Annotated in this window: 56 protein-coding genes, 1 tRNA gene, 1 other RNA gene and 1 other annotated feature; of the genes, 46 read left to right on the top strand and 12 right to left on the bottom strand. The window is 39.5% G+C overall.

Going from position 1 to position 50,459, the window contains the following annotated elements:
• The first annotated feature begins 206 nt into the window (after positions 1 to 206).
• The 7 genes from ACPC58_RS06495 to aguB all read left to right on the top strand — a co-directional run bounded on the left by ACPC58_RS06495 (position 207) and on the right by aguB (position 7,781).
• Positions 207 to 530: a metal-sulfur cluster assembly factor gene (locus ACPC58_RS06495; RefSeq protein WP_024392443.1), complete on the top strand. Its 324-nt coding sequence runs from the start codon at positions 207 to 209 to the stop codon at positions 528 to 530.
• A 528-nt stretch (positions 531 to 1,058) separates the two neighbouring features.
• Positions 1,059 to 2,507: an aminotransferase class I/II-fold pyridoxal phosphate-dependent enzyme gene (locus ACPC58_RS06490; protein ID WP_434065571.1), complete on the top strand. Its 1,449-nt coding sequence runs from the start codon at positions 1,059 to 1,061 to the stop codon at positions 2,505 to 2,507.
• A gap of 2 nt (positions 2,508 to 2,509) precedes the next feature.
• Positions 2,510 to 3,370, top strand: coding sequence for a polyamine aminopropyltransferase (speE, locus tag ACPC58_RS06485; protein WP_172036629.1), 861 nt, complete (start codon positions 2,510 to 2,512; stop codon positions 3,368 to 3,370).
• Positions 3,367 to 4,626: a saccharopine dehydrogenase family protein gene (locus ACPC58_RS06480; RefSeq protein ID WP_252531104.1), complete on the top strand. Its 1,260-nt coding sequence runs from the start codon at positions 3,367 to 3,369 to the stop codon at positions 4,624 to 4,626. The genes speE and ACPC58_RS06480 overlap by 4 nt, the downstream gene beginning before the upstream one ends.
• Complete coding sequence (gene nspC, locus ACPC58_RS06475; protein WP_434065570.1) at positions 4,627 to 5,754, top strand: carboxynorspermidine decarboxylase; 1,128 nt, start codon at positions 4,627 to 4,629, stop codon at positions 5,752 to 5,754.
• Positions 5,751 to 6,854, top strand: coding sequence for an agmatine deiminase (gene aguA, locus ACPC58_RS06470; protein ID WP_434065569.1), 1,104 nt, complete (start codon positions 5,751 to 5,753; stop codon positions 6,852 to 6,854). The genes nspC and aguA overlap by 4 nt, the downstream gene beginning before the upstream one ends.
• Positions 6,855 to 6,905: 51 nt before the next feature.
• Entirely contained in the window at positions 6,906 to 7,781 is an 876-nt protein-coding gene (gene aguB / locus ACPC58_RS06465; RefSeq protein ID WP_434065568.1) for an N-carbamoylputrescine amidase, read from the top strand.
• A 57-nt stretch (positions 7,782 to 7,838) separates the two neighbouring features.
• Here aguB and ACPC58_RS06460 read toward each other — a convergent pair whose 3' ends face one another.
• The gene (locus tag ACPC58_RS06460) at positions 7,839 to 8,432 is read right to left on the bottom strand and encodes a TVP38/TMEM64 family protein (protein ID WP_434065567.1); all 594 of its coding nucleotides are present in this window, start codon (positions 8,430 to 8,432) and stop codon (positions 7,839 to 7,841) included.
• A 108-nt stretch (positions 8,433 to 8,540) separates the two neighbouring features.
• Between ACPC58_RS06460 and ssrA the strand changes: the two genes are divergently transcribed.
• The 3 genes from ssrA (at position 8,541) to add (ending at position 10,170) form a co-directional block, all read left to right on the top strand.
• Positions 8,541 to 8,888, top strand: a transfer-messenger RNA (tmRNA) gene (gene ssrA, locus ACPC58_RS06455).
• A gap of 2 nt (positions 8,889 to 8,890) precedes the next feature.
• A tRNA-Ser gene (locus ACPC58_RS06450) sits at positions 8,891 to 8,978 on the top strand.
• A 145-nt stretch (positions 8,979 to 9,123) separates the two neighbouring features.
• Entirely contained in the window at positions 9,124 to 10,170 is a 1,047-nt protein-coding gene (add, locus tag ACPC58_RS06445) for an adenosine deaminase (RefSeq protein WP_434065574.1), read from the top strand.
• 18 nt (positions 10,171 to 10,188) lie between these two features.
• Here the strand turns inward: add and ACPC58_RS06440 are convergent, their stop codons facing one another.
• The 3 genes from ACPC58_RS06440 to ACPC58_RS06430 are packed head-to-tail and all read right to left on the bottom strand — an operon-like array spanning position 10,189 to position 12,063.
• Positions 10,189 to 10,971 carry an ABC transporter permease gene (locus ACPC58_RS06440; RefSeq protein WP_434065566.1) on the bottom strand — a complete coding sequence of 261 codons (783 nt, stop codon included), beginning with the start codon at positions 10,969 to 10,971 and terminating at the stop codon, positions 10,189 to 10,191.
• The gene (locus ACPC58_RS06435) at positions 10,971 to 11,696 is read right to left on the bottom strand and encodes an ABC transporter ATP-binding protein (protein WP_434065565.1); all 726 of its coding nucleotides are present in this window, start codon (positions 11,694 to 11,696) and stop codon (positions 10,971 to 10,973) included. The genes ACPC58_RS06440 and ACPC58_RS06435 overlap by 1 nt, the downstream gene beginning before the upstream one ends.
• Positions 11,689 to 12,063 carry a GntR family transcriptional regulator gene (locus ACPC58_RS06430; protein WP_172036622.1) on the bottom strand — a complete coding sequence of 125 codons (375 nt, stop codon included), beginning with the start codon at positions 12,061 to 12,063 and terminating at the stop codon, positions 11,689 to 11,691. Before ACPC58_RS06430 ends, ACPC58_RS06435 begins: the two co-directional genes overlap by 8 nt.
• 264 nt (positions 12,064 to 12,327) lie before the next feature.
• Here ACPC58_RS06430 and ACPC58_RS06425 point away from each other — a divergent pair, with 264 nt between their 5' ends.
• From ACPC58_RS06425 to pyk, 3 genes are all read left to right on the top strand, one after another.
• A complete protein-coding gene (locus ACPC58_RS06425; RefSeq protein WP_434065564.1) occupies positions 12,328 to 15,438 on the top strand; it encodes a DNA polymerase III subunit alpha in 3,111 nt (1,036 codons plus the stop codon).
• Positions 15,439 to 15,520: 82 nt separating this feature from the next.
• Complete coding sequence (gene pfkA, locus ACPC58_RS06420; protein ID WP_434065563.1) at positions 15,521 to 16,531, top strand: 6-phosphofructokinase; 1,011 nt, start codon at positions 15,521 to 15,523, stop codon at positions 16,529 to 16,531.
• A gap of 70 nt (positions 16,532 to 16,601) precedes the next feature.
• A complete protein-coding gene (gene pyk / locus ACPC58_RS06415) occupies positions 16,602 to 18,104 on the top strand; it encodes a pyruvate kinase (protein WP_434065562.1) in 1,503 nt (500 codons plus the stop codon).
• A gap of 133 nt (positions 18,105 to 18,237) precedes the next feature.
• Here pyk and ACPC58_RS06410 read toward each other — a convergent pair whose 3' ends face one another.
• Positions 18,238 to 19,353: an NAD(P)/FAD-dependent oxidoreductase gene (locus ACPC58_RS06410; protein WP_434065561.1), complete on the bottom strand. Its 1,116-nt coding sequence runs from the start codon at positions 19,351 to 19,353 to the stop codon at positions 18,238 to 18,240.
• A gap of 84 nt (positions 19,354 to 19,437) precedes the next feature.
• On the opposite strand from ACPC58_RS06410, the gene ACPC58_RS06405 reads away from it, so the two are divergent.
• From ACPC58_RS06405 to ACPC58_RS06380, 6 genes are all read left to right on the top strand, one after another.
• A complete protein-coding gene (locus ACPC58_RS06405) occupies positions 19,438 to 20,064 on the top strand; it encodes a GDSL-type esterase/lipase family protein (RefSeq protein ID WP_216806977.1) in 627 nt (208 codons plus the stop codon).
• Between the two features lie 34 nt (positions 20,065 to 20,098).
• Positions 20,099 to 20,647, top strand: coding sequence for a signal peptidase I (gene lepB, locus ACPC58_RS06400; RefSeq protein WP_274504767.1), 549 nt, complete (start codon positions 20,099 to 20,101; stop codon positions 20,645 to 20,647).
• A gap of 166 nt (positions 20,648 to 20,813) precedes the next feature.
• Positions 20,814 to 22,625 carry a glutamine--fructose-6-phosphate transaminase (isomerizing) gene (glmS, locus tag ACPC58_RS06395; protein ID WP_289648971.1) on the top strand — a complete coding sequence of 604 codons (1,812 nt, stop codon included), beginning with the start codon at positions 20,814 to 20,816 and terminating at the stop codon, positions 22,623 to 22,625.
• 312 nt (positions 22,626 to 22,937) lie between these two features.
• Entirely contained in the window at positions 22,938 to 23,579 is a 642-nt protein-coding gene (locus tag ACPC58_RS06390) for an amino acid ABC transporter permease (RefSeq protein WP_024392702.1), read from the top strand.
• A gap of 9 nt (positions 23,580 to 23,588) precedes the next feature.
• Entirely contained in the window at positions 23,589 to 24,221 is a 633-nt protein-coding gene (locus ACPC58_RS06385; RefSeq protein WP_434065560.1) for an amino acid ABC transporter ATP-binding protein, read from the top strand.
• A 19-nt stretch (positions 24,222 to 24,240) separates the two neighbouring features.
• On the top strand, positions 24,241 to 25,071 hold the full coding sequence (locus tag ACPC58_RS06380; RefSeq protein WP_434065573.1) for a transporter substrate-binding domain-containing protein: 831 nt from the start codon (positions 24,241 to 24,243) through the stop codon (positions 25,069 to 25,071).
• A gap of 67 nt (positions 25,072 to 25,138) precedes the next feature.
• Here the strand turns inward: ACPC58_RS06380 and ACPC58_RS06375 are convergent, their stop codons facing one another.
• Genes ACPC58_RS06375 through ACPC58_RS06365 form a run of 3 tightly spaced genes read right to left on the bottom strand, consistent with a single transcriptional unit; the run spans position 25,139 to position 27,597 of the window.
• Positions 25,139 to 26,326, bottom strand: a complete 1,188-nt coding sequence (locus tag ACPC58_RS06375) for a cation diffusion facilitator family transporter (protein ID WP_434065559.1) — start codon at positions 26,324 to 26,326, stop codon at positions 25,139 to 25,141.
• 56 nt (positions 26,327 to 26,382) lie between these two features.
• A complete protein-coding gene (locus ACPC58_RS06370; protein ID WP_434065558.1) occupies positions 26,383 to 26,835 on the bottom strand; it encodes a threonine/serine exporter family protein in 453 nt (150 codons plus the stop codon).
• A gap of 3 nt (positions 26,836 to 26,838) precedes the next feature.
• A complete protein-coding gene (locus ACPC58_RS06365) occupies positions 26,839 to 27,597 on the bottom strand; it encodes a threonine/serine exporter family protein (RefSeq protein WP_434065572.1) in 759 nt (252 codons plus the stop codon).
• A gap of 155 nt (positions 27,598 to 27,752) precedes the next feature.
• Here ACPC58_RS06365 and ACPC58_RS06360 point away from each other — a divergent pair, with 155 nt between their 5' ends.
• From ACPC58_RS06360 to ACPC58_RS06350, 3 genes are all read left to right on the top strand, one after another.
• The gene (locus ACPC58_RS06360) at positions 27,753 to 28,178 is read left to right on the top strand and encodes a MarR family winged helix-turn-helix transcriptional regulator (RefSeq protein ID WP_434065557.1); all 426 of its coding nucleotides are present in this window, start codon (positions 27,753 to 27,755) and stop codon (positions 28,176 to 28,178) included.
• A 19-nt stretch (positions 28,179 to 28,197) separates the two neighbouring features.
• Positions 28,198 to 28,557: a DUF1304 domain-containing protein gene (locus ACPC58_RS06355; RefSeq protein WP_024405053.1), complete on the top strand. Its 360-nt coding sequence runs from the start codon at positions 28,198 to 28,200 to the stop codon at positions 28,555 to 28,557.
• A gap of 200 nt (positions 28,558 to 28,757) precedes the next feature.
• Positions 28,758 to 29,672, top strand: a complete 915-nt coding sequence (locus tag ACPC58_RS06350) for an AEC family transporter (RefSeq protein WP_434065556.1) — start codon at positions 28,758 to 28,760, stop codon at positions 29,670 to 29,672.
• Between the two features lie 258 nt (positions 29,673 to 29,930).
• On the opposite strand, the gene ACPC58_RS06345 is transcribed toward ACPC58_RS06350, so the two are convergent.
• The 3 genes from ACPC58_RS06345 to ACPC58_RS06335 form a co-directional block, all read right to left on the bottom strand.
• Positions 29,931 to 30,329, bottom strand: a complete 399-nt coding sequence (locus ACPC58_RS06345; protein WP_289648966.1) for a DUF5684 domain-containing protein — start codon at positions 30,327 to 30,329, stop codon at positions 29,931 to 29,933.
• 133 nt (positions 30,330 to 30,462) lie between these two features.
• Entirely contained in the window at positions 30,463 to 31,683 is a 1,221-nt protein-coding gene (gene pepT, locus ACPC58_RS06340) for a peptidase T (protein WP_434065555.1), read from the bottom strand.
• 9 nt (positions 31,684 to 31,692) lie between these two features.
• Positions 31,693 to 32,508, bottom strand: coding sequence for a Cof-type HAD-IIB family hydrolase (locus ACPC58_RS06335; RefSeq protein ID WP_434065554.1), 816 nt, complete (start codon positions 32,506 to 32,508; stop codon positions 31,693 to 31,695).
• Between the two features lie 417 nt (positions 32,509 to 32,925).
• Between ACPC58_RS06335 and ACPC58_RS06330 the strand changes: the two genes are divergently transcribed.
• The 19 genes from ACPC58_RS06330 to ACPC58_RS06240 all read left to right on the top strand — a co-directional run bounded on the left by ACPC58_RS06330 (position 32,926) and on the right by ACPC58_RS06240 (position 47,213).
• A complete protein-coding gene (locus ACPC58_RS06330; protein WP_434065553.1) occupies positions 32,926 to 33,054 on the top strand; it encodes a hypothetical protein in 129 nt (42 codons plus the stop codon).
• Complete coding sequence (locus ACPC58_RS06325; RefSeq protein WP_434065552.1) at positions 33,055 to 33,423, top strand: ATPase; 369 nt, start codon at positions 33,055 to 33,057, stop codon at positions 33,421 to 33,423.
• Positions 33,413 to 34,675 (top strand): DUF2130 domain-containing protein, encoded by a 1,263-nt coding sequence (locus ACPC58_RS06320; RefSeq protein WP_434065551.1) that lies wholly within the window; start codon positions 33,413 to 33,415, stop codon positions 34,673 to 34,675. Before ACPC58_RS06325 ends, ACPC58_RS06320 begins: the two co-directional genes overlap by 11 nt.
• The gene (locus ACPC58_RS06315; protein WP_217374953.1) at positions 34,672 to 34,905 is read left to right on the top strand and encodes a DUF1858 domain-containing protein; all 234 of its coding nucleotides are present in this window, start codon (positions 34,672 to 34,674) and stop codon (positions 34,903 to 34,905) included. The genes ACPC58_RS06320 and ACPC58_RS06315 overlap by 4 nt, the downstream gene beginning before the upstream one ends.
• Positions 34,902 to 36,227: a DUF438 domain-containing protein gene (locus ACPC58_RS06310; RefSeq protein ID WP_274504777.1), complete on the top strand. Its 1,326-nt coding sequence runs from the start codon at positions 34,902 to 34,904 to the stop codon at positions 36,225 to 36,227. Before ACPC58_RS06315 ends, ACPC58_RS06310 begins: the two co-directional genes overlap by 4 nt.
• Positions 36,228 to 36,260: 33 nt before the next feature.
• The gene (locus ACPC58_RS06305; RefSeq protein WP_254451640.1) at positions 36,261 to 36,692 is read left to right on the top strand and encodes a hypothetical protein; all 432 of its coding nucleotides are present in this window, start codon (positions 36,261 to 36,263) and stop codon (positions 36,690 to 36,692) included.
• A 49-nt stretch (positions 36,693 to 36,741) separates the two neighbouring features.
• Entirely contained in the window at positions 36,742 to 37,620 is an 879-nt protein-coding gene (truB, locus tag ACPC58_RS06300; protein ID WP_434065550.1) for a tRNA pseudouridine(55) synthase TruB, read from the top strand.
• A 34-nt stretch (positions 37,621 to 37,654) separates the two neighbouring features.
• The gene (locus tag ACPC58_RS06295) at positions 37,655 to 38,575 is read left to right on the top strand and encodes a bifunctional riboflavin kinase/FAD synthetase (RefSeq protein ID WP_217374956.1); all 921 of its coding nucleotides are present in this window, start codon (positions 37,655 to 37,657) and stop codon (positions 38,573 to 38,575) included.
• 155 nt (positions 38,576 to 38,730) lie between these two features.
• Complete coding sequence (locus tag ACPC58_RS06290; RefSeq protein ID WP_171988644.1) at positions 38,731 to 39,132, top strand: Spx/MgsR family RNA polymerase-binding regulatory protein; 402 nt, start codon at positions 38,731 to 38,733, stop codon at positions 39,130 to 39,132.
• A 4-nt stretch (positions 39,133 to 39,136) separates the two neighbouring features.
• On the top strand, positions 39,137 to 39,415 hold the full coding sequence (locus ACPC58_RS06285) for a UPF0223 family protein (RefSeq protein ID WP_434065549.1): 279 nt from the start codon (positions 39,137 to 39,139) through the stop codon (positions 39,413 to 39,415).
• Positions 39,405 to 40,163: an inositol monophosphatase family protein gene (locus ACPC58_RS06280; RefSeq protein ID WP_434065548.1), complete on the top strand. Its 759-nt coding sequence runs from the start codon at positions 39,405 to 39,407 to the stop codon at positions 40,161 to 40,163. Before ACPC58_RS06285 ends, ACPC58_RS06280 begins: the two co-directional genes overlap by 11 nt.
• Complete coding sequence (locus tag ACPC58_RS06275; protein ID WP_217375153.1) at positions 40,163 to 41,464, top strand: RsmF rRNA methyltransferase first C-terminal domain-containing protein; 1,302 nt, start codon at positions 40,163 to 40,165, stop codon at positions 41,462 to 41,464. The genes ACPC58_RS06280 and ACPC58_RS06275 overlap by 1 nt, the downstream gene beginning before the upstream one ends.
• A gap of 137 nt (positions 41,465 to 41,601) precedes the next feature.
• Complete coding sequence (locus tag ACPC58_RS06270; RefSeq protein ID WP_217374958.1) at positions 41,602 to 42,471, top strand: phosphate ABC transporter substrate-binding protein PstS family protein; 870 nt, start codon at positions 41,602 to 41,604, stop codon at positions 42,469 to 42,471.
• A 2-nt stretch (positions 42,472 to 42,473) separates the two neighbouring features.
• The gene (gene pstC, locus ACPC58_RS06265) at positions 42,474 to 43,391 is read left to right on the top strand and encodes a phosphate ABC transporter permease subunit PstC (protein ID WP_217374959.1); all 918 of its coding nucleotides are present in this window, start codon (positions 42,474 to 42,476) and stop codon (positions 43,389 to 43,391) included.
• Positions 43,381 to 44,268, top strand: a complete 888-nt coding sequence (gene pstA, locus ACPC58_RS06260; RefSeq protein WP_217374960.1) for a phosphate ABC transporter permease PstA — start codon at positions 43,381 to 43,383, stop codon at positions 44,266 to 44,268. Before pstC ends, pstA begins: the two co-directional genes overlap by 11 nt.
• Positions 44,269 to 44,292: 24 nt before the next feature.
• Positions 44,293 to 45,096, top strand: a complete 804-nt coding sequence (gene pstB / locus ACPC58_RS06255) for a phosphate ABC transporter ATP-binding protein PstB (RefSeq protein WP_172040285.1) — start codon at positions 44,293 to 44,295, stop codon at positions 45,094 to 45,096.
• An 11-nt stretch (positions 45,097 to 45,107) separates the two neighbouring features.
• Entirely contained in the window at positions 45,108 to 45,866 is a 759-nt protein-coding gene (gene pstB, locus ACPC58_RS06250) for a phosphate ABC transporter ATP-binding protein PstB (protein WP_024392733.1), read from the top strand.
• Positions 45,867 to 45,911: 45 nt separating this feature from the next.
• Entirely contained in the window at positions 45,912 to 46,568 is a 657-nt protein-coding gene (phoU, locus tag ACPC58_RS06245) for a phosphate signaling complex protein PhoU (RefSeq protein ID WP_217374961.1), read from the top strand.
• 159 nt (positions 46,569 to 46,727) lie between these two features.
• On the top strand, positions 46,728 to 47,213 hold the full coding sequence (locus tag ACPC58_RS06240) for an EbsA family protein (RefSeq protein WP_217374962.1): 486 nt from the start codon (positions 46,728 to 46,730) through the stop codon (positions 47,211 to 47,213).
• Here ACPC58_RS06240 and ACPC58_RS06235 read toward each other — a convergent pair.
• A complete protein-coding gene (locus ACPC58_RS06235; RefSeq protein WP_130555644.1) occupies positions 47,205 to 47,399 on the bottom strand; it encodes a ferredoxin in 195 nt (64 codons plus the stop codon). The two genes, ACPC58_RS06240 and ACPC58_RS06235, sit on opposite strands and share 9 nt — an antisense overlap.
• Positions 47,400 to 47,449: 50 nt before the next feature.
• On the opposite strand from ACPC58_RS06235, the gene ACPC58_RS06230 reads away from it, so the two are divergent.
• From ACPC58_RS06230 to rplT, 5 genes are all read left to right on the top strand, one after another.
• Positions 47,450 to 47,929 carry an SAG1386/EF1546 family surface-associated protein gene (locus ACPC58_RS06230; protein ID WP_217374963.1) on the top strand — a complete coding sequence of 160 codons (480 nt, stop codon included), beginning with the start codon at positions 47,450 to 47,452 and terminating at the stop codon, positions 47,927 to 47,929.
• Positions 47,930 to 47,937: 8 nt separating this feature from the next.
• On the top strand, positions 47,938 to 48,615 hold the full coding sequence (gene cmk, locus ACPC58_RS06225; RefSeq protein ID WP_217374964.1) for a (d)CMP kinase: 678 nt from the start codon (positions 47,938 to 47,940) through the stop codon (positions 48,613 to 48,615).
• A 26-nt stretch (positions 48,616 to 48,641) separates the two neighbouring features.
• Positions 48,642 to 48,770: a sequence feature (ribosomal protein L20 leader region), on the top strand.
• 40 nt (positions 48,771 to 48,810) lie between these two features.
• Positions 48,811 to 49,317, top strand: a complete 507-nt coding sequence (gene infC, locus ACPC58_RS06220; RefSeq protein ID WP_216658258.1) for a translation initiation factor IF-3 — start codon at positions 48,811 to 48,813, stop codon at positions 49,315 to 49,317.
• Positions 49,318 to 49,344: 27 nt separating this feature from the next.
• Entirely contained in the window at positions 49,345 to 49,545 is a 201-nt protein-coding gene (gene rpmI, locus ACPC58_RS06215) for a 50S ribosomal protein L35 (RefSeq protein WP_171988655.1), read from the top strand.
• Between the two features lie 39 nt (positions 49,546 to 49,584).
• Positions 49,585 to 49,944, top strand: a complete 360-nt coding sequence (gene rplT / locus ACPC58_RS06210) for a 50S ribosomal protein L20 (RefSeq protein ID WP_012028296.1) — start codon at positions 49,585 to 49,587, stop codon at positions 49,942 to 49,944.
• Positions 49,945 to 50,459 lie beyond the last annotated feature (515 nt).

Here is a 50,459-nt window from a genome sequence, read left to right as displayed (position 1 = left end):
GCCGTCAGCTTATATCTCCAACTTTAAAAGGTCTCCCAGACCTTTTAAACTCCCACCCCCGCACAGCTCCAACAGTCCTATTCCCCGCTAACTATTTGATATAAAGAACGAATAATTTATTTTCCTATTATAGCCAAGTTTTGGGAAGATAATTAACAAGTAAAATTTCATTGCATTTTTAACATTAGAAAGAGAGTGATTGAAAAATGGCGTATACAGAAGATCAAATTAAAGATATCCAGGAGCGTATTTTTCAAGCTCTTGAAGATGTGATTGACCCTGAACTAGGGATAGATATTATCAATCTAGGACTAATTTATGAAATTCGTTTTATTGATGGCAAAGCTGAAATTGATATGACTTTGACCACAATGGGCTGTCCCTTAGCTGATTTGATTACAGATCAAATACATGATGTTTTAAAAGATGTCCCAGAAGTGACTGAAGTGGATGTGAGACTTGTCTGGTCACCGGCTTGGACTGTTCAAAAAATGAGTCGTTATGCTCGTATTGCATTAGGAATTAAGTAATATAAATATGTGATGGTTTCGAACGTTCGAAACCATTTTTTAAAGAATGTTTGTTGTTTTTGAATAAAATATTACAAATTCTACTTGTCAAAGGACTATTTCCGTGTTACAATAAACAGGCCTAGGAAAAGTAGCGATACCTATTCTAGCAAATATCAGACCTATATGGGACAGAAAATTGTCATAACCAAAGCCTACGGACAGGCGGGTCGAATGCCGAAGCGTGGCGAAAGCCACATTATTGATTGAGTTAAAAGCTCAAATTTTATAAGTTGATTTTAGGATTTACCCTAATTCTTACATCAAATTTTAGTGTGGTGAAAGCACACGTCATCTTGTGAAACGGTCAATAAAGTACGTATATATTTGCACTGGAGAGTAGGAAACGGTAGGCACATAAACTCAAGAGAAGAATAAAAAACGTCAATAACGATTGTAGAGCAGGATTTTACCCTGCTCTTTTTACATGTTTAAAAAGGGCAAAGATAAGATGTTGTACTATAAGTAAAAGCAAAGGAGTTTTTCTACATGAAAAATCAACACCAGGCCCCTATTTATGAGGGATTGGTTAAATTAAGACGCAAACGGATAGTTCCTTTTGATGTTCCGGGTCATAAACGGGGACGCGGAAATGCAGAGCTTGTTGAGCTTCTAGGTGAAAAGTGTGTTGGCATTGATGTCAATTCCATGAAACCCTTAGATAATTTAGGGCATCCTGTTTCGATCATTCGTGAAGCAGAAGAATTGGCAGCAGAAGCTTTTGGGGCCAGTCATGCTTTTCTTATGGTTGGAGGAACTACGTCTTCTGTCCAGACCATGATTTTAGCAACATGTAAGGCAGGGGATAAAATTATCCTTCCTCGGAATGTTCATAAATCTGCCTTGAATGCTTTGGTTTTATGTGGGGCTATTCCTGTTTATGTTGATATGACCGTTCAGCCAAGGATTGGAATTGCTCTTGGACTGGAGAACGACGCTTTTGCACGGGCGATTGTTGAGCATCCAGATGCAGTTGCAGTTTTGATAAATAATCCAACTTATTATGGTATTTGTTCAGATGTTAAAACTCTCACTGAGATGGCCCATAAAGCTGGTATGAAAGTTCTAGTAGATGAGGCTCATGGGGCTCACTTGCATTTTTCTGATCAACTTCCTTTATCCGCTATGGCTGCTGGTGCCGATATGGCTGCTGTTTCCATGCATAAATCAGGTGGTAGTTTGACACAAAGTTCCCTTTTGTTGGTAGGTTCTGAAATGAATGTTGAATATGTTCGTCAAATTATCAACTTAACTCAGTCTACCTCAGCATCTTACTTACTCTTGTCTAGCTTAGATATTTCAAGGAGAAATCTAGCTCTCCGTGGGAAAGAGTCTTTTGAAAAAGTCATTGAAATGGCTGAATATGCCCGTACAGAAATCAATGCAATTGGTGGTTATTATGCCTATTCAAAAGAATTGATTGATGGACAGTCTGTGTTTGATTTTGATGTGACGAAACTTTCTATTTACACACAAGGCATTGGCTTAACTGGTATCGAAGTCTACGATCTTCTGCGAGATGAATACGATATTCAGATTGAATTTGGTGATATTGGAAATATCTTGGCATATATTTCAATTGGTGACCGTTTGCAAGATATTGAGCGGTTGGTGGGTGCTTTAGCGGATATTAAGCGCTTGTATTCACGTGATGGTTCTGATTTAATTTCAGGGGAATACATCCAGCCTCAATTGGTCTTATCCCCTCAGCAAGCATTTTATGCAGAACGTGACAGTCTCTCGCTACAAGATGCTGTTGGACAGGTTTGTGGGGAATTTGTTATGTGCTACCCGCCTGGCATTCCGCTTTTGGCACCAGGTGAACGAGTGACCCAAGAAATTGTAGATTATATTATTTTTGCCAAGGAACGTGGCTGTTCTGTTCAAGGAACAGAGGATCCAGATGTTAATTTTATCAATGTTATTAAGGAGAAATAGGCATGGAAATGTGGTTTTCAGAAGTTCAAACACCTGATGTAAAATTGTCCATTCGCACCAGTCAACAACTTTATGCTGGAAAAAGCGAATACCAAGATATAGCTGTGTTGGACTCGCCAGCCTTTGGAAAAATATTAACCCTTAATGGTCGTGTTTTATTCTCGGATGCAGATGACTTTGTCTACAATGAGATGGCAGTACATGTACCAATGGCAGTTCATCCAAATCCTAAGAAAATCTTGATTTTAGGTGGTGGAGATGGTGGAGTTGCTCAAGTTCTCAGTATGTATCCTGAAATCGAACGCATTGATGTAGTAGAGCCAGATGAGTTGTTGGTTGAAGTGTGTCGTCAGTATTTCCCAGACTATGCATCAGGACTTGAAGATGAGCGTGTAGAGGTTTATTTGCAGGACAGCCTGCGGTTCTTGCGCAATTGTGAAAATGAATATGACATTATCATCAATGATGCGACAGATCCATTTGGACACACGGAAGGGTTGTTTACCAAGGAATTTTACGGTAATGCATACAGGGCCTTGAAGGAAGATGGCATTATGGTCTACCAACATGGTTCGCCATTTTATGATGAGGATGAGTCGGCTTTTCGTTCCATGCATCGCAAGGCTAGTCAATCATTTCCAATTAGTCGTGTCTATCAAGCCCATATTCCAACTTCAGCTGCAGGTTATTGGTTATTTGGATTTGCTTCTAAAAAATACCATCCAATTGAAGATTATGATAAGGAAAAATGGAAAGCGCGCGAGCTTTTTACAGAATATTATACAGCTAACCTTCATGTGGGAGCATTTCTCTTGCCCCGCTATGTAGAAGACATTTTAGAAGAGGAGGAGAAAAGAAAATGAGTCGTTTATTAGTCATTGGTTGCGGTGGCGTAGCCCAGGTTGCCATCAGCAAGGTGTGTCAGGCAGAAGATACTTTCAAGGAGGTCATGATTGCCAGCCGTACCAAGTCCAAGTGTGATGATTTGAAGGCTGCCTTAGAAGGAAAAACTTCGGTAAAAATCGAAACTGCACAAGTGGATGCGGACAAGGTAGAAGAAGTGATTGCCTTGATTGAAAGCTACCAGCCAAAAGCCGTTTTAAACGTTGCCCTCCCATACCAAGATTTGACCATTATGGACGCTTGTTTGGCGACTGGTGTGGACTACATTGATACAGCCAATTATGAAAGTGAAGATACTGAAAATCCTGAATGGCGTGCTATTTACGAAAAACGTTGTGAAGAAGAAGGATTTACAGCCTACTTTGATTACTCATGGCAGTGGGCTTATAAGGAGCGTTTTGAAAAAGCAGGGCTGACAGCGCTTTTGGGATCCGGGTTTGATCCAGGTGTGACCAGTGTATTTTCTGCTTACGCATTGAAACACTATTTCGATGAAATCCACTATATAGATATCTTAGATTGTAATGGGGGAGACCATGGTTACCCATTTGCGACCAACTTTAACCCTGAAATCAACTTGCGTGAGGTTTCAGCACCTGGTTCCTACTGGGAAAATGGCAAATGGGTGGAAGTTGAAGCCATGTCTATCAAGCGAGAATATGATTTCCCAGAAGTGGGTCAGAAAGACATGTATCTTCTCCACCATGAAGAAATTGAATCCCTAGCTAAACACATTCCAGGTGTGAAGCGGATTCGCTTCTTTATGACTTTCGGTCAATCCTACTTGACTCATATGAAATGCTTGGAAAATGTTGGTCTCTTGCGGACTGACCCAATCAACTTTAATGGACAAGAAGTAGTGCCTATCCAATTCCTCAAAGCCCTCTTACCTGATCCAGCCAGCCTTGGTCCACGTACTGTTGGGAAAACTAACATCGGTTGTATTTTCACAGGGGTCAAAGACGGTGTGGAGAAGACCATCTACATCTACAACGTATGTGACCACCAAGAGTGCTATAAGGAAGTGGGTTCACAGGCTATTTCTTACACAACTGGTGTTCCTGCTATGATTGGAACCAAGCTTGTCATGGACGGAACTTGGAAAAAACCAGGTGTATACAACTTGGAAGAATTGGATCCAGATCCATTTATGGACTTGCTCAATCAATACGGATTGCCTTGGCAAGTAGTAGAAAATCCAGTTTTGGTGGACTAGATGAGAATTGATCAAATCCCAACACCAGCTTATGTCATTGATGAAGCTAAGCTGGTCAACAATTTAGAAATTCTCAAGTCGGTCCAAGATCGAACAGGCTGTAAGGTCCTTTTGGCCCAAAAAGCCTTCTCCATGTATGCCACCTATCCGCTCATCAGCCAATACCTAGCTGGAACAACTGCATCAGGCCTCTATGAAGCCAAGCTGGGTCGTGAGGAGTTTGGGGGCGAAGTCCATGTCTTTGCTCCAGCCTTCAAGGATGCGGATTTGGAGGAGATTTTGGAGATTGCGGACCATATCGTCTTTAACTCAGAGCGCCAACTCCGCAAGCACGTGGACAAATGCCGAGCAGTTGGAGTCAGTGTTGGTCTGCGTATTAATCCAGAGTGCTCCACCCAAGGTGACCATGCCCTCTATGATCCCTGCGCAGCAGGTTCTCGCTTCGGTGTTCGTATTGACCAGTTTTCAGAAGACCTGCTGGACTTGGTGGATGGTCTGCATTTCCATACACTCTGTGAGCAAAATTCGGATGATTTGAAAACGACCTTGGATGCTGTTGAGGCCAAATTCGGTCCCTATCTACACCGTATTAAATGGCTCAATATGGGCGGAGGCCATCATGTGACCAGAGAAGATTATGATCTAGAATTGCTGATTTCCTCTATCCAGCACATGCAGGAAACCTATGGATTAGAAGTATACATTGAGCCTGGTGAAGCCATTGCCCTCAATGCGGGTTATTTGGTGACAGAAGTTTTAGATATCATTGAAAATGGTATTGAAACGCTAGTGTTAGACGCATCAGCCACCTGCCATATGCCTGATGTCTTGGAAATGCCCTATCGCCCACCGCTTCGTCATGGCTTTGAGGCAGGTGAAAAGACCTATACATACAGACTATCTTCCAATACCTGCCTGACGGGCGACATCATTGGCGATTATTCCTTTGAAAAACCTGTGGAGATTGGCGACAAGCTCTACTTTGAAGATATGGCTATTTATTCCTTTGTAAAAAACAATACCTTCAATGGCATTGGTCTGCCAAGTCTGGTCTTGATGGACAAGACTGGTGACTGCCGAATTGTTAAGAGTTTTGGATATGAAGATTTCAAAGGGAGGTTGTCATGATAGAAAGTCCAAAAGCGGCTGGCTACCGCATGCCTGCTGAGTATGAGCCCCATCATGGTACCCTCATGGTGTGGCCGACTCGCCCAGGATCCTGGCCCTTTGATGGTCAGGGGGCGAAAAAAGCCTTTAGCCAGGTCATTAAAACCATTGCTGAAAGCGAGCAGGTATATCTCTTGGTGGATGAGGCACACCGTGAGGAGGCTCAATCCATGTTGGGGCCTGACATCACCTACCTGGACATCCCCACCAATGATGCTTGGGCGCGTGACACAGGTCCGACGGTTTTGGTCAGTGATAATGGCAGAGCTTTGTCTGTCGATTGGGCCTTTAACGCTTGGGGCGGAAACTATGATGGTCTTTATCAGGACTATGAGTCAGATGATCAGGTGGCTAGTCGATTTAGTCAAGCCATCGGTCTGCCAGTCCACGATGCCCATCCCTTTGTCCTAGAAGGCGGAGCCATCCATAGCGACGGTGAGGGAACCATCTTGGTGACAGAATCCTGTTTACTAAGCCCAGGCCGCAACCCTCATCTAACCAAGGACCAGATTGAGCAGGTGCTTCTAGATAGTCTAGGTGCTGAAAAGGTTCTCTGGCTTCCATACGGAATTTTCAATGATGAAACCAATGAACATGTGGACAATGTTGCGGCCTTTGTTGGTCCAGCTGAGATAGTTTTAGCCTGGACAGATGATGAGGCAGACCCCCAATATGCCATGTCCAAGGCTGATTTGGACTACTTGGAAGAGCAAGTAGATGCTAAGGGCAGAAAGTTTACCGTACATAAACTGCCTATTCCAAAACATCCTATTCTAGTAACAGAAGAGGATTTGCCAGGCTATGTCTATGAAGAAGGGGAAGAAGAACGGACTGCTGGCGAACGCTTGGCAGCTTCCTATGTGAATTTTTACGTCAGCAACGGTGCGGTATTAGTGCCTCAGTTTGATGATGAGCATGACGCTCATGCACTGCATCTCCTAGCGCAGCTTTTTCCAATCAGAAAAGTCGTCGGCATACCAGCCCGCGACATCCTGCTAGGAGGTGGAAATATTCACTGTATCACCCAGCAAATCCCACTTTATGGTGCTAAATGTCGCTGATACGACGTCGTTGAATTGCCCATCATGAATTTATGAAAAGGATCAAAAAAAATGAGAAATGTTACTGTTGCTGCTGTTCAAATGCAATGCAGTCATATTTTAGCTGAAAATTTGGCGACTGCAGAGCGTTTGGTCAGACAGGCTGCTGGTCAGGGAGCGCAGATTATTCTCCTGCCTGAACTTTTTGAGCGTCCTTATTTTTGTCAAGAACGCCAATATGACTATTATAGCTACGCTAAATCTGTAGAGGAAAATGATGCTGTTCAGCACTTTATTCCCATTGCCAAAGAATTACAGGTGGTTATACCCATTTCTTTTTATGAAAAAGATGGAAATAGCCTCTATAATTCCATTGCGGTTATTGATGCGGATGGTAGTGTTTTGGGAGTTTACCGTAAGACTCATATTCCTGACGACCATTATTATCAGGAGAAGTTTTACTTCACACCGGGAAATACTGGGTTTAAGGTCTGGGAAACTCGCTATGCCAAGATTGGTATTGGCATCTGTTGGGACCAATGGTTTCCAGAAACTGCTCGCTGTTTGGCTCTAAATGGGGCAGAATTGCTTTTTTACCCAACAGCTATCGGCTCAGAGCCGATTTTGGATACAGATAGCCAAGGACATTGGCAACGGACCATGCAAGGGCACGCTGCGGCCAATATCATACCAGTTATTGCAGCTAACCGTATTGGCTTGGAAGAAGTCCAGCCATCTGACGAAAATGGTGGACAGTCTTCTAGTTTATGTTTCTATGGTTCCTCTTTCTTGACTGATGAGACAGGAGAACTTTTAACAAAGGCGGGACGTGAGGAAGAAGTTGTCTTGCTTGCAGTGTATGATTTGGATAAGGGAGCGCGTGAACGTTTGAATTGGGGACTATTTAGAGACCGCAGACCTCATATGTATCGACGTATTTCGGAATAAGAAGCAGAAAGAATTCTTCAAAATACTAAAAAAACTTGGTTGATTGGACCAAGTTTTTTATTTCAAAAAATGATGTAGCCAGTAGCTACAGTAAATCCAAAAATAGCTGTATGCAATGATAGAAAATGGTCGACAGATTAGGATAATCGAAATGAACTTCCGATAGCTCATACTTGTCAGTCCAGAAATCATCACAACAATATCGGCTGGAGTGAAGGGGAATAACATACAGAAAACGAAGAATATTTCATAACCTCGCTTATTGTCAACTTTCTTTTCATATTTATCGAACGTATCTTCGTTCATAAATAAGAGACAGAATTTTTTACCATATCTCCGAGCGAGCCAGAATAAAATAATACTTCCAATATTTATTCCAATGTAATTTAGGATGAAACCCCACCAAAATTTAAAGACAAGGAAACCAACGACAGTTGTTACCCCACCAGGAATGATAGGGAAAACAACTTGAATAATTTGTAATCCTATGAAAGTTAAGCTGCCATAGACACCTTGATTTTGTAATAAATTGGATAATGCATTCTGATCATTTAATATTCCGATTTTGTAAAGCCAAAAAAGGAATATAGCTGTGCCGATCAATACAAGCACACTTAGAACTTGTATAACTTTTTGAAAGAATTTATACATAATTTCATTCTACCATATTTCTTTTGTAATTAAAATTCAGGAACATAAATAAATACTCTTTGCAATTCATTCAAGAATCTGATATAATAACTCTCGTATCTAACCCACGGGGTTGTTACGGATTCGACAGGCATTATGAGGCTTGTTCTGCAACCCATCGGCAGATGTAAAAATGCCAGTTAAATATAACTGCAAAAAATACAAATTCTTACGCATTAGCAGCTTAATAACCTGCTAGCGTGACCATTCGCAAATTGCTTGTGTTTGTTGATTGGTCTTAATTTTACAAGCTACGTTGGAATTGAGTCAGGCTGTTCCAAAAGAGATTTACTGACTCGCTTGTACTCGGTTTGAGTTATGTATCGAGTCCAAGTTAAAGTAAGACATAACCTATGGTTGTAGACGAATAAGTTAGCAGATGTTTGGACGTGGGTTCGACTCCCACCAACTCCATATATGGAAGATTACTCAAGAGGCTCAAGAGGCCGTGTTGGAAACGCGGTAGGCGTGTAACAGCGTGCGTGGGTTCGAATCCCATGTCTTCCGTATTGCAAGAACGATTTAAAATCGTTCTTTTTTATTTTTCAAAAGAGTCTTTCCATCAATGACGTTCATTTTAAGGCACATACAACTTGATTTTTAAGGAAAATGTGGTATGATAAGTGACAATATACTTATGAAAGAGATGTAAATACTATTGAATGTTCAGAAATTAGCCAAAACCGAGTTGCATTGTCATCTAGATGGTTCATTGTCGCTTTCACTTATTCGAAAACTTGCTCAATTAGCTAATCTCTCTCTCCCAGAAGAAGATAGTGATTTACGTCAGTTAGTCAGTGTTGATGGCAAGGTGGATAGTTTGATGACCTATTTGAAAAAGTTTGATTATACTCGTCCACTATTACAAACTTCTGAGGCTCTCGAATTAGCTGCGTACGATGTTGTGCAACAAGCTGCAATGGATAATATTTTGTATATTGAGATTCGTTTTGCCCCCGAGTTATCAACTGATGGAGGTCTCACTGTCCTAGAGGCCGTAGAAGCAGTTTTGGCAGGATTAGAGCGCGCTCAGAAAGATTTTCATATAATGGCTAAATTATTGGTCTGTGGATTAAAACAAACCAATCCAAGTCAGACTAAAGAAATCTTTTCAGCCATTGCAGATTTGGCCCTTAAAGGCTTAGTTGGTTTTGATTTTGCAGGAAATGAGGCTGAATATCCAACGGAGGATTTAGAAGAGCTTATCCAATTTACACAATCCTTGGGCTACCCTATCACATTTCATGCTGGTGAATGTGGCTGTGTGACCAATGTTGCTCATGCTCTGGCACTTGGTATTAAGAGGATTGGACACGGAACCGCCCTCTATAAGAACCCGAAGGTTATTCAGGGACTTATTCATAGTGGAGCAACGGTCGAAATGTGTCTAACATCAAACCTCCAAACTGGAGCTGCCTCATCACTAGCAAGCTTTCCCTATTCTCAACTGATAGAGGCGGGAGCAAAAATCACAATCAATACCGATAATCGAACCGTTTCAAATACAAACTTAAATAAAGAGTACCAACTGTTTGTCGAACATTTCGGTACAACTAAAGAAGATTTTTATCAATTTAATCGTCACGCCATTCATGCAAGTTTTGCTAGCGAGAAAGAAAAGGAAAAATTGTTACGCATTCTTTCGCTAGCCTACCAACAATTACCTGTAAAAAGAAAGCTCTATACCACGTCCGAGTGACATGGAAAGAGCTTTTTATTATTGTAGGTTCAACTTCTTGGTCATGATATAATGGGTACCAAAGTAATACCCAAAGGCCAAAACAATATTTAATAATACAAAGAACGGATTTGGATATAAAGAGCTAATGGTATCTGCATATACATCTCCTTGGTTAATATAATAGAACATACTGATTGATCCTGACAAAATACTGATACCGATGTAAGTTAAAATGGCAAATAGTAATCGATGATCTCGAAATAGTTGACCAACTGAAATAGAAAAGTAGATAAGTAGTATTCCCCTTATACTCTCAATCAATGTACTAAGAGCATATGCGATGAATACACCGATATCAACTTGCTGAAACACGTGTTCCAGTTCAGGAATTAATAATTCATTCGTTGACATAAGTACGAAACTGATTACTATTCCAATAGCTAGGAGAGCAGTTATTCCTGCCAAGAAGTACCATACTAAAGAGGCGACTAGTTTACTAAGGATCAGTTGGTGACTATTGACTGGAAGGGTCATGGTTAAGTATCCTTGTCTTCCGTAAATATTGCTTCTAAAACGGTTGATGACCAGAACGAAGGTTGATAGAAAGAGTGCTGCAATTAGAATACCGAATACCATTGATGAAGTACCGAAAAGGAACATTTCTGCGTTTGCAGTACTCACAGCAGATGTAGTTGATTTTAATACCAAAGCCTGTATCCAAAAACCTAATACGACTGAAAGAATAATGACTCCCAAGTAGATTCCTAAATACCATTTTCCAACGGATTTGAATTCATATTTTAATAGTTTTTTAAACATTACAATCCCCTTACATGTTCTGCTTTAAAATCTTGACGGAAGAGTGAATCAATGGATTCTCCTGTTTCAATTCTCAAATCATCTACGTTCCCTTGTCGGATAACACTACCGTACTGTAGGAAAATGACTTCATCTAATATTTGTTCAACATCAGCAATTAAATGAGTAGAGATGATAACGGAAGCCGTTGGAGAATAATTATTGATAATTGTACGTAAAATATAATCACGTGCTGCAGGATCAACTCCGCCAATTGGTTCATCTAATACATACAATTGCGCTTGTCGACTCATAACTAATATCAATTGAACTTTTTCTTTGTTCCCTTTTGAGAGATGTTTCATTCGACTATTCAAATCAATTTGCAATTCCGCTAAGAGGGTGCAGGCACGTTCCATATTAAAATCTTTGTAAAAATCTGCAAAAAAATGTACAGCTTCAATTACTTTCATTTGTTCGTCCAAATAGGTTGTATCTGGAAGATAGGAAACGATAGCTTTTGTTTCTGGTGAGGGGGTAAGCCCATTAATGAGAACTTGACCATACTCAGGTTGAAGTAAGCCGTTGATAATCTTAATCATAGTTGTTTTTCCTGAACCATTTGGACCTAACAAGCCAATTATTTTTCCAGCTGGTAATTTCAAGTTAACATTGTTCAGTGCGACAGCACCTCCATATGACTTGGAAACTTGTTGTAACTCGACCAGTGTAAACGCATTATTCATAAGAAACTCCCTTCAAGAAATCATCTAGTTGTTTAACTAATTCGTCTTGCTTGAAACCTAAATCAAGCATATTTGTAACAAAATTATCTACTTCATTCTGTGCTAATTGGAGACGAGTTCGTCGGATTAATTCTTCGTTATCTGTCACATATCTGCCAGTGGTTCTAACGGAGTAAACGAATCCTTCTGTTTCAAGGTCAGACAACGCTCGTTGGACTGTGTTGGGGTTTACACCAGCAGTCTCAGCTAAATCTCGGACAGTAGGAAGTTTGTCTCCTGATTTTAATTGGTTTGTTACTATTTGCAATTTTATGGTATTGCTTATCTGGATGTATATTGGGATGTTATTATCAAATTTCCAAGCCATGATTTGCGCCTTTCTATAGGTTAGGTTGTGTTTGTATTTTTGTTCTATATACATAATACAAAAAAACTTCTTGGACTGCAAGAGAAATGTTTCATCAAGATGTATTTTTGACAAGAAATATGAGGTTAGAATGATTTTGAATTGAAAATCAGGTGAAGATAGGTTGTAAAGCTTGAACTCTGAATTTTGGAATTACCGAACCACGGAATGCGTGGTATCGATATTTTTGGTATAATGTATATAATAATAAAAAAGGAGAACACCATGCTAGCGCAATTAGATACAAAAACCGTCTATACCTTTATGGATAGCATGGTTACAATTGAAGAATACGTTAAACGTGCAAAAAATCTCGGCTATCAAACTATAGGAATCATGGATATTCATTCTTTGTACGCTGCATATGGATTTTTGGAAGCCTGTCAAAAAGAAGGGCTCAGACCCATCATTGGTTGTGAATTGGACTGGAAATATAATAACGGCCAGTCAGAAATTTTAACGAAACTGATCGCATTATCGACAAAGGGTTACCAAAACCTGATGAAAATCTCTACCGCAAAAATGACCGGTCAAGATGATTTTGATTCGATTCGTCAATTCCTTCAAGATATTGCAGTTATTGTCCCTTTTAAAGATGGTGTCGATAAACTTGATTTAGGGGTAGACTATTATATAGGTATTTATTCAGATACACCAGTTCAGTCTTTTGACCATCCTGTCCTTCCGTTACATACAGTGCGTTATTTTCAAGAAAATCAACTAGAGAGTCTACAAGTTTTACGTGCTATCAAAGACAACATTCCTCTTAATCAAGTAAACGAAATTGAACACCAACAAGTTTTACTATCTGCTGAAAGATTGACGATGAGCTTCATGGACCGATATCCTCAGGCAATCTCCAATCTTGCACAATTAGTGGAGAATGTTTCTTATCATCTTGATAAAAAAGTTAAACTTCCTCGATTTAATCGTCAGCGACCTGCAGTTGAGGAATTGAGAGAAAAAGCACAGGCAGGCTTAGTGGAAAAACAATTGGATTCCCCCCTTTATAAAGAACGTTTGGATAAGGAATTGGCCATCATTCATCAGATGGGATTTGATGATTATTTCCTGATTGTATGGGATTTACTTCGATTTGGTCGTAGCCAGGGTTACTATATGGGAATGGGACGAGGATCAGCTGTAGGAAGTTTGGTTGCTTATGCATTAAATATTACAGGTATTGATCCTGTCAAACACAACTTGCTATTTGAAAGGTTTCTAAATAGTGAACGGTATTCTATGCCTGATATAGATATTGATATACCGGATGTCCATCGCTCGGATTTTATCCGTTATGTCCGTGATCGCTATGGTAGGACGCATGCAGCTCAAATTGTGACCTATTCTACTTTTGGAGCCAAGCAAGCTATCCGCGATGTCTTTAAGCGTTTTGGAACACCGGAATATGAACTGACCAATATTACTAAAAAAATTTCTTTTCGTGATAGTCTGGAGTCCGCTTATCAGAGAAACGCCGCATTTCGCCAAATCATCAATAGTAAAATAGAGTATCAAAAAGCCTTTGCTATTGCTAGACAAATTGAAGGCCAGCCAAGGCAAACATCAATTCATGCTGCGGGTGTTGTGGTTAGCGACGAGGACTTGACGGATACTATTCCATTAAAAATCGGTGACGATATGCTGATAACGCAGTACGATGCTCACGCGGTTGAAGCTAATGGACTTCTAAAGATGGATTTTCTGGGGTTAAGAAACCTGACATTTGTTCAGAAAATGGCGGAATTGGTAAAGAAGAAATATAATAAAACGATTGATATTGCTGCAATTGATTTGGAGGATTCGGCAACTTTAGAATTATTTGCCAAAGGGCTGACCAAAGGTATTTTTCAATTTGAACAGCCAGGTGCTATTAGCTTATTAAAACGTGTAAAACCTACTCGTTTTGAGGATATCGTAGCTACTACAAGTTTGAACCGCCCTGGTGCGAGTGATTATTCAGAGAATTTTGTTCGACGAAAACAGGGCAAAGAAGCAGTCGTCTTGTTAGATCCATCAATTGCTTCCATTCTTGAACCGACCTACGGGATTATGCTTTATCAAGAACAGGTCATGCAGATTGCTCAAGTGTATGCTGGATTTACACTTGGGAAAGCTGACTTGCTCCGTCGAGCCATGTCTAAGAAAAATGCTCAGGAGATGCAAGCGATGGAGGCTGATTTTTTAATAGGAGCTGAAAAGAATGGCCATGATAAGTCAAAAACCAAAGATATTTTTGCGATGATGGCCAAGTTTGCTGGCTATGGTTTTAATAGAAGTCATGCCTATGCGTATTCAGCCCTTGCCTTTCAGATGGCCTTTTTTAAAACTCATTATCCAGATGTATTTTTTGAAGTGATGTTGAATTATTCGAATGTAGGTTATATTCATGATGCCTTGCAATTCGAATTTCAGATTGCCCCATTGTACATCAATACCATTCCCTACCATGATAAATTTGAGAAAGATAAAATCTACATGGGTCTAAAAACTATTAAAGGATTATCTAAAGATTTCGCTATTTGGATAATAGAAAATCGACCATTCATTACATTCGAAGATTTTATTCTACGACTACCTCATCAATATAGAAAAAAAGAACAGTTATTGCCATTGATACAACTTGGTTTATTTGATGAGATTGAGTCGAATCGGAAGAAAATAGTTGAAAATCTTGAAAATCTGTTCGTTTTTGCGGAAGCATTTGGGACATTTTTTGCGGAGGAAGCCTATAGTTGGAAGCATGTGGATGACTATTCCAATATCGAAAAATACAACATGGAACAAGAAATAATTGGTTTGGGAATTAGTCCACACCCTCTCATTCAATTACGAAAACAATCTTCCCAACGACTTACTGACATTGTAGATTTAGAAACTGAAAGCAAGGCAACAGTTTTGGTTCAAATTCAATCTGTGCGTGTTATTCGAACCAAAAAAACTGGGGAGCAGATGGCCTTTTTACAGGTGACTGATACGAAACAGAAATTAGATGTTACCTTGTTTCCTGAAACTTACAGGAAGTATCAGTCATTATTAAAGGAAAATAGTTTCTGTTATATCACGGGAAGGGTTCAAGAAAGAGAGGGACAGCACCAACTTGTACTAGACCAGTTGGAATTGGTTTCTCAGGAAAAATGTTGGATTTTGATAGAAAACCGGGAAAATGATTTTGCGATTGCTCGAATCTTAGAGAGATACAAAGGCCCCATCCCAGTTATATTACACTATCAAGATCGGAACGAAACAATAAAAGTTGAGCAATTTAGCGTTGTAAAGTCACCACAATTAGTAGAAGAGTTGGCAGAATTTGTTATGAAAACGGTTTTTCGTTGAAAAATAGCAAAAAGTCAAGCATCTTCCTTGCAAGTATGTTATAATAAGACAGTTAAAATGAAATTTTAAAGGAGCAAATGAAATGAAGCGTATTGGTGTTTTAACCAGTGGTGGGGACGCACCTGGTATGAATGCTGCCATTCGTGCAGTTGTTCGCCAAGCAATTTCAGAAGGAATGGAAGTATATGGTATCAATGAAGGCTATGCTGGAATGGTAGCTGGAGATATTCACCCATTAACTGTCCGTTCCGTTGGAGATATCATCTCTCGTGGTGGTACATTCCTTGGTACTGCTCGTTATCCAGAATTTGCCAAGTTGGAAGGTCAACTAAAAGGGATCGAGCAATTGAAAAAACACGGAATTGAAGGTGTTGTAGTTATTGGTGGCGACGGCTCTTATCATGGAGCTATGCGTCTTACTGAACATGGTTTCCCAGCAATTGGGTTACCTGGTACGATTGATAACGATATTGTAGGAACTGATTTCACTATTGGTTTTGATACTGCTGTTACAACAGCCATGGAAGCTATCGATAAAATTCGTGACACTTCTTCAAGTCACCGACGTACTTTCGTTGTTGAAGTAATGGGACGTAACGCTGGGGATATTGCGTTGTGGTCAGGTATTGCATCTGGTGCAGATATTATCATTATCCCAGAAGAAGGATTTGATATTCATGATGTTGTTGAAAAAGTTAAATCTGGCTATGAAAATGGTAAGAAACACAGTATCATCGTATTGGCAGAAGGTGTTATGCCGGCTAGTCAATTCGCTAAAGAATTGAAAGCAGCTGGTGACGTTAGCGATCTTCGTGTAGCTGAACTTGGTCATATCCAACGTGGCGGTTCACCAACAGCTCGTGATCGTGTACTCGCATCTCGTATGGGCTCACATGCAGTTAAATTATTGAAAGCAGGCCGTGGTGGTTTAGCGGTCGGAATTCGAAATGAAGAAATGGTTGAAAATCCAATTCTAGGGACTGCAGAAGAAGGTGCATTGTTCAGCTTGGCTGAAGATGGCAAGATTATTGTCAATAATCCACATAAAGCCGATTTGGGACTTGCAAAGTTAAATCGTGACATCTCAATCTAATAAGTCACACATCATAGATTGTAAACAAGGGTCATAAGACCAGTTATTTATAAAAGGAGTTTTATATATCATGAACAAACGTGTCAAAATCGTTGCAACTCTTGGTCCTGCGGTTGAAATCCGCGGTGGTAAAAAATTTGGTGACGATGGTTACTGGGGCGAAAAATTAGATGTTGAAGCATCTGCTCAAAAAATTGCCCAATTGATTACTGAAGGTGCTAACGTATTCCGTTTCAACTTCTCACATGGTGACCACCAAGAGCAAGGGGAACGTATGGCAACTGTACGTCGAGCTGAAGAAATTGCTGGTAAAAAAGTAGCTTTCTTGTTGGATACAAAAGGTCCTGAAATCCGTACTGAGTTATTCGAAGGTGATGCAAAAGAGTATTCTTATACCACTGGTGACCAACTGCGTGTAGCAACAAAACAAGGTATTAAATCAACTAAAGAAGTGATTGCTTTGAACGTTGCAGGTGGTTTGGATGTGTTCGACGACGTTGAAGTTGGTAAACAAATTCTTATTGATGATGGTAAGCTTGGATTGACTGTTATCGCAAAAGACGAAGAAACTCGTGAATTCATCGTTGGTGTTGAAAATGATGGTGTTATCGCAAAACAAAAAGGTGTAAACATTCCTTACACTAAAATTCCTTTCCCAGCTCTTGCAGACCGTGATAACGCAGATATTCGTTTTGGTCTTGAGCAAGGTTTGAACTTCATCGCTATTTCATTTGTACGTACTGCAAAAGACGTTGAAGAAGTTCGTAACATCTGTAAAGAAACTGGTAACGATCACGTTCAATTGTTCGCAAAAATTGAAAACCAACAAGGTATCGATAATATTGATGAAATCATCGAAGCAGCTGATGGTATTATGATTGCGCGTGGTGATTTGGGTATTGAAGTACCATTCGAAATGGTTCCAGTTTACCAAAAAATGATTATCACTAAAGTGAATGCGGCTGGTAAAGCAGTTATTACGGCAACAAACATGTTGGAAACAATGACTGAAAAACCACGTGCAACTCGTTCAGAAGTTTCAGACGTGTTCAACGCAGTTATCGATGGTACAGATGCCACAATGCTTTCTGGGGAGACAGCAAATGGTAAATACCCTGTTGAATCAGTACGCACAATGGCAACTATTGCTAAGAATGCTCAAAGTTTGTTGAATGAATACGGTCGTTTGACTTCAGATCACTTTAACCGTGCTTCTAAAACAGAAGTTGTGGCTTCAGCAGTTAAAGATGCAACAAGCTCAATGGATATCAAACTTGTCGTAGCTCTTACCGAATCTGGTAACACTGCTCGTCTTATCTCTAAATACCGTCCAGATGCTGACATCTTGGCTATAACATTTGACGAAAAAACTCAAAAATCATTGATGATGAACTGGGGTGTTATTCCAGTTGTAACTGAAAAACCTGCATCAACTGATGACATGTTTGAAGTTGCTGAAAAAACTGCCCTTGAATCAGGATTGGTTCAATCAGGTGATAACATCGTTATCGTCGCTGGTGTTCCAGTTGGTTCAGGTAATACAAACACAATGCGTATCCGCACTGTAAAATAATTTAATAATGGAAAAGCCTATTGTATCAACGATTATTCGTTGTACAGTAGGTTTTTATATGTTTAGCAATTTCAAGTAGTATGAATCAGTTCTCAAATATATTAAATAAAGGGAAAAATAAAAGAGTCAAAGGCTAGTTTTTGACTCTTTTTATATAATTATTAGGTGAGTATGGTGTACGATCAAAGTTTGTTTCGTATCCAAGAATTTCATTTGCGATTTGCCAACCGATAATTGGCCCATTTGTTAAACCAGTAGAGCCTAGACCGCTAGCAACCCAGACATTAGGCATATCCTCAATATTTCCGTAGAATGGAGAATAAGTTGAAGTATAAGCTCGCGTTCCAATGCGAGTTCTTGCTACAGGATAATTTGCCAAATCAGGCATGAATTCGGCTATTTTATCATGCATGGCTTGGATTTTTTCAGGGTCTAGTTCTAAATCGTACCCCATATCATCTTCATGAGTTGCACCAATAATGATTTTTCCATTTTCAAATGGTAGGATGTCAATCTCTCCGTAAGGCATACAAACTGGCCAATTATCTGTATCGAATTCTGTATCTAATTCTAACAATTGTCCTTTTTGTGGTCGAACATCCACTTGATAACCAAGAGGTTCAAGAATATGTGGCAACCAGGCCCCTGTAGCTAAGATTATATGGTCAGCACTAAACACTTGATGTTCTACTTCAACTGTATTGGCATCTAACAGTTTTGCCTGTCCTTGTAGAAGCGCTCCGCCATTTTTTAACACTTGCTCTTGAAGGATATCGATTAAACGACTGCCATCTATACGACCGCCACCTTCTAAATGAATTCCAAAAAAATCGGGTTTGAGTGGTGGAAGGTACTGGCTGATTTCTGCGCCAATTAAAGGGGTGATTTTCCCAATAGTTGGAGTGTCAACACGACGGTCCTCGGCTATTTTTTGTATTTTATCAAGTAGTTCAGGCTTGCTTTTTAGGCCGATAGTTCCAGTCTGTTTGAAGGGAATCTCAGTAGCACCCGATTTTTCCAAATCGGCTACCAATTTTCGGTAGAAAACAGCACCATCGGATGTTAACTTATACCAGTCTTTATTTTTCTTTTGAGCCATCCATGGGCAAATGATACCAGCAGCAGCTCGAGTAGCTGTTCCTACTCCAGAGTCTATTAGTGTAAGGTCAATTTGTTCTTCTTGGGAGAGATAGAAGGCGGCTGTTGAACCGACTATTCCTCCGCCTATAATAATAACTTGTTTTTTCATAAGTTAATTATATCACAAATTCATAAGTTTATTTATTTTTTTCAACATGATACAATAGAAAATAAGAAAAATTGAGGAGTTCGTGTGTCAGATATAATGTATCCTGAGGTCCTAACCGTCGGAAGTGGGGCCGTAAAAGTTGCAACAGTCGGAGATAGTTTGACTTATGGATATGGCTTAGAGAATCGTGAAAAAGATGCCTATCCTTTTATTCTAGCTGAGAAACTTGGCTCACATTATCAAGTTTCAAATTATGGTTTGAGTGGGCGTTCACTTCAGTCAACTGCAGATTTTCCTTATTTTAATGAGAAAAATGCTCAGTTATCTTTGGATAGCGAAGCGGATATTGTGATCATCATGATAGGCAGTAATGATAGCCGAGCGCCTTATTGGAATAGAGAACGGTTTGTCCGGGAGTATAAAGAAATGGCAGAGCGTTATGCTAATCTCTCAAGTCAGCCAGATGTATATCTTGTTATTCCACCTTTCGTTCCAACTAGTCGCTTTGGATTGAATAATCAAATTGTTGAAGCAGAACTTCAAACAATTATTGCTGAAATAGGGAATCAATTGGATCTTCCAGTTATAAATCTCTATTCGGTAACAAAAGGTCATAATGAGTATTATAGTGATGGGCTCCATTTGAATCCACTAGGAAACCAAGTAATTGCTTCTGAAATTTACCGTCATCTCGTCAATGAAATAGTTTGAAATATGATATAATGTTAAGTGAAAGGGTGAGATTATGGTTAAAAGAGATTTTGTAAAACACATTGTATTGTTATTATTGTTACTAACGGGAATCATTGGTTTACGTGTTTGGTTTTTTGAGCCAGTAACAATTACCAAAGATGAATCAAATACTTATTTACATGAAAATGATTACATTATTGCATTTAAAAATGCAACGATTGAACATGGAGATTTCATTTTGTATGAGATTGATGGTCACGAATATGTCAGCAGAGTCATTGCGATGACTAATGAGAGAGTTACTTATATGGATGATGTATTATATCGAAATGATGTCGTTGTGGATGAAACTTATTTGGATGCTCCTCAATTTCAAGAATATTATACGGAGGATTTAACGGTGGCTACCATCACAGATGGAAAGCTTCAAGTAATTCCAAGGGATTATTTTTTGGTTTTGAATGATAATCGCACGAATAAAGATGATAGTAGGACTTTTGGATTGATTCCTAAAAAAAATGTGATTGGTCGATTAACGTTTAGAATTAGTCCGCTTTCAGATTTTGGTTTTATAAAAACAGGATTAGTAAACGAAAACTAGTCCTATTTTTTTGCTTACATAAAGAAAAGGGCTATACCAATTTTTGTGTTGACAAAAAGAAACGCGTATTGTATACTGTTTTTACTGGTTTATTGACCTGAAATAGGGCTATACCAATTTTATTAATAATGAAAGAATATGTTAGTAAACATCTTAGGTAAATAATATGTGTGGAATCGTTGGTGTCGTGGGTAATGCAAATGCAACTGATATCTTAATCCAAGGTCTTGAAAAATTGGAATATCGCGGTTATGATTCAGCAGGTATTTTTGTAGCAGATGGGGACCAAGCGCATCTTGTAAAAGCAGTCGGCCGTATTGCTGAACTATCAGCAAAGCTTGGCGATAAGACTGAAGGAACAACAGGAATTGGTCATACACGTTGGGCAACACATGGAAAACCGACTGAAGACAATGCTCACCCTCATACATCACAAACTGGTCGTTTTGTTCTCGTACACAATGGTGTGATTGAAAACTATCTAGAAATAAAGAATGATTTTTTAGAAGGCCACAGTTTCAAAGGACAAACAGATACAGAGATTGCTGTCCACTTGATTGGTCAATTTGTTGAGGAAGGTTTGTCAACTCTAGAAGCCTTCAAAAAAGCATTGAAGATTATTCAAGGTTCATATGCCTTTGCCTTGATTGATGCTACGGATGCAGATACTATCTATGTTGCCAAAAATAAATCTCCACTTTTGATTGGATTAGGCGATGGCTATAACATGGTTTGCTCAGATGCCATGGCTATGATTCGTGAGACAAGTGAATATATGGAAATTCACGATAAGGAATTGGTTGTCGTGAAAAAAGATAGTGTTGAAGTCATGGACTATGATGGCAATGCGATTGAACGTGGAAGTTATACAGCTGAGCTTGATTTGTCAGATATTGGTAAGGGAACTTATCCATACTACATGCTCAAGGAAATTGATGAGCAACCAACTGTAATGCGTAAATTGATTAGCGCATATACTAATGAAGCTGGTCAGGTAACGGTTGATGCGGATATTATCAAGGCAGTACAAGAAGCTGACCGTATCTATATCTTGGCTGCTGGAACTTCCTATCACGCAGGATTTGCCTCAAAAGACTTCTTGGAAAAATTGACTGATACACCAGTAGAGCTGGGAATTTCATCAGAGTGGGGCTACAATATGCCGCTTTTGAGTAAAAAGCCGCTCTTTGTCATGATTAGCCAGTCAGGTGAAACTGCTGATAGCCGTCAGGTATTGGTTAAAGCTAATGAAATGGGCATTCCAAGCTTGACAGTAACCAATGTACCAGGCTCAACACTGTCACGCGAAGCAACTTACACTATGTTGCTCCATGCAGGTCCAGAAATTGCGGTAGCTTCTACAAAAGCCTATACTGCCCAAATTGCTACCTTGGCAGTTTTGGCTAAGGCTGTCGGTGATGCAAATGGCAATGCCTACGCAAAAGATTTTGATTTGGTACATGAATTGTCAATCGTTGCACAATCCATCGAGGCTAGCTTGTCAGAAAAAGATGTGATTGCTGAAAAAGTGGAAAAATTGTTAGCTACAACTCGTAATGCATTTTACATTGGACGTGGAAGTGACTATTACGTTTCTATGGAAGCAAGCTTGAAATTGAAAGAAATTTCATACATCCAATGTGAAGGTTTTGCGGCAGGTGAATTGAAACACGGTACCATTTCATTGATTGAAGATGGTGTTCCAGTTTTGGCCTTGATTTCAAATCATCCACATCTCGCAAGTCATACTCGAGGCAATATCCAGGAAGTAGTGGCGCGTGGTGCCAATGTCTTGACAATAGTAGATGAAGCAGTAGCTAAGGAAGAAGATGACATCACTGTTACAACTGTTCATCCATTCTTGTCAGCGATTGCTATGGTCGTTCCAACACAGTTGATTGCTTACTATGCAACATTACAACGCGGTTTGGACGTCGATAAACCACGTAATTTGGCGAAATCAGTAACAGTTGAATAATTTGTAGAGGAGATTTGGTGAATCCAAATCTTCGGCTCTTTGTCAACTGTAGTGGGTAGATGAAAAGCTAACACCTAGAGAGGACGAACTTCGTTCTCTCTTTCTTTATCTCTTTTTTGTTTTTAGGAGATAAGCTGAAAAGGGCTCTCCCCAGCCCTTTTCACTGTTCAATGCAATCAAAATCCGTTTTTTAAAGTTTTCAGGCTCTTTTTGCAAAAATATACAATACAATGGAGAATTTATTGAAAATTCTTTGAATTAAAGGATATTTTTTGATATACTAGAACCTACTAATTCTTTTAGGAGAGCTCTATGGATTATGTTTTGGAAGTCCTACCCAGCCTATTGAGTGGGGCGGTTGTCTCCTTGCAGGTATTTTTTTTCGTATTAATTTTATCCCTGCCTTTAGGAGCAGTTTTTGCGTTTTTGATGCAGATTCGATTTAAACCCTTGCAGTGGTTATTGCATATCTATGTACTAATTATGCGTGGAACACCATTGCTGTTACAATTAATCTTTGTTTACTACGTTTTACCAAGTGTGGGTATTACTTTTGATCGAATGCCAGCGGTTATTCTTGCTTTCACCCTAAATTATGCGGCTTATTTCTCAGAAATTTTCCGAGGGGGGATTGAAGCCATCCCTGCCGGCCAATACGAAGCCGCTAAAGTATTAAAATTTACACCCGTTCAGACGATTCGATATATTGTTTTACCACAGGTAGTAAAAATAGTACTACCTAGTGTTTTCAATGAAGTAATGACATTGGTGAAGGACACTTCATTGGTTTATGCTCTTGGGGTGAGCGATCTCTTGCTAGCTAGTCGAACGGCTGCCAACCGAGATGCTAGCCTAGCACCAATGTTTATTGCAGGTGCTATCTACCTTTTGATGATTGGAGTCGTGACACTCGTTTCTAAACAGGTAGAAAAGAAATTTGACTATTATAGATAGGAGGAAGCCATGTTAGAATTACGTAATCTTACAAAACGTTTTGGTAACAAACAGATTTTCTCCAACTATAATTTAGTTATTCCTGAGGGGAAGATTGTAGCTATTGTTGGTCAATCAGGTGGTGGTAAAACGACCTTATTGAGGATGTTGGCAGGATTGGAAACAATTGATTCAGGAACATTGATTTACAATGGTCAAACTCTACCGCTTGAAGAATTAGAGAAACGAAATTTGCTGGGCTTTGTCTTTCAAGATTTCCAGCTTTTTCCACACTTATCCGTTTTGGAAAATTTGATTCTTTCACCAATAAAGACACAGAACATGTCTCGTTCAGATGCGGAAGACAAGGCCCGTAAACTATTGGATACTCTTGGGTTAGCCAACCATGCGACTGCTTATCCATTTTCCTTATCGGGTGGACAAAAGCAACGAGTGGCCCTAGCCCGTGCTATGATGATTGATCCTGAGATTATTGGTTATGATGAACCAACTTCAGCCTTGGACCCCGAATTGAGAAAAGAAGTTGAAAAATTGATTCTTGAAAATCGGGCGACAGGTATAACGCAAATCGTAGTGACTCACGATATGCAGTTTGCTAAAAATATCGCAGATGAAATCATCAAAATTGAACCAAAACATTGAGGTAATTAAAATGATGAATATGAAAAAGATTGTTTTAGGAGCAGTTGCTCTCGTATCGAGTCTCGCTTTAGTAGCATGTGGGTCTAGCGACTCAGCAACCAAGTCAGATAACTGGTCTACCTACGAATCTGAAAAATCTATTACGATTGGGTTTGATAAAACCTTCGTTCCTATGGGATTTGAACAAACAGATGGTTCTTACACAGGTTTTGATATTGATTTAGCAAATGCTGTTTTTGAAAAATATGGAATAACTGTTGAATGGCAGCCAATTGACTGGGACTTGAAGGAAACGGAATTAACGAATGGCAATATCGATTTAATTTGGAATGGGTATTCAATTACGGACGAACGGAAAGATAAAGTTCTTTTCACCAATCCTTACACGGACAATCAACAAGTTCTTGTCACCAAAAAATCTTCCAACATCAGTCAGGTATCTGATATGAAAGACAAGGTGTTGGGTGCGCAAGCCGGTTCCTCAGGATATTCAGTATTTGAAGGCCAGCCTGCTATCCTAAAAGATATTGTGCAAAATAATGATGCGAGCCAATATGCAACATTCAATGAAGCCTTGATTGACTTGAAAAATGATCGTATTGATGGTCTCTTGATTGACCGAGTATATGCTAATTACTACTTGCAACAAGAGGGAATCATTGATGACTATAATATCATTGATGCTGGTTTTGAAAATGAAGCATTCGCTGTCGGAGCTCGTCAGTCAGATACGACACTTGTAGAAAATATCAATAAAGCATTTACTGAATTGTACAAAGAAGGTAAGTTCCAAGAAATCTCTCAAAAATGGTTTGGAGATGATGTGGCAACTGATGCAGTAAAAAACTAAAAATATAAATAAAAGAGCCTAGTGCTCTTTTTTGGTGCAAAAGAAAAGCCAGTCGTTCAGACTAGGCTTATTTCTTTGAAATTTGGTGGAAAAAGACAGTCCAATTTTCATGACGACGCCAGAGGGATGTATGGACAAAATCGCCAATTTCAAATGTAACTAGTTTAGACTTTTGACTAATAGAAATCATCTGATAGTTGGAAAGATAGTTTGTTTGAACAGGGTGACTTTCAAGCATTTGAGTTTTATCTTGATACCGACCTTTGGCATCGATGAGAAGGTAGTTCTCATCAATTAAAGTCTCATATCCAGTAGCATGTGCTTGTATTTCTGTTTCAAATCGGAAGAGTTTATCATAAACGTGTTCATACATCTCATCGTGTGGAATTTCAGATGGTTCTACGTGTATATCTACATCAAAAACACCATGTTTGAGTGTTAGGAGTTGCTCAACCTGTTCAGTTATTTCATGACTTTCATAAACGGACAGATCCGGATTCATTTCGAGGACAATATCCAGATAGATATTGGCACCATAGGTGCGACCACGTTGTGACTTGACAGAAACAATTTTAGGAAGTTTGAGAATATCCTCTTCGTATTTTTTCAATAAGTTTTCATCAAAACCATCTGAGAGTGTGAAAAAGCTCTCCATAAAAATATCATATGCAGTTTTTAGAATGAAAAAGGTGATGATGATAGCAGCAATTTTATCAACAATTGGGAAGTTAAAGGCTGCAGCAAAGATTGCTATAGAAGTTCCAATGGAGGTGACAGCGTCAGATAGATTGTCCTTGGCAGCGGCTTCAAGTGCTTTAGAATGAACTCTTTTCGCTAGGCGATTATTATAAAAATATACGGCCAACATAACGAGTGCGGAGAAAACACCTACTATTGCCCCCGTGATGTCTACCTCGACTGGAGAATTACTAATTATTTTTTGTAAGGTATCATAGAGGACTTGAAAACCAACGACGAACATGATGAAAGAAGTCATCAAACTAGCGAGGTCTTCCATTTTCCAATGTCCGAATTTATGGTCAGTGTCAGCAGGTTTTTGGGCCATTTTCAATCCAACCAGTACGGCAACATTTCCAATAATATCGGAAATATTATTGAAGGCATCTGCTCGCAAGGCATCTGAATGAAAGACTTGACCTGCAGTCAGTTTTATAATTGACAAGACTATGTAGGTACCTATTGATAGTAAGGCACCACGTTCAGCACACTTTAGATTGGAAACAGTTTGGTTCATGGCATCTCCTTGAATAAGTTTTCATTGTAACAAAAAGCGCCCCTGTTTTCAAGGGGTTAGACTGAATTTTCATGAGCATTCATGACCTTATAAAGGCGTAATAAGATAGTGCCACTTGCCATACCAATTGGGATAACCAAAGCTAGTGCCAATACGGTTGTAATATTGGTGAGTGCTTGAGCATATTCGCCTGAAACAAAATAGGTAGTAGACATGTATGCGCGGTAACCCGGAACAAGTGGAGCAAGTATAGCCAATGAAAAGATGACGGAGGGTGTTTTTAACCAAATACTCATGATCTGACTGACACAGGATCCGATAATTGCTGCGAAAAAGGTAGCAATCAAGACATTTGTTGGTTCCAATAGTAAAAGATAAATAAGCCAAACAAGCATACCTAGGAGACCACCCGGAATCAACATTTTCTTTTGAACATTGAGAACAATTAAAAAAGCAGCAATAGCGATGTAAGATGCAATCGCCTGAAATAAAAAATTAATGGAAGTCATACCTTACCTCACAAGCATCAGGGCGACTGTAGTCCCAGCACCAAGTGATAAAATAATCAGCGCAGTTTGAAAGAACTTGGTCATTCCAGTATTAATATGGTTGGTCATCAGGTCCCTCACAGCATTTGTGAATGCAATGCCAGGTACAAATGGCATGACCGCACCAGCGTTAATCAGGTTTGGATTGATGGTAAGGTTCGTATGGGTACTTAGTATGTAGGATGTGAGTGAGAACACAAAAGCGCCGACAAAAGTTGTGACAAAGTCAATTCCAATATAGCGATCTACAATGAGAGAGAGAGGAAAAGCTAGGGCCGTGGCAAGGATAGCGCTTGCAGCATCTAAAAGCGATCCACCAAACATAATGGTAAAAAAAGGAGCAGCGATCACTGCGGCCAAGGTTACTTGGATATTATTATATGGTGGTTTTTGTTGTTTTATTCTATTTAATTGTTGCCAAGCCTCTTCCAAACTAATTTCTTCATTGGCAAGAGAGCGGGAGACTTGATTGACATCACAAACTTTTTGCATGTCGTAATTTGAGCTCACAATACGTTTCATACGAGAAATGTTTGTATGATCAATGGAGAAAAAGATTGCAGCAGGAATCGCCAGAACATTAGCTTGTTCGATTCCTTGTGAATGTGCAATCCGAATCATTGTATCCTCTACTCGATGAATTTCAGCTCCGCTTTGCGCTAAAATAGCACCAGCTAGCATGAGTATATCTATGACTAAGTATAGTCTAGGAGTGTTTTCCATCAATGTGTCCTTCCGCTTGTTTTCCTTCATTATAACAAAATATAGGTATAGGAAACACATTTTTTTGATAGATAAGCAAATAAATTGCAAATTGTTCGGAATGTAATATAATTGATTCATCAATGATTGACGAATCAATCAAAAGAGGTAAATCTATGCAAGAAATGGAAGATATGTTATACAGATTAAAAGTGGCTGATGAATCGATTTCTAATCTATTTGAAAAGCAATTGGGAATCAGCTTGACACGCTACACCATATTACGGATATTGTTGGAGGATGCCCCGATGCATCAATTAGCATTACAGCAGCGACTTCAGATTGATCGAGCAGCTATTACTAGGCATCTGAAATTGTTAGAAGAACAAGGTTATATTAGTCGTGAACGAAATCCTAAGAATCAGAGAGAAGTACTTGTATGGCCGACTGAGCAGGCTCGAGAAGCACTGATTTCTGCCCCTCCAGCCCATCATCTTGCGATCAAGGAAGCAATGAACCAAGTTTTGACTCTCGAAGAGAGGAATCAATTTCTTGCCATGCTTGACAAACTACTAATTGGCTTGCAAGAGTTACCTATTTAATTTTTAGAGAGGAGACATTATGTCTATTTTTACCACTATTCTAGCTAGTATCGTAGCTATTGAACATTTATATATCATGTACTTGGAAACCTTTGCGACCCATTCAAATTCTACAAGCCGTGTCTTCAATATGGCCAAGGATGAGTTGCAACGTAAATCTGTGACCACTCTATTTAAGAATCAGGGAATCTATAATGGTTTATTAGCTGTCTTTCTCTTGTATGGAATTTTCACAGGCAACCTTGAAGTGACAACTATTTTTGTCTTGTTTGTTATTGGAGCGGCAGGCTACGGAGCAGCGACTTCTAGTCCTAAAATCCTTTTGACCCAGGGAGGGCCAGCAATCCTAACCCTCATTTCAATCTTATTATTCAACTAAGCTAAAAAGCCTTCCGTGAGGAGGGCTTTTTGCAATTATCGAATAGTCAGTTCTTCATCTAGTGTAGAGATGTAGAGGTAATCTGTGGCTTTTGGATTATAATAGTTTGGAAGGTCAATTCCTATCATTTCCTAAATCAAGTGTTTATATAAAATTTTTATATATAATCAGAATGAACTTCTCTATGCTATACTATATCCATGACAGAACTTGAATTATTAACTCGCGCTTTTAGTTTTATTTGCGTAATAGGTCTCGGTTACATTTTAAAAATCCAGGGAATAGTCCGAAGAGAAGATGCCACTATTTTTTCCACTCTGGTCATGAATGTAACTTTGCCAGCTTCCTTATTCATCGCCTCCTCAACAGCACAAGTATCACTCAGTCTCTATCTCCCATTCCTTTTAGGAATTTTGTGTAATCTTCTTTTGAATCTAGTGGGATACTGGGAGGCTAAACACTCTGGACATCAAGCCTCAGTCGGGCTCATGCAATTATCTGGATACAATATAGGTACTTTCACATTACCTTTTGTTCAAGCCTTCTTTCCAGCGAGCAGTTTGCTAAGCGTTATCGTCTTTGATGCAGGAAATGCAATTATGGTTTTAGGAGGAAATTACAGTATTGCAACTGGAATTGATGTAGAAAAAGAAGGGATGTCTGTTACATCATTTTTAAAAAACATTTCGCGCTCTATTCCGCTAATGGTATACTTAGTCAGTCTTTTACTAGCCAGTTTATCCATACAACTTCCACAAGAAATTCTCTCTACTTTGACGATTGCTAGCAATGCCAATCCGTTTTTAGCGATGCTGATGTTGGGAATCCTCCTTGATTTAAAACTGAATTGGAAGGAAATTGGTCGATTGTCCTACCTCTTGTTTTTGCGAGTAGGGGCCAATATCTTGATGGGGGCCCTCATCTATTTTCTATTCCCAATTGAGCAGTCTATGAAAATAATGCTTCTGGTGTGCTTAGCATCTCCAATTTCGGTCATGTCACCAATTTATGCATTAAAATTAGGAAGCCGTTCTGCAGAACCTGCGAATGTCAATTCCTTATCTATACTGGTTAGCCTTGCTGTGATGGTACTTCTGATTTTTCTATTCGTATAAAAAAGTCTTTGCTTGTGCGAGGGCTTAAAATCTATCTTGTACTCAATGAAAATCAAAAGTAGCCTAGTTTCAGCTATCTGGGAGATCTTGAAGGCTGGAAATAGGGAGAACTGTGTTTGCGTCATTAAGCTATAGATATAGCTCTTTTACTTTCTCATTTCAAGGTTTAGTCATTTGATTTGGCTTTGATACATCGTCGCTTTCGGCTTGTCGTACTCTACGATAGTGACTTGTTTCGCAAGTCTTATTTCCAATATATTAATCAATAAAGAATTCCTGCGGGCCTTGGTAACGACTTCCGTCATTGAAGGCTAGGTAGAGGTTAAAGATTGGTGTAAAGAAAACATACAAGACAGCTTGTAGGGCTGACAGTCCAAAACTACGGCCAAAAGAGTAAACCAGATAGATGCCGTATAGAGGTCCTACTAGTGGAATCAGTAAAAGGAGGATGAACCATCTTTTTTCATAGCCAAATGTGATACATTGTTGGATATAGAGATTGTAAAATGGAATCAATGATTTCCAACCTGCATAGCCTGCTTTTTCAAAAAGGAGGTAGTTTGAAATAGCAACCAAGATATACCAAATAAGTGAGAAAAGAAGTGCTGTTCCCCAAATACCGATAAGAATACCTTGTAGTAATGTTTCGTTTGTCATAATAATTCTCCATTTCTATTTGATAATTCCATTATAATAGTATTAGTTCAATAATACAATATATTTTTGCATTTTTTATATATTTTTTAAACATTTTAAAAAATCGGCTATCATTTGATAACCGATTTAAATCTTATTTAGAAGTAACAATTCCAAGGATGACGTCAACAGCTTTTTCCATGGTTTCAAGACTAACGAATTCGAAACGGCCATGCATGTTTTCACCACCTGCGAAGATATTTGGCGTTGGTATGCCCATGAAAGAAATCTTAGACCCATCTGTTCCCCCGCGAACAGGTTCAATGAGAGGTTTGATACCAAGATTTTCCATAACTTCTTTAGCAATGTTGATTGGAGTCATGTCTTTTTCGATGATTTTCTTCATATTATAGTACTGATCATGCAAGTGGACAATGACGCGTGGAGTGTCAAAGTTGGCATTCATTTCCTCAGCAATGTCCAGCATGAGTTGTTTACGTGCCTTAAAATCTTTTTCCTCAAAATCACGGATGATGTAGCTAGTTGAAGCGGTATCAACACTACCTTCCATGTTCATCAAGTGGAAGAAGCCTTGATAGCCTTCCGTTTTTTCAGGGCGGTCTTCTTCAGGAAGAGCATTGTGGAAGTCGATAGCTAGTTGGAAAGCGTTGATCATTTGATCTTTGGCTGAACCTGGGTGTACATTGCGTCCTAAAAAATCAACTTTAGCAGCTGCAGCTGAGAAGGTCTCGTACTGGAGCTCGCCTAGCGGTCCACCATCCATCGTATAGGCGAAGTCTACATCAAAATCTTCCACATCAAACTTGTCTGCACCGACACCGATTTCTTCGTCAGGACCAAATCCGACACGGATTTCACAGTGTTTGATGTCAGGGTTCTGCACCAAGTATTCAATTGCCGTCATGATTTCTGCAATTCCTGACTTGTCATCAGATCCTAGCAAGGTAGTACCGTCTGTGGTAATCAGGGTTTGACCCTGGTAGTTGGCAAGTTGTGGGAAGTCTTTTGGATGCAATTCATAGCCAGAAGTGCCCAAGGCAATTGGATTGCCGTCGTAGTTTTCGATGATTTGTGGGTTGACACCTTCTGCGTTGAAATCAGCCGTATCCATGTGGGCAATGAAACCAATTTTGCGTGTTAAACTTGGATCATTGGCAGGTAGTGTTCCTACCGCAAAACCATTTGGTAGATAGTGGACATTCTGTAAACCAATGCGTTTCATTTCAGGCAAGAGTATGTTTTGTGCAAACTCAACTTGATTATAGGTAGAAGGTGTAGTTGTTGAGCTCTCATCAGAGCGTGTATTTTCTTTGACATAAACTAAAAAACGGTCTAAAAGTGTAGGGTATTTCATGTTGTCTCCTTACTTGTTCAAAATATGTTTTTCAATGGCTTTTGCAACACCATTGTTTTCATTGGTATCTGTAATGTCTTGGGCAATAGCCTTGACTTGTTCATTGGCGTTGCCCATGGCAATTCCCAGACCTGCAAATGCTATCATTTCAAGGTCGTTGTTGGCATCACCTATGGCCATAATTTCCTCAGGAAGAATACTGAGGCGGTCCGCTAGCTTTTTCAAACCAGAAGCTTTGCTTGCTCCATCTGGTAGAATTTCCAAGAGATAGTCCTGTGAACGAACGGTGGAATAGCGTTTGCTGAGCAAAGTGTTATATTGATTTTCAAATGCATCAATGGCATTTTTTTCACCAACAAACATAGCTTCGAAGAAACGATGTTTACCTGATGTAGCCTCTTTAAGATCAATTGGTAATGGTGTCATACCAACTAATCCAGCATCTAAGGACACTGTCGCATTTGCTTGTTCTGCTAATACAAAGTACTCCTCTTCATCAAAAAGGGAGATTTGGACAGCATCACTAGTTGTGAAGGTACTGAGATATTCGATGTCTGAAATAGCTAATTCCTCCCAGTCAACTAGGGCCCAATTTTTTGTAGAATGTGTCGAACAACCATTATTGACAATGATATATTCTTCTTCCGTATCAAACCCTAGTTGTTTGACAAAGGGTTTTACGCCAACTAAAGGACGTCCTGTGCATAAAACCACTGTGACACCAGCTTTAACAGCTTTATGAATAGCGTCAATCTCTGCTTGTTTCAACTCTTTTTTTTCATTTAAAAGCGTTCCGTCCATATCAAGGGCGATGAGTTTTATCATAATATCCTCCTTGTTTCCAATAAGACTAGTATAGCACAAATCGGGAGAGGAATGATTGAAATAGTTAATCCTATTCTGTATAGTAAAATATATTAGGTGATAGATGATTGAAATAAAAGTATTAATAAATAGAGCTATATCAAAAATAGCAATGTTCATTGTGTGCCAAGAGAATCTAGCTTCACTTGGAAAACAAATCTTGGAGCATGTGCCACGTAAACCGTGTTTCAATAGGTAGAAATAGTTGATGAAGGAAAGAGAACAGATTGTCGCTTTTATCAAGATATTGTTTTTTTAATCCTTTGGAATGAATAGCTCCCTTGTTTGGACATGATTAAAAAATTATAGACAACTAGTGAACATCGGTTATTGGCCGGTGTTTTTTGGTATAATAAGAAAATAGAAGAGGACTCACGTTTGAAGATTAATGTCCAGAAAGAATTAGATACCTATTTACTAACTATCTCTTATAATGTTCCAGCTGGTTTGGCTGAAACGTGGAATCTGCTAGCGACCGATTCTGGTTTTGTACGCTGGTTTCCATAGTTGAGAGTTGAGGGCGATAAGCTGGTTTTTGAAATGGAAGGATTCTGTGAAGTGATGGTTCTTCTTGACTATCGAGAAAACCAGAAAATTGCCTATACGTGGGATTCAGCAATTGTTTCATTTACACTGTCTCAGCTAGAAAATCGGACCTTGATTTCTTTTGAGGAACGAATTCCAGAAGATTTTGGTAATGAATTTGCGAACGCTCAAAAAGACATGACTGGTTGGCTCGTTCAGAACGAATGCATACAGGCGCTCTTACATCTAGAGGACTTACCTGAGCGCAAAAACTTACAGGAGAAGTGGACATTGTTTTTAGAAGAACAATTGAAAAGATTACTGATTAGAGGAGAAAAAGATGACTCATAATATTACCTGCCCTCATTGTGGGACGGCCTTTCAGGTCAATGAAACAGAATACAGTCAACTCTTAGCTCAGGTACGTGGTGCGGAATTTGATAAAGAAATCCATGAACGATTGGCGCGTGAGACAGAACTATTGGCTCAGCGGGCTGAAAATGATTTGCAGGCTAGATTGAGTGATAAGGATAAGGAGATTCTGGAACTGACCGCAAAACTTGATACATTTGCTAGTCAGACGGAACTCAAACTCAGCTCTGCCATTTCTAAAAAAGACCAAGAAGTCCAAGAACTTAAGGCTCAATTGGGGCAAATCCGTCTTGCCAAGGACTTGGAGTTGCAGCAGGCGGTAGCTCAGATGGAGAAGGAGCGGGATGCGGCGCAAAATGCTTTGGTTTTGCAGGAACAAAAGCAAGAGTTAGCCATGGCGACCATTCGTCAGGAGTACGAAGTACGGCTTAAGGCCGCGGATGAGCAGGTGGAATTTTACAAAAATTTCAAGGCCCAGCAGTCTACAAAGGCAATTGGAGAGAGCTTGGAGCAATTTGCTGAGGCGGAGTTTAACAAGGTTCGTTCTTATGCTTTTCCTCGTGCCAAATTTGCGAAGGACAACGAAGTATCAGTGTCCGGTTCAAAAGGAGATTTCATCTTCCGTGATTTTGACGAGTCGGGTTTGGAATTCATTTCCATCATGTTCGAAATGAAAAATGAGGCGGATACGACCAAGACCAAGCATAAAAACGCTGATTTCTTTAAGGAGTTGGATAAGGACCGTAGGGAGAAAAAATGCGAATATGCCGTATTAGTTAGCATGTTAGAGGCGGACAATGACTATTACAATACAGGGATTGTGGATGTTAGTCATGAGTATGATAAGATGTATGTTATTCGACCACAGTTCTTTATCCAATTAATCGGAATTTTACGAAATGCTGCGCTTAATAGTCTGCAATACCAGCAGGAGTTAGCCTTGGTTAAGGAGCAGAATATTGATATTACTCATTTTGAAGAAGATTTGGAAATTTTCAAGAATGCTTTTTCAAAAAACTATCAATCGGCCAGCAACAATTTCCAAAAAGCTATTGATGAAATCGACAAGGCAATCAAGCGAATGGAAGCTGTCAAGGCAGCCCTGACCACCAGCGAAAACCAGCTTCGCCTAGCCAATAATAAACTAGACGACGTCTCCGTCAAAAAACTAACCCGCAATAACCCAACCATGAAAGCTAAGTTTGAGGCGTTGAAAGGAGAACATAAATGAACACCATTGACCTAAATCTGCCTGTTGCAGAGATTATCAACCAGCACCCAGAAGTCAAGGAGATTCTGGTAGAGCTTGGTTTCAAGCCCTTGGCTAATCCAGCCATGCTGAACACAGTTGGTAAGGTGACCAGTCTGAGGACAGGATCTAAGATGACCAAGATTTCGCTAGACCGTATTCGACAGGTCTTGGAATGCAACGGCTATGAGGTGATAGGAGGAGAAGTATGAAAGACCAACGGATTGATATTTTGAAGAATATTCTCTTAGAACTGCACAATGGTGCCAGTCCGGAGTCTGTTCAAGACCAGTTTAATCAGCATTTCAAGGGAGTTTCTGCCCTGGAAATATCTATGATGGAGCATGAACTTATGTCCAGCGACACGGGGATCACTTTTGAAGATGTCATGAGCCTTTGCAATATCCACGCTAACCTCTTCAAAGGAGCCATTGCGGATGTGGAAGTGGCGGATATGGACCAGGAGGGGCACCCTGTCTATGTCTTTAAGCAGGAAAACCTGGCACTGCGGGCGGCAATTTTACGTATTCGCCGTATCATCGACCAGTATGGGCAGACAGAGGATGCGGAGCTGAAAGACCAGCTTCTGCAAGGTTTGACACGACAGTTTGACCTCTTGGGGCAGTTTGAAAACCACTACACGCGCAAAGAAAAGGTCTTCTTTCCGATTATGGAGCGGTACGGTCATGATTCACCGCCTAAGGTCATGTGGGGTGTGGACGACGAGATTCGCGACCTCTTCAAGACGGCTCGAAAAACTCTCGAAAGCGGCGACCTAGTGGCAACAAAGGCCCATTTTGAAGCCTTTGCCAAGGAATTTGAAGAGATGATTTTCAAGGAAGAGGCCATTCTCCTCATGATTCTGCTGGAGATTTTCACTCAGGACGACTGGCTCCAAGTGGCAGCGGACAGCGACGCCTACGGCTACGCCATTGTCAAGCCGACAGCCAAGTGGGTGCCCCATCGGGAGACTTTTGGGGAAATAGCAGAGCAGGCAGCAGACAGAGTTTCTCCGCAGCCAGCAGGGTCAAACCAGCAGATTATCGATACACCAGAAGGCCACTTCACCATTACCTTCACACCCAAGGAGAAATCGGAAACTGTTCAGGATAGGACCAGCCCGCAGACCTTTGGCAATGGTTACTTGTCTGTCGAGCAGGCCAATCTCATTCTCAACCATTTACCGCTGGAACTCACCTTTGTCAACAAGGACGACATTTTCCAATACTATAATGACAGCCACCCTGTTGAAGACATGATTTTCAAACGAACGCCAAGCCAGATTGGACGCCGTGTGGAACTCTGCCATCCACCTAAAATCGTAGACAAGGTCAAGAAGATTTTTGAACTGCTCCGCACAGGGCAAAAAGACGAGGTCACCATGTGGTTCAAGTCCGAGAGCATGGGCAAGTTTGTCTATGTGGTCTATAAGGCAGTGCGTGATGACCAAGGAGAGTTTCAAGGCGTTTTGGAGTATGTCCAGGATATTCAACCATTTTTTGAGATTGATAGCGATTTTCATCGAGAAATTTAGAAAATCTTGTATATAATTGTGAAAGGAAATTTTATGAAACAATTTGAGCGTATTTATGAGAATTTGGACTTAATCATTTTCAGAGCTGACTATATTGAGGGAAGAAGCGTAGAAGTGGCAGTTAGCTTGCAGGATTACTATTATTTGATACAGCATGTTGATAAAGAAGGAAAAGTTGAAAATGAACTGGATCATATCCCTATTCGTATCAGCAAGGCAAAAAAATTTAGAGAATTTTTGAAAGAAATGAAGCTGTTGGAGTGGCCTACACTAAGATTAGGTGATAAAGGGTATCATGATGCCCCATTGGTATTTTCGTATGGCTATGATGAAGAGGCTGAGGAAGGGATTGATGAAGCAGTTCCGCGTGATGCAGTACCTTCTGAAACCATGCGACGTATTCACAAGGAACTTGAGAATTTGATAGGTACAACCTTTGGTAGTTATCGTTTCTACGATGAGTGATTGATAGCGGACCGCCCACTAGAGCGGTCTTTTGTGTTATAATGAGAACATGATTTCAGGAATTATTAACGTTAATAAAGAAGCAGGTATGACCTCGCACGATGTTGTTTTTAAGCTCCGCAAGATTTTGCAGGAGAAGAAGATTGGTCACGGGGGGACCTTGGACCCAGATGTGACAGGCGTTCTGCCCATCGCAGTCGGCAAGGCCACGCGTATGATTGAGTATATGCAGGAAGAGGGCAAGATTTACGAGGGGGAGATTACCCTCGGCTACTCAACCACGACCGAAGATGCGTCGGGCGACCTTGTTGAGCGGACGCCTGTTTTGGACATAACAGAGCAGGCAGTGGATGAGGCTATGGCCAGTTTTGTCGGAAGGATTACCCAGATTCCGCCTATGTACTCAGCTGTCAAGGTCAATGGCCGCAAACTCTACGAATACGCACGGGAAGGTGAAGAAGTCGAACGTCCCCAACGCCAAATTTACATATATAGTTTTGAACGTACCAGCCAAATTGAGTTGGCAGATGACTGTGCACGTTTTACCTTCCGAGTTCGTTGTGGAAAGGGCACCTATGTCCGTACTCTTTCTGTTGACTTAGGTGCTAAGTTAGGCTACGCCAGCCACATGTCTAAGCTGAAACGAACTGGTTCAGCTGGAATGGACCTAGCGGACGCCTTGACTTTGGAAGAAATTTCTTCGATGGTAGCTGAAAATGATTTTTCATTTCTCCAACCTATTGAACGTGGTATCGGGGATTTACCTGTTGTAGAATTGAAAGAAGAGCAGGTGCAAGATGCTACATTTGGTCGATTTGTAGAATTGAATGCAGAAGCAGAGCGCTTAGCAGGCTTTCATAATGGTCAGTTGATTGCTATTTTTGAAAAACGCGACCAGCTGTACAAACCGAGCAAGGTTTTGGTCTAAGAAATTTCTCAATAACTGTGATAAAATAAAAGACATGAATATAAGAACAATTAAAGATTTTAACGAATTGCAAAAAGAAGAACCAACTGTTTTGGTACTTGGCTATTTTGACGGAATTCACCTGGGGCATAAAGCCCTTTTTGAACGTGCACGAAAGGTGGCAGATGAACGAGGGCTGACGGTTACTGTTTTGACCTTTCCAGAATCGCCTCGGTTGGCCTTTTCTCGTTTTACACCAGAATTATTGCTACATTTAACAAGTGAGGGACAGCGCTATCTCTTATTGGAGAAATATGGTGTGGATCAACTGGTCATGACGCCATTTACTAGCGAATTTGCCAGTAATACTCCAGAAGAATTTATTGAGCGGTATGTAAAAGGGTTAAATGCTCAGGTCTTGGTTGCTGGATTTGATTATCATTTTGGAAATTGCAGAGCAGATGTCAAAGATTTGACAGAGCTATTTGATGGTCAGGTAGAAATTGTAAGTGAAGTGAGTTTGGGTGGAGAGAAAGTTTCTTCAACTCGCATTCGTCAGGCTATCCAGTCAGGGGATGTCACTTTAGCTAATCAACTTTTAGGTTATCCATTTATGACGGAGGGAATTGTGGTTCATGGAGATGCCAGAGGGCGCACCATCGGCTATCCAACAGCAAATCTAGCTCCTTTTGACCGTGTCTATTTACCATCTGAGGGAGTCTACGTCGCTGAAGTCGAAGTAGATGGAAAACGCTATCGAGCTATGACAAGCGTTGGAAAAAATGTGACCTTTGATGGAACTGAGATGCGGATAGAAGCCCATATTTTTGGGTTTGACCGCTTTATTTATGGTGAAAAAATAACTATTTTTTGGCTTGAAAAAATTCGAGATATGGTCAAATTTGATGGAATTGAGAGTCTCATGGAGCAGATGAAGTCCGATGAAAACTACGCCTTGCATTGGACAAGTAAGTAAACCAATAGATTTCAAAGAACTTGCTAATACATTTGTGTTAACAGTCATTAAATTTTATGAAAAATTAATATAATCCCTTTGGTTCCCTATTGAAAAAAATAACAAAATAAGATATAATATATTAGAAAAGCTTGCATAGAAGGGAATGTACGGGCATGATAACCTTATTTTTGTCACCAAGTTGTACGAGTTGTCGTAAAGCTAGAGCATGGCTGACTAGCCACGAGGTGCCTTTTAATGAGCATAACATTATGACTAGTCCCTTAACTGCTGATGAGCTACAACAAATTTTGTCTCTAACTGAAAATGGGACAGATGATTTGATTTCAACACGATCAAAAGTGTTTCAAAAGTTAGATATTGACCTGGATGAACTGTCCGTGAGACAGCTCATTGAGTTAATCGAGCTATATCCGAGTTTACTTCGGCGTCCGATTATCCTTGATGAAAAACGGATGCAGATAGGGTTTAATGAGGATGAAATTCGGGCATTTCTACCGCGAAACTATCGCAAGCAAGAATTAAAGAATGCAACATTACGAGCAGAAATAGGATAGAGACATGGATAAACAATACTCATATCCGCTTGATTTTTCGTGGAGCACAGAGGAAATTTCCTCAGTGCTTTCTTTTTTGAATAGAGTGGAAGAAGCATATGAAAAGGGTGTAGAAGCAAGACTCGTTCTTGAACAGTATAAAAAGTTTAAAGAAGTTGTAAGAAGCAAAGGGCAAGAAAGACAAATTGATCGATATTTCGAAGAAGCGTCAGGTTACTCGAGCTATCGAGTTGTAAAGGCTGCCCAAGAAAAACAGAAAGGAATGATCCGATTTGGAAACTAAATATCATTTTGCTAAGCAGATTATTCTTGAAGCGGGCGAGTTCTTACGTGATCATTTATATGACCCTCTTATTATAGATGAAAAAACCAATCCTCAAGATTTAGTCACGCACTTAGATAAACAGGTACAAGACCAATTGAGCCAAAAGATTCTTTCGGAATTTCCAATGGATAGCGTATTTGGTGAAGAAGGTGGACAAACTGGCTCCATAAAAGAGGGAAAGGTATGGGTGCTGGATCCGATTGATGGGACAACGAATTTTATCGCTCAAAAGAATGACTTTTCCATTCTTTTGGCATATTTTGAAGATGGTGTTGGTCAATTCGCAATCATATATGATGTGATGCAAGATAAATTATTTCATGGTGGAGGGCAATTTCCAGTTTATCTCAATCATCAACAACTTGAGATTCCCACAGCTACATCTTTGAAAAGAAGCTTGATTGGTTTAAATGCAACCTTATATGCTACAAATCAGTATGGCTTAGGTGACTTGGCCAATCATTCATTAGGGACTCGTTCTGTTGGTAGTGCTGGAATTGGTTTCTCTCACGTCTTAGAAGGACGCTTATTAGCTTATGCTTCAAATCTTTATCCATGGGATTATGCGGCGGCGAGCATTTTAGGGGAAGGTTTAGATTGTCAGTTATTGAGCTTAGAAGGTGATGCTCCCCAATTTTCTGGTCGAGAACATGTGATGTTGGTCCCAAAAGCTAGTTTGAGTGAGATTAAGAGGTTTATCCATTGATACAATTACCACAGGAATTTATTGAAAAATATACGCACTTGCTTGGCCCAGATGCCCAAGCATTTTTTGAGAGTTTTGAATCTTCTGCAGTTTCTGGCTTTCGTACAAATCCTTTAAAAGAACAACAGAAGGAATTCCCAGATGCAATACCGAATATGCCTTGGTCTTACTACGGTAAGGTTTCTGGAAAGTCCATCGAACATGTGACAGGTTTGGTTTATTCTCAAGAACCCGCTGCACAGATTGTTGGGCAAGTTGCTGCTCCTGAAAAAGGGATGAAGGTACTGGATTTAGCAGCAGCTCCTGGAGGAAAGACCACCCATTTACTTTCATATTTAGAGAATACAGGGATTTTAGTTAGTAATGAGATTTCAGCCACAAGATCCAAAATTCTTGCCGAAAATATCGAGAGATTCGGAGCAAGGAATGTGGTTGTCACAAATGAGTCAGCTCAGCGATTAGCAAGTGTTTTTTCAGATTATTTTGATATGATTGTCTTGGATGCACCTTGTTCTGGCGAAGGAATGTTTAGAAAAGACCCGGATGCTATTCAGTATTGGTCTAAAAACTATCTTGCTCAGTGTGCGCAGTTGCAAAAGGAAATCTTGGAATCAGCTCTTGAAATGCTTGCACCTAATGGACAACTCATTTACTCTACCTGTACGTGGTCGCCTGAAGAAAATGAAGATATTGTTCGATGGTTATTGGAGCAATATGCTTTAGAATTAATTGATATTCCGAAACAAAATGGTATGGTTGAAGGTATTGGCTATCCTGAGACGGCTCGGATGTATCCTCATCGTTTTAAAGGAGAAGGACAGTTTGTAGCGAAATTTCGATATAAAGGGGAAGGTTCCACGAAAAAAAGGAAATTTGGGAAGTCAAATTTAAATCGTGAACAGCAACAATTATGGCAGTCTTTCAAACAAGAACACCTGACAATACAATTTGACGGTGTTTTACAGGCGTTTGGAGATAATCTCTATTTATTACCCAAGGAGCTTCCTGATTTATCTAAAATTAAAATTGCACGTAATGGTTTACATCTGGGTGTGTTTAAGAAGAAGCGCTTTGAACCCAGTTTTGCTCTCGGCCTTGCATTACATAGTGATGAAGTGATGAAGCGAGTTGAAATTTCAGCGGAAGATTTTCAAAAATATACTGCAGGTCAGACGATTGAGGTGCCTAAAGAATTACCAAATGGTTGGTATCAAGTTGCCGTTGCTGGAAATGGGCTAGGCTTTTCAAAAATCGTTTCTGGAGTATTGAAAAATAGCTTCCCCAAAGGACTAAGATTTTAAGTCAGAAGAAGCAAATTATTTTTGCAACTTGTCTTGTTATATGTTATAGTGGATAAGTGGAAATTTCTTGTAAATACTATGTAAAAATCAAGTAAAAAACTAGGAATTCCACTGAAAAACGTAAAGGAATATTTGATATGAAAACAAAGCATAAGCTAGGAATTGCAGCTTTATTTCTCATCTCTAGCATGGCTTTATCTGCCTGCTCTGCTTGGATTGATCGTGGAGAATCCATTACCGCAGTTGGATCAACAGCACTGCAACCCTTGGTTGAAGCAGCAGCCGATGAGTTTGGTTCGACAAACCTAGGAAAAACGATTAACGTCCAAGGTGGGGGGTCAGGTACTGGTCTTTCGCAAGTTCAATCTGGTGCAGTTCAGATTGGGAACTCAGATGTCTTCGCAGAGGAAAAAGAAGGAATTGACGCTAGTCAGCTCGTAGATCACCAAGTTGCTGTTGCAGGTCTAGCAGTTATTGTTAATGAGCAAGTAACAGTTGATGACATTTCAACGGAAAATCTTCGTAAGATTTTCACTGGTGAAATTACGAACTGGAAAGAGTTGGGTGGTAGTGCTCTACCAATTTCAATCATTAACCGTGCAGCTAGTTCAGGGTCTCGAGCAACTTTTGATGCAATTATCATGAATGGTGAACAAGCTATTCAAAGTCAAGAACAAGATTCAAATGGGATGGTCAAATCAATTGTAGCTCAAACACCAGGAGCTATTTCATACTTGGCTTTTGCCTATTTGGATGATTCTATCAAAACAATAAAGTTGAATGGTTTTGAGCCAACGACTGAAAATGTATCAACAAATGATTGGCCGATTTGGTCCTACGAACACATGTATACGAAGGGTGAAGCTGATGGTTTAACCAAGGAATTTCTTGATTACATGTACTCGGATGAAGTGCAAGAAGGTATTGTTGTGAGCATGGGCTATATTTCAATCAACGATATGAAAGTAGAAAAAACTGCTGATGGTGTGGTATCAGTGAAGGAGTAGGGATGAAAAACGAACAACTCGAAAAAGAATTATCGATGCCTTCCAAAAACTCTCGTTTGGAAAAGTTTGGACAGGTATTGACGTTTCTTTGCCTTAGTTTGATTGTATTTATTGTGGCTATGATTTTAATTTTTGTAGCTCAACGCGGGCTGTCAACTTTCTTTGTAGATGGTGTAAACATAACAGATTTTTTATTTGGTGATAAGTGGGAACCAAGCTCTAAAACTTTTGGTGCCTTACCCATGATTGCTGGTTCATTCATTGTTACTATTTTATCAGCCATTATCGCCACTCCGATAGCGATTGGAGCAGCTGTTTTTATGACTGAAATTTCTCCAAAGCGTGGTGCAAAAGTTTTACAACCTGTTATAGAACTTTTGGTAGGTATTCCATCAGTAGTCTATGGTTTCATTGGACTCCAAGTTGTTGTACCATTTGTACGTTCTATTTTTGGTGGTACTGGTTTTGGTATCTTATCAGGGGTATGTGTTCTCTTTGTTATGATTTTACCGACAGTAACATTTATGACCGTTGATAGTTTGCGAGCTGTACCTCGTCATTATCGTGAAGCTAGTCTTGCGATGGGTGCGACGCGTTGGCAAACAATTTGGCGTGTTACCTTGAATGCAGCTAAGCCAGGTATTTTTACCGCTGTTATTTTTGGTATGGCTCGTGCATTCGGTGAGGCTCTTGCAATTCAAATGGTAGTTGGTAACTCAGCAGTTATGCCTACGTCATTGACTACACCAGCAGCGACATTGACCTCCGTCTTAACGATGGGTATCGGTAACACTGTTATGGGTACCGTCCAAAATAACGTGCTCTGGTCATTGGCTCTTGTCTTGCTCTTGATGAGCCTTGTCTTTAACATGATTATGAAATTTATTACAAGAGAGGGTAAGAAAAACTATGCACGCTAAGAAAATGGATAAACTTGCGACAGGAGTTCTATACTCAATCGCAACAGTGATTGTTATTATCTTAACAGCGCTTATCCTCTTTATTCTTGTGAGAGGGTTGCCACATGTCAACTGGCATTTTTTGACAAGCAAGTCATCTTCCTATAAAGCTGGAGGAGGGGTTGGAATTCAGTTATATAACTCATTTTTCCTCCTAATCATTACGCTGTTGATTTCTGTGCCTCTATCAACTGGAGCAGGTATCTATTTAGCTGAATATGCAAAAAAAGGACCTTTGACAAACTTTATTCGCACTTGTATTGAGATTTTGTCTTCTCTGCCATCTGTAGTAGTTGGTTTGTTTGGCTACTTAATCTTTGTTGTACAATTTGAATATGGTTTCTCTATTTTATCAGGCGCTTTGGCATTAACAGTCTTTAATTTACCACAGATGACACGTAATGTAGAGGATAGCCTTCGCCATGTGCATCATACACAACGTGAAGCAGGATTAGCACTCGGCTTATCTCGTTGGGAAACTGTACTTCATGTTGTTATCCCAGAAGCCCTTCCAGGTATCGTTACAGGTATCGTATTGGCATCTGGTCGTATTTTTGGTGAAGCTGCTGCTCTAATTTACACAGCTGGTCAGTCTGCACCAGCTCTTGACTGGTCTAACTGGAATCCATTAAGTGTTACAAGTCCGATTTCAATCTTCCGTCAATCAGAAACCCTAGCGGTACATATTTGGAAGGTAAACAGTGAGGGTACAATTCCTGATGCGACTCAAGTTTCTGCTGGATCTGCAGCAATTCTCTTGATTTTCATCTTACTCTTTAACCTCTCTGCAAGATACATCGGTAAAAAACTTCATGCGAAAATGACTTCTGCAGCGTAGAAGTTAGCATAATAAGGAGAAAAAATGGCAGATTACAACTGGAATGAACGCCATATCATTACATTTCCAGAGGAAAAAATAGCCCTTTCAACAAAAGATGTTCATGTTTACTATGGTAAAAATGAAGCAATCAAGGGCATTGATATGCAGTTCGAGAAAAATAAAATCACAGCTTTGATTGGACCATCGGGTTGTGGGAAATCAACTTATCTTCGCAGTTTGAATCGAATGAATGATACGATTGATATTGCAAAAGTAACTGGTCAAATCCTCTATGAGGGAATTGATATCAATAAACCAAACATGAATGTCTACGAGATTCGTAAGCATATTGGAATGGTTTTCCAACGTCCAAATCCTTTTGCAAAATCCATTTATCGTAATATCACTTTTGCGCATGAGCGTGCAGGTGTAAAAGATAAAAAAGTTTTGGATGAAATTGTTGAGACATCATTGAAACAAGCTGCACTTTGGGATCAGGTAAAAGATGATTTGCATAAGTCAGCCTTCACCTTATCAGGTGGTCAACAACAACGTTTGTGTATTGCCCGAGCTATCTCAGTGAAGCCTCAAATTTTGCTCATGGATGAACCGGCGTCAGCACTTGATCCGATAGCGACAATGCAATTGGAAGAAACCATGTTCGAGTTGAAGAAGAATTATACCATTATTATCGTGACACACAACATGCAACAAGCAGCACGTGCGAGTGATTATACAGCGTTCTTCTATTTAGGCGATTTAATTGAGTATGATAAGACGGCAAATGTCTTTCAAAATGCGAAACTTAAATCTACTAGCGACTATGTTTCAGGTCATTTCGGATAGAAAGGAAAACTATGACATCCCCTATTTTACAAGTAAAAGATTTGTCTGTTTACTACAATAAGAAAAAGGCCTTAAATAGTGTTTCAATTGACTTCTATCCAAATGAAATTACAGCCTTGATTGGTCCTTCTGGTTCAGGAAAATCAACACTTTTGCGGTCTGTAAACCGTATGGGAGATTTAAATCCTGAAGTGACTCTGACGGGTGCGATTGATTATAATGGGAAAAACATCTATAGTCCACGTACAGATACTGTAGATTTGCGCAAGGAAATTGGAATGGTTTTCCAACAACCAAACCCATTTCCAATGTCTATTTATGAGAACGTTGTCTATGGGCTTAGAATCAATGGTATTAAAGACAAGCATGTTTTAGACGAAGCTGTTGAAAAGTCTTTGATCGGTGCATCCATTTGGGATGAGGTAAAGGATCGTCTCCATGATTCAGCATTAGGTCTTTCAGGTGGTCAGCAGCAGCGTGTATGTGTTGCTCGTGTATTGGCAACTAGTCCCAAAATCATTTTGTTAGATGAACCGACTTCAGCCCTAGACCCTATTTCAGCAGGTAAGATTGAAGATACACTCTACGGATTGAAAGAACGGTATACAATGATTTTAGTGACACGTTCTATGCAACAAGCTTCACGTATTTCAGATCGTACAGGCTTCTTTTTAGATGGCGACCTAATTGAATACAATGACACCAAAGAAATGTTCCTAAACCCTATTCACAAAGAGACTGAAGATTATATCACAGGTAAATTTGGATAAACCATCTAATCAGAGCGTTTAAAAAGATATAGAAAAGAGATTCATATGCTAAGAGCACAATTTGAAGTAGAACTAGGCAAGCTTCACAATCAATTTTATGCTATGGGTAATGAAGTATTAGGACAGATTAACAATACTGTTCGTGCATTCACGACTCATGATCGCGAATTAGCGAAGGAAGTAATTGAAGCAGACAAAAAAATTAATGAGTTTGAAGTAAAACTAGAGAAAAAATCTCTTGAGATTATTGCGCTTCAACAACCCGTTTCAACTGACCTACGTCGAGTGATTACAGTCTTAAAAGCAACCAGTGATTTAGAAAGAATGGGCGATCATGCTGTTTCAATTGCAAAAGCAGCCATTCGCATGAAAGGTGAAGTTCGTATTCCTATAGTCGAGGAAGAAATTAAGAATATGGGCAAAGAAGCCCGTCGTTTAGTTGAGTCCTCACTCGATTTGTATTTAAATTCTGGTGATATTGAGACTGCTTACGAAATTGCGGCCAGTGACGAAATTATCAATGAATATTATTCTAAAATTCAAGAATTGACAACTGAAGAGATTAAAAAGAATCCAGATTCACTTATTGCAGGTAGAGATTACTTCCAAGTGTTAACTTATTTGGAACGTATTGGTGACTATGCGAAAAACATTTGTGAATGGGTTGTGTATCTTCGTACTGGTGATATCACTGAGTTGTAAAACCAGTTAATCTTCAAGAAGTTAAGAAGGAAAAATGTTACTAATTGGTTACATTTATGCTAAAATTTGTAATGAAAATGTAATAAAAATTACCAAATGTTAGAGATTTTCATAGGAAAATCTCTTTTTTTATGCTAGAATAATAGTTGGAGGATAGCAATGATAAAAATTTTTGGGAAAATACGTTATCACTGGCAACCAGAATTTTCGTTGGGAATCATATACTGGACAATGGCATTTACCCCGCTATTTATCGCTTTGTCGCTTCTATTAGAAAAGCTAAAAATGTCCACTTTATTTTTTGTGTTAGTCAGCCTTTCTGTTTTAATGTGCCTTCTTGGAACAAGACGGTATTTTGAAATAAAAGAATATCATTTAAGAATTTCCACAGCTAATCCTTTTAAAACAAAAAAATTACTGATGAAGGATATCAGTAGAATCGAAGTGTCCTATTTGGCGATTCGTATTTATACAATAACCTCTCCTGAGGGAGAACTCTATCATATGCGTAAATGGCCAAAAAATTATTTTGTGAATCATATAGCAATACATCCAGAGTTTTCAGGGGAGATAGTATTAGTTGATCACCTAATCAAACAGGACTATTTTGAGGAATATTATAGTAAGCAAGCAACTTCAGTCTAATCGAATCGCTTTAGTGGGACATGATTTTGCTGCTTTCAAGATGCTATCTGTTAGTGGGTGTTCTTTTTCTAAAGCTTCGCTATCAGAAAAGATGACAATACCGTCATCATTGTAATCAAAAAGTTCTGAGTAGGTTTGGCAAAGACCACATGCAATGCATCTTTCCGGAATTAATTTTATATTCATATTGATATTTTAATCGTATTGTACGAAAAACACAAGGAGAAACTAGGCTCATGTCAAAAGAACCATGGAATGAAGAAGTTTATACCTCACAATCTGCGAGTCGCAAAGATCGAATAAAAAATAGTGTTGCGAGTACGCGAATTTTCACAGTACTGGCTATTATTTTCTTTATCATAATGCTTGTTGTTTTAGTGGTTTCCATCTACCTATCAACAGGTGGTAGTTCAACTAATTCAAAACAAGAATTTTACAATGCAAGCAATGCTAGTAGTGCCGTTTCCTCTTCTTCAACAACGAGTGAGGAAAGTACAACATCTGAAAGTACTACAGATTCTAGCACTGAAACGACGACTTCGTCAGAAGCAGGAGATGGTTCAACCATTACTGTTGAAGCTGGGGAAGGAATTGGGAGTATCGCGGCCCGTGCTGGTATTTCAATTTCAGAGCTAGAACGTTTAAATCCAGATAAAATGGTCGGACCTGGTGGAACATGGTGGGCCAATCCTGGTGACATTGTTCGTATTAGATAAGAGGAGTTATGAAATCAATTCAAATCGCTATTGATGGTCCTGCTTCGAGCGGGAAATCAACAGTAGCTAAAATTATTGCAAAACAATTAGGATATACCTATTTAGACACTGGGGCCATGTATCGTTCAGCTACATTTCTAGCGTTGAAGAATGGTATAGAGGTGTCAAATCAAGAGAAAATCGTTGAGTTGCTTGAATCCAATCCGATTCGATTTGGCAGGGATGAGAATGGAGTGCAACTTGTATTTGTTGGTGAATGTGACGTGACGTTACCTATACGCGATAACCAAGTGACTAATAATGTTTCTGCAGTAGCGGCACTTCCTTTGGTAAGGGAAAAATTGGTTCATTTACAACAGGAAATTGCACAAGCTGGTGGTATCGTCATGGATGGTCGTGATATTGGCACTGTCGTACTTCCTCAAGCGGAGTTAAAAATCTTTCTCATTGCATCGGTTGAGGAACGGGCTTTGCGTCGTTTTAAGGAAAATACGGAACGTGGCATCGAAACTGATTTGGAAACCTTAAAGGAGGAGATTGCAGCTCGTGATTTTAAAGATTCAAACCGAGCAATTTCGCCATTAAAAGCAGCGGATGATGCAATCACTTTTGATACGACCGGTGTGTCCATTGAAGGTGTTGTGAAATTTATTTCAGAAAAAGCGAAAGAAATACTTGACAAGTAGTTGGAGAGATGATAAAATAGTCATATTGAGAAAAGCAGAAGTGAGAGCTTCTCGCCTTGCGACTAACGTTGTCTGGCTCTACGATTTAAGATTTCTTCGGAAAGAATAATGGTGTAGTGCGGACTTGTTTAGCAGGTCCGTTTTGTTTTTCTCGAAAAAAATAAAATGAGGTGAAAAGCCATAGCAAAGCAAGATTTGTTCATCAATGATGAAATTCGAGTGCGTGAAGTTCGTCTTATCGGTCTTGAGGGTGAACAGTTGGGAATCAAACCGCTCAATGAGGCTCAGGCCATTGCTGATAATTCAAATGTGGATTTAGTATTGATTCAACCACAAGCTAAACCGCCAGTAGCTAAAGTCATGGACTACGGTAAGTTTAAGTTTGAATATCAGAAAAAACAGAAAGACCAACGCAAGAAACAAAGTGTTGTTACTGTAAAAGAAGTACGTCTAAGTCCAGTAATTGATAAAGGGGATTTTGAGACAAAACTTCGTAATGCCCGTAAATTCCTTGAAAAAGGAAATAAAGTCAAGGTTTCGATCCGTTTTAAGGGTCGTATGATTACCCACAAAGAAGTTGGAGCGAAAGTATTAGCTGAGTTCGCCGAAGCAACCCAAGATATTGCGATTATTGAACAACGTGCTAAGATGGACGGTCGTCAAATGTTTATGCAATTGGCCCCAGCTTCAGAAAAAAAATAAGCTTTTTACGCTAAAAGGAGAATTAAAATGCCAAAACAAAAAACTCACCGCGCATCAGCTAAACGTTTTAAACGTACAGGTTCTGGTGGATTGAAACGCTTCCGCGCTTATACTTCACACCGTTTCCACGGTAAAACTAAAAAACAACGTCGTCACCTTCGTAAAGCAGGTTTGGTACATTCTGGTGACTTTAAGCGTATAAAATCAATGCTTACTGGTTTGAAATAAGCCGACTACTAGAATTTAAATTATTTGGAGGAAAATTAAATGGCACGTGTTAAAGGTGGCGTTGTTTCTCGTAAACGCCGTAAACGTATTTTAAAATTAGCTAAAGGTTACTATGGAGCTAAACATCTCTTGTTCCGCACTGCGAAAGAACAAGTTATGAACTCTTACTACTATGCATACCGTGACCGCCGTCAGAAAAAACGTGATTTCCGTAAATTGTGGATCACTCGTATCAATGCGGCTGCTCGTATGAATGGTTTGTCTTACTCACAATTGATGCACGGTTTGAAATTGGCTGAAATTGAAGTGAACCGTAAAATGCTTGCTGATTTAGCAGTAAACGATGCAGCAGCTTTCACAGCTCTTGCAGATGCTGCTAAAGCAAAACTTGCTAAATAAGCATATAGGATTTGAAAAAAGCTTGGAAAACTTCCAAGTTTTTTCTTTACATTTTTTTGTACATTTTGATTTTGAAGATAATGGAGGAGGTGCAGGTAGCTAGAACAGCCTAAAGGCTGTTCTAGGTTGGAAATAAGACTTGCGAAACAAGTCACTTTCGTCAAGTCACTTTCGTAGAGTAGGGCAAGCTGAAAATGAGGATGCATCAAAGCTAATTCAAATGACCGTACTTTTAAAAATTCAATATTTTTCAGTGTCACCGCAATGCTGATTGAATGTTCTTAGTGGAGTTTTCAAGCATTTTATTGAAATATAAAACAAATATTGGCATATCCTCTGCATGGGTACGAGGTTGATCAAAATGCCTTAGTATAACTTCTCAGAGTATATGGCACAACATAGCGATATGCTTGATAAGGGTTTTATTAGTCTGTAACTGCCCAATAACAAGGTATCTATCCAATCACTCCTTCCTCCAGTATACTGTTATAAAAAACAAACTGGAGGATTTTTTA

Source organism: Streptococcus sp. VTCC 12905 (assembly GCF_049893385.1).
GTDB lineage: Bacteria > Bacillota > Bacilli > Lactobacillales > Streptococcaceae > Streptococcus > Streptococcus suis_AA.
This window is presented reverse-complemented; position numbering and strand designations above follow the sequence as displayed.

Excerpts from the sequence above, each read along its gene's own strand:
- ACPC58_RS06495 (WP_024392443.1), top strand. The coding sequence starts at position 207 with ATGGCGTATACAGAAGATCAAATTAAAGATATCCAGGAGCGTATTTTT.
- ACPC58_RS06490 (WP_434065571.1), top strand. The coding sequence starts at position 1,059 with ATGAAAAATCAACACCAGGCCCCTATTTATGAGGGATTGGTTAAATTA.
- speE (WP_172036629.1), top strand. The coding sequence starts at position 2,510 with ATGGAAATGTGGTTTTCAGAAGTTCAAACACCTGATGTAAAATTGTCC.
- ACPC58_RS06480 (WP_252531104.1), top strand. The coding sequence starts at position 3,367 with ATGAGTCGTTTATTAGTCATTGGTTGCGGTGGCGTAGCCCAGGTTGCC.
- nspC (WP_434065570.1), top strand. The coding sequence starts at position 4,627 with ATGAGAATTGATCAAATCCCAACACCAGCTTATGTCATTGATGAAGCT.
- aguA (WP_434065569.1), top strand. The coding sequence starts at position 5,751 with ATGATAGAAAGTCCAAAAGCGGCTGGCTACCGCATGCCTGCTGAGTAT.
- aguB (WP_434065568.1), top strand. The coding sequence starts at position 6,906 with ATGAGAAATGTTACTGTTGCTGCTGTTCAAATGCAATGCAGTCATATT.
- ACPC58_RS06460 (WP_434065567.1), bottom strand. The coding sequence starts at position 8,432 with ATGTATAAATTCTTTCAAAAAGTTATACAAGTTCTAAGTGTGCTTGTA.
- ACPC58_RS06440 (WP_434065566.1), bottom strand. The coding sequence starts at position 10,971 with ATGTTTAAAAAACTATTAAAATATGAATTCAAATCCGTTGGAAAATGG.
- ACPC58_RS06435 (WP_434065565.1), bottom strand. The coding sequence starts at position 11,696 with ATGAATAATGCGTTTACACTGGTCGAGTTACAACAAGTTTCCAAGTCA.
- ACPC58_RS06430 (WP_172036622.1), bottom strand. The coding sequence starts at position 12,063 with ATGGCTTGGAAATTTGATAATAACATCCCAATATACATCCAGATAAGC.
- ACPC58_RS06425 (WP_434065564.1), top strand. The coding sequence starts at position 12,328 with ATGCTAGCGCAATTAGATACAAAAACCGTCTATACCTTTATGGATAGC.
- pfkA (WP_434065563.1), top strand. The coding sequence starts at position 15,521 with ATGAAGCGTATTGGTGTTTTAACCAGTGGTGGGGACGCACCTGGTATG.
- pyk (WP_434065562.1), top strand. The coding sequence starts at position 16,602 with ATGAACAAACGTGTCAAAATCGTTGCAACTCTTGGTCCTGCGGTTGAA.
- ACPC58_RS06410 (WP_434065561.1), bottom strand. The coding sequence starts at position 19,353 with ATGAAAAAACAAGTTATTATTATAGGCGGAGGAATAGTCGGTTCAACA.
- lepB (WP_274504767.1), top strand. The coding sequence starts at position 20,099 with ATGGTTAAAAGAGATTTTGTAAAACACATTGTATTGTTATTATTGTTA.
- glmS (WP_289648971.1), top strand. The coding sequence starts at position 20,814 with ATGTGTGGAATCGTTGGTGTCGTGGGTAATGCAAATGCAACTGATATC.
- ACPC58_RS06390 (WP_024392702.1), top strand. The coding sequence starts at position 22,938 with ATGGATTATGTTTTGGAAGTCCTACCCAGCCTATTGAGTGGGGCGGTT.
- ACPC58_RS06385 (WP_434065560.1), top strand. The coding sequence starts at position 23,589 with ATGTTAGAATTACGTAATCTTACAAAACGTTTTGGTAACAAACAGATT.
- ACPC58_RS06380 (WP_434065573.1), top strand. The coding sequence starts at position 24,241 with ATGAAAAAGATTGTTTTAGGAGCAGTTGCTCTCGTATCGAGTCTCGCT.
- ACPC58_RS06375 (WP_434065559.1), bottom strand. The coding sequence starts at position 26,326 with ATGAACCAAACTGTTTCCAATCTAAAGTGTGCTGAACGTGGTGCCTTA.
- ACPC58_RS06370 (WP_434065558.1), bottom strand. The coding sequence starts at position 26,835 with ATGACTTCCATTAATTTTTTATTTCAGGCGATTGCATCTTACATCGCT.
- ACPC58_RS06365 (WP_434065572.1), bottom strand. The coding sequence starts at position 27,597 with ATGGAAAACACTCCTAGACTATACTTAGTCATAGATATACTCATGCTA.
- ACPC58_RS06360 (WP_434065557.1), top strand. The coding sequence starts at position 27,753 with ATGCAAGAAATGGAAGATATGTTATACAGATTAAAAGTGGCTGATGAA.
- ACPC58_RS06355 (WP_024405053.1), top strand. The coding sequence starts at position 28,198 with ATGTCTATTTTTACCACTATTCTAGCTAGTATCGTAGCTATTGAACAT.
- ACPC58_RS06350 (WP_434065556.1), top strand. The coding sequence starts at position 28,758 with ATGACAGAACTTGAATTATTAACTCGCGCTTTTAGTTTTATTTGCGTA.
- ACPC58_RS06345 (WP_289648966.1), bottom strand. The coding sequence starts at position 30,329 with ATGACAAACGAAACATTACTACAAGGTATTCTTATCGGTATTTGGGGA.
- pepT (WP_434065555.1), bottom strand. The coding sequence starts at position 31,683 with ATGAAATACCCTACACTTTTAGACCGTTTTTTAGTTTATGTCAAAGAA.
- ACPC58_RS06335 (WP_434065554.1), bottom strand. The coding sequence starts at position 32,508 with ATGATAAAACTCATCGCCCTTGATATGGACGGAACGCTTTTAAATGAA.
- ACPC58_RS06320 (WP_434065551.1), top strand. The coding sequence starts at position 33,413 with ATGACTCATAATATTACCTGCCCTCATTGTGGGACGGCCTTTCAGGTC.
- ACPC58_RS06315 (WP_217374953.1), top strand. The coding sequence starts at position 34,672 with ATGAACACCATTGACCTAAATCTGCCTGTTGCAGAGATTATCAACCAG.
- ACPC58_RS06310 (WP_274504777.1), top strand. The coding sequence starts at position 34,902 with ATGAAAGACCAACGGATTGATATTTTGAAGAATATTCTCTTAGAACTG.
- ACPC58_RS06305 (WP_254451640.1), top strand. The coding sequence starts at position 36,261 with ATGAAACAATTTGAGCGTATTTATGAGAATTTGGACTTAATCATTTTC.
- truB (WP_434065550.1), top strand. The coding sequence starts at position 36,742 with ATGATTTCAGGAATTATTAACGTTAATAAAGAAGCAGGTATGACCTCG.
- ACPC58_RS06295 (WP_217374956.1), top strand. The coding sequence starts at position 37,655 with ATGAATATAAGAACAATTAAAGATTTTAACGAATTGCAAAAAGAAGAA.
- ACPC58_RS06290 (WP_171988644.1), top strand. The coding sequence starts at position 38,731 with ATGATAACCTTATTTTTGTCACCAAGTTGTACGAGTTGTCGTAAAGCT.
- ACPC58_RS06285 (WP_434065549.1), top strand. The coding sequence starts at position 39,137 with ATGGATAAACAATACTCATATCCGCTTGATTTTTCGTGGAGCACAGAG.
- ACPC58_RS06270 (WP_217374958.1), top strand. The coding sequence starts at position 41,602 with ATGAAAACAAAGCATAAGCTAGGAATTGCAGCTTTATTTCTCATCTCT.
- pstC (WP_217374959.1), top strand. The coding sequence starts at position 42,474 with ATGAAAAACGAACAACTCGAAAAAGAATTATCGATGCCTTCCAAAAAC.
- pstA (WP_217374960.1), top strand. The coding sequence starts at position 43,381 with ATGCACGCTAAGAAAATGGATAAACTTGCGACAGGAGTTCTATACTCA.
- pstB (WP_172040285.1), top strand. The coding sequence starts at position 44,293 with ATGGCAGATTACAACTGGAATGAACGCCATATCATTACATTTCCAGAG.
- pstB (WP_024392733.1), top strand. The coding sequence starts at position 45,108 with ATGACATCCCCTATTTTACAAGTAAAAGATTTGTCTGTTTACTACAAT.
- phoU (WP_217374961.1), top strand. The coding sequence starts at position 45,912 with ATGCTAAGAGCACAATTTGAAGTAGAACTAGGCAAGCTTCACAATCAA.
- ACPC58_RS06240 (WP_217374962.1), top strand. The coding sequence starts at position 46,728 with ATGATAAAAATTTTTGGGAAAATACGTTATCACTGGCAACCAGAATTT.
- ACPC58_RS06235 (WP_130555644.1), bottom strand. The coding sequence starts at position 47,399 with ATGAATATAAAATTAATTCCGGAAAGATGCATTGCATGTGGTCTTTGC.
- ACPC58_RS06230 (WP_217374963.1), top strand. The coding sequence starts at position 47,450 with ATGTCAAAAGAACCATGGAATGAAGAAGTTTATACCTCACAATCTGCG.
- cmk (WP_217374964.1), top strand. The coding sequence starts at position 47,938 with ATGAAATCAATTCAAATCGCTATTGATGGTCCTGCTTCGAGCGGGAAA.
- rpmI (WP_171988655.1), top strand. The coding sequence starts at position 49,345 with ATGCCAAAACAAAAAACTCACCGCGCATCAGCTAAACGTTTTAAACGT.
- rplT (WP_012028296.1), top strand. The coding sequence starts at position 49,585 with ATGGCACGTGTTAAAGGTGGCGTTGTTTCTCGTAAACGCCGTAAACGT.